This is a genomic window from Halopelagius fulvigenes, from assembly GCF_042662625.1.
Lineage (GTDB): Archaea > Halobacteriota > Halobacteria > Halobacteriales > Haloferacaceae > Halopelagius > Halopelagius fulvigenes.
This window is the reverse complement of the sequence record NZ_JBHSXH010000009.1, coordinates 1-54822: the sequence shown is the minus strand read 5'-3', so window position 1 is coordinate 54822 and position 54822 is coordinate 1. Positions and strand designations below refer to the sequence as shown.

57 protein-coding genes, 2 tRNA genes and 1 pseudogene (1 of these 60 only partly in view) are annotated in these 54822 nt (G+C 66.6%); 26 read left to right on the top strand and 34 right to left on the bottom strand.

Features of this window, described 5'->3' with window-relative positions:
• Positions 1-770, bottom strand: partial view of an Hvo_1808 family surface protein gene (locus tag ACFQEV_RS02530; protein WP_379692402.1) — the 5' portion only. The gene continues 697 nt to the left of window position 1, outside the view; 770 of the gene's 1467 nt are visible here — the first part of the coding sequence; it begins with the start codon at positions 768-770; the stop codon falls past the left edge of the window.
• A gap of 145 nt (positions 771-915) precedes the next feature.
• Here ACFQEV_RS02530 and ACFQEV_RS02525 point away from each other — a divergent pair, with 145 nt between their 5' ends.
• Positions 916-1497 (top strand): cysteine hydrolase family protein, encoded by a 582-nt coding sequence (locus ACFQEV_RS02525; protein ID WP_379692401.1) that lies wholly within the window; start codon positions 916-918, stop codon positions 1495-1497.
• Between the two features lie 6 nt (positions 1498-1503).
• Here ACFQEV_RS02525 and ACFQEV_RS02520 read toward each other — a convergent pair whose 3' ends face one another.
• The 3 genes from ACFQEV_RS02520 to ACFQEV_RS02510 form a co-directional block, all read right to left on the bottom strand.
• The gene (locus ACFQEV_RS02520; RefSeq protein WP_379692400.1) at positions 1504-3297 is read right to left on the bottom strand and encodes an alkaline phosphatase D family protein; all 1794 of its coding nucleotides are present in this window, start codon (positions 3295-3297) and stop codon (positions 1504-1506) included.
• 115 nt (positions 3298-3412) lie between these two features.
• Positions 3413-3988 (bottom strand): PaaI family thioesterase, encoded by a 576-nt coding sequence (locus ACFQEV_RS02515; RefSeq protein ID WP_379692399.1) that lies wholly within the window; start codon positions 3986-3988, stop codon positions 3413-3415.
• A gap of 70 nt (positions 3989-4058) precedes the next feature.
• On the bottom strand, positions 4059-5072 hold the full coding sequence (locus ACFQEV_RS02510; protein ID WP_379692398.1) for a DUF8155 domain-containing protein: 1014 nt from the start codon (positions 5070-5072) through the stop codon (positions 4059-4061).
• 52 nt (positions 5073-5124) lie between these two features.
• Between ACFQEV_RS02510 and ACFQEV_RS02505 the strand changes: the two genes are divergently transcribed.
• Entirely contained in the window at positions 5125-5847 is a 723-nt protein-coding gene (locus ACFQEV_RS02505; protein WP_379692397.1) for a lipoate--protein ligase family protein, read from the top strand.
• A gap of 42 nt (positions 5848-5889) precedes the next feature.
• Complete coding sequence (locus ACFQEV_RS02500; RefSeq protein ID WP_379692395.1) at positions 5890-7188, top strand: dihydroorotase; 1299 nt, start codon at positions 5890-5892, stop codon at positions 7186-7188.
• Between the two features lie 116 nt (positions 7189-7304).
• On the opposite strand, the gene ACFQEV_RS02495 is transcribed toward ACFQEV_RS02500, so the two are convergent.
• The 5 genes from ACFQEV_RS02495 to ACFQEV_RS02475 all read right to left on the bottom strand — a co-directional run bounded on the left by ACFQEV_RS02495 (position 7305) and on the right by ACFQEV_RS02475 (position 13953).
• The gene (locus ACFQEV_RS02495; RefSeq protein ID WP_379692393.1) at positions 7305-7673 is read right to left on the bottom strand and encodes a DUF7268 family protein; all 369 of its coding nucleotides are present in this window, start codon (positions 7671-7673) and stop codon (positions 7305-7307) included.
• Between the two features lie 18 nt (positions 7674-7691).
• Positions 7692-8636, bottom strand: a complete 945-nt coding sequence (locus tag ACFQEV_RS02490; RefSeq protein ID WP_379692392.1) for an ABC transporter permease — start codon at positions 8634-8636, stop codon at positions 7692-7694.
• On the bottom strand, positions 8633-9658 hold the full coding sequence (locus tag ACFQEV_RS02485) for an ABC transporter permease (RefSeq protein ID WP_379692391.1): 1026 nt from the start codon (positions 9656-9658) through the stop codon (positions 8633-8635). The genes ACFQEV_RS02490 and ACFQEV_RS02485 overlap by 4 nt, the downstream gene beginning before the upstream one ends.
• 23 nt (positions 9659-9681) lie before the next feature.
• The gene (locus ACFQEV_RS02480; protein WP_379692389.1) at positions 9682-11376 is read right to left on the bottom strand and encodes an ABC transporter substrate-binding protein; all 1695 of its coding nucleotides are present in this window, start codon (positions 11374-11376) and stop codon (positions 9682-9684) included.
• Positions 11377-11481: 105 nt separating this feature from the next.
• The gene (locus ACFQEV_RS02475) at positions 11482-13953 is read right to left on the bottom strand and encodes an ABC transporter ATP-binding protein (RefSeq protein ID WP_379692388.1); all 2472 of its coding nucleotides are present in this window, start codon (positions 13951-13953) and stop codon (positions 11482-11484) included.
• 93 nt (positions 13954-14046) lie between these two features.
• On the opposite strand from ACFQEV_RS02475, the gene ACFQEV_RS02470 reads away from it, so the two are divergent.
• Positions 14047-14559, top strand: a complete 513-nt coding sequence (locus ACFQEV_RS02470; RefSeq protein WP_379692387.1) for a DUF7529 family protein — start codon at positions 14047-14049, stop codon at positions 14557-14559.
• Positions 14560-14577: 18 nt separating this feature from the next.
• Here the strand turns inward: ACFQEV_RS02470 and ACFQEV_RS02465 are convergent, their stop codons facing one another.
• Complete coding sequence (locus ACFQEV_RS02465) at positions 14578-15453, bottom strand: DUF5806 family protein (RefSeq protein WP_379692386.1); 876 nt, start codon at positions 15451-15453, stop codon at positions 14578-14580.
• A gap of 107 nt (positions 15454-15560) precedes the next feature.
• Between ACFQEV_RS02465 and ACFQEV_RS02460 the strand changes: the two genes are divergently transcribed.
• Together ACFQEV_RS02460 and ACFQEV_RS02455 are read left to right on the top strand one after the other, a co-directional pair.
• Complete coding sequence (locus ACFQEV_RS02460; RefSeq protein WP_379692385.1) at positions 15561-15929, top strand: universal stress protein; 369 nt, start codon at positions 15561-15563, stop codon at positions 15927-15929.
• Entirely contained in the window at positions 15926-16471 is a 546-nt protein-coding gene (locus tag ACFQEV_RS02455; protein WP_379692384.1) for a GNAT family N-acetyltransferase, read from the top strand. Before ACFQEV_RS02460 ends, ACFQEV_RS02455 begins: the two co-directional genes overlap by 4 nt.
• A 36-nt stretch (positions 16472-16507) precedes the next feature.
• Here ACFQEV_RS02455 and ACFQEV_RS02450 read toward each other — a convergent pair whose 3' ends face one another.
• Complete coding sequence (locus ACFQEV_RS02450) at positions 16508-16966, bottom strand: universal stress protein (RefSeq protein ID WP_379692383.1); 459 nt, start codon at positions 16964-16966, stop codon at positions 16508-16510.
• 101 nt (positions 16967-17067) lie between these two features.
• Between ACFQEV_RS02450 and ACFQEV_RS02445 the strand changes: the two genes are divergently transcribed.
• Together ACFQEV_RS02445 and ACFQEV_RS02440 are read left to right on the top strand one after the other, a co-directional pair.
• The gene (locus tag ACFQEV_RS02445) at positions 17068-17535 is read left to right on the top strand and encodes a universal stress protein (protein WP_379692382.1); all 468 of its coding nucleotides are present in this window, start codon (positions 17068-17070) and stop codon (positions 17533-17535) included.
• A 104-nt stretch (positions 17536-17639) separates the two neighbouring features.
• The gene (locus tag ACFQEV_RS02440) at positions 17640-18893 is read left to right on the top strand and encodes a DHH family phosphoesterase (protein ID WP_379692380.1); all 1254 of its coding nucleotides are present in this window, start codon (positions 17640-17642) and stop codon (positions 18891-18893) included.
• A 16-nt stretch (positions 18894-18909) separates the two neighbouring features.
• Here the strand turns inward: ACFQEV_RS02440 and arsN2 are convergent, their stop codons facing one another.
• Genes arsN2 through ACFQEV_RS02420 form a run of 4 tightly spaced genes read right to left on the bottom strand, consistent with a single transcriptional unit; the run spans position 18910 to position 20805 of the window.
• The gene (gene arsN2, locus ACFQEV_RS02435; RefSeq protein ID WP_379692379.1) at positions 18910-19350 is read right to left on the bottom strand and encodes an arsenic resistance N-acetyltransferase ArsN2; all 441 of its coding nucleotides are present in this window, start codon (positions 19348-19350) and stop codon (positions 18910-18912) included.
• A 54-nt stretch (positions 19351-19404) separates the two neighbouring features.
• On the bottom strand, positions 19405-19881 hold the full coding sequence (locus ACFQEV_RS02430; protein ID WP_379692378.1) for a DUF5807 family protein: 477 nt from the start codon (positions 19879-19881) through the stop codon (positions 19405-19407).
• A gap of 58 nt (positions 19882-19939) precedes the next feature.
• Positions 19940-20374 (bottom strand): DUF7112 family protein, encoded by a 435-nt coding sequence (locus ACFQEV_RS02425; protein ID WP_379692376.1) that lies wholly within the window; start codon positions 20372-20374, stop codon positions 19940-19942.
• An 11-nt stretch (positions 20375-20385) separates the two neighbouring features.
• Positions 20386-20805 (bottom strand): 30S ribosomal protein S6e, encoded by a 420-nt coding sequence (locus ACFQEV_RS02420; protein WP_379692374.1) that lies wholly within the window; start codon positions 20803-20805, stop codon positions 20386-20388.
• Between the two features lie 137 nt (positions 20806-20942).
• Here ACFQEV_RS02420 and ACFQEV_RS02415 point away from each other — a divergent pair, with 137 nt between their 5' ends.
• Positions 20943-21065: a hypothetical protein gene (locus ACFQEV_RS02415; protein ID WP_379692373.1), complete on the top strand. Its 123-nt coding sequence runs from the start codon at positions 20943-20945 to the stop codon at positions 21063-21065.
• Positions 21066-21157: 92 nt separating this feature from the next.
• Here the strand turns inward: ACFQEV_RS02415 and ACFQEV_RS02410 are convergent, their stop codons facing one another.
• The 3 genes from ACFQEV_RS02410 to ACFQEV_RS02400 all read right to left on the bottom strand — a co-directional run bounded on the left by ACFQEV_RS02410 (position 21158) and on the right by ACFQEV_RS02400 (position 23198).
• Positions 21158-21535: an Hsp20/alpha crystallin family protein gene (locus ACFQEV_RS02410; protein WP_379692372.1), complete on the bottom strand. Its 378-nt coding sequence runs from the start codon at positions 21533-21535 to the stop codon at positions 21158-21160.
• A 143-nt stretch (positions 21536-21678) separates the two neighbouring features.
• Positions 21679-22776, bottom strand: a complete 1098-nt coding sequence (locus tag ACFQEV_RS02405) for an aminopeptidase (RefSeq protein ID WP_379692370.1) — start codon at positions 22774-22776, stop codon at positions 21679-21681.
• 35 nt (positions 22777-22811) lie between these two features.
• Positions 22812-23198, bottom strand: coding sequence for a CBS domain-containing protein (locus ACFQEV_RS02400; protein WP_379692368.1), 387 nt, complete (start codon positions 23196-23198; stop codon positions 22812-22814).
• 139 nt (positions 23199-23337) lie between these two features.
• On the opposite strand from ACFQEV_RS02400, the gene gnd reads away from it, so the two are divergent.
• The 6 genes and pseudogenes from gnd to ACFQEV_RS02370 form a co-directional block, all read left to right on the top strand.
• A complete protein-coding gene (gene gnd / locus ACFQEV_RS02395) occupies positions 23338-24234 on the top strand; it encodes a phosphogluconate dehydrogenase (NAD(+)-dependent, decarboxylating) (protein WP_379692366.1) in 897 nt (298 codons plus the stop codon).
• 187 nt (positions 24235-24421) lie between these two features.
• Positions 24422-25009 carry a 2Fe-2S iron-sulfur cluster-binding protein gene (locus ACFQEV_RS02390; protein WP_379692365.1) on the top strand — a complete coding sequence of 196 codons (588 nt, stop codon included), beginning with the start codon at positions 24422-24424 and terminating at the stop codon, positions 25007-25009.
• 180 nt (positions 25010-25189) lie between these two features.
• On the top strand, positions 25190-26668 hold the full coding sequence (locus ACFQEV_RS02385; RefSeq protein WP_379692363.1) for an MATE family efflux transporter: 1479 nt from the start codon (positions 25190-25192) through the stop codon (positions 26666-26668).
• A gap of 102 nt (positions 26669-26770) precedes the next feature.
• Positions 26771-26843, top strand: a tRNA-Arg gene (locus ACFQEV_RS02380).
• A gap of 264 nt (positions 26844-27107) precedes the next feature.
• A complete protein-coding gene (locus tag ACFQEV_RS02375; RefSeq protein ID WP_379692362.1) occupies positions 27108-29855 on the top strand; it encodes a glycoside hydrolase family 97 N-terminal domain-containing protein in 2748 nt (915 codons plus the stop codon).
• Positions 29856-29971: 116 nt separating this feature from the next.
• Positions 29972-30193 (top strand): annotated as a pseudogene (locus ACFQEV_RS02370) (alcohol dehydrogenase); the annotation flags it as partial.
• A gap of 310 nt (positions 30194-30503) precedes the next feature.
• On the opposite strand, the gene ACFQEV_RS02365 reads toward ACFQEV_RS02370, so the two are convergent.
• From ACFQEV_RS02365 to ACFQEV_RS02355, 3 genes are all read right to left on the bottom strand, one after another.
• Complete coding sequence (locus tag ACFQEV_RS02365; protein ID WP_379692360.1) at positions 30504-31073, bottom strand: DUF411 domain-containing protein; 570 nt, start codon at positions 31071-31073, stop codon at positions 30504-30506.
• 66 nt (positions 31074-31139) lie between these two features.
• Positions 31140-31379 carry a cupredoxin domain-containing protein gene (locus tag ACFQEV_RS02360; RefSeq protein ID WP_379692358.1) on the bottom strand — a complete coding sequence of 80 codons (240 nt, stop codon included), beginning with the start codon at positions 31377-31379 and terminating at the stop codon, positions 31140-31142.
• 529 nt (positions 31380-31908) lie between these two features.
• Complete coding sequence (locus tag ACFQEV_RS02355; protein WP_379692356.1) at positions 31909-32670, bottom strand: cytochrome b family protein; 762 nt, start codon at positions 32668-32670, stop codon at positions 31909-31911.
• 357 nt (positions 32671-33027) lie between these two features.
• On the opposite strand from ACFQEV_RS02355, the gene ACFQEV_RS02350 reads away from it, so the two are divergent.
• Both ACFQEV_RS02350 and ACFQEV_RS02345 read left to right on the top strand, forming a co-directional pair.
• Positions 33028-33897 carry a DUF7351 domain-containing protein gene (locus ACFQEV_RS02350; protein ID WP_379692354.1) on the top strand — a complete coding sequence of 290 codons (870 nt, stop codon included), beginning with the start codon at positions 33028-33030 and terminating at the stop codon, positions 33895-33897.
• Between the two features lie 324 nt (positions 33898-34221).
• Positions 34222-35235 carry an alcohol dehydrogenase catalytic domain-containing protein gene (locus ACFQEV_RS02345; protein ID WP_379692352.1) on the top strand — a complete coding sequence of 338 codons (1014 nt, stop codon included), beginning with the start codon at positions 34222-34224 and terminating at the stop codon, positions 35233-35235.
• 358 nt (positions 35236-35593) lie between these two features.
• On the opposite strand, the gene ACFQEV_RS02340 is transcribed toward ACFQEV_RS02345, so the two are convergent.
• A complete protein-coding gene (locus ACFQEV_RS02340) occupies positions 35594-36622 on the bottom strand; it encodes an LLM class flavin-dependent oxidoreductase (RefSeq protein ID WP_379692350.1) in 1029 nt (342 codons plus the stop codon).
• A 2-nt stretch (positions 36623-36624) separates the two neighbouring features.
• On the bottom strand, positions 36625-37830 hold the full coding sequence (locus ACFQEV_RS02335) for an enolase C-terminal domain-like protein (RefSeq protein ID WP_379692348.1): 1206 nt from the start codon (positions 37828-37830) through the stop codon (positions 36625-36627).
• 181 nt (positions 37831-38011) lie between these two features.
• Between ACFQEV_RS02335 and ACFQEV_RS02330 the strand changes: the two genes are divergently transcribed.
• Positions 38012-39043, top strand: a complete 1032-nt coding sequence (locus ACFQEV_RS02330) for a zinc-dependent alcohol dehydrogenase (protein WP_379692346.1) — start codon at positions 38012-38014, stop codon at positions 39041-39043.
• Positions 39044-39055: 12 nt separating this feature from the next.
• Here ACFQEV_RS02330 and ACFQEV_RS02325 read toward each other — a convergent pair whose 3' ends face one another.
• Positions 39056-39361, bottom strand: coding sequence for an L-rhamnose mutarotase (locus ACFQEV_RS02325; protein WP_379692345.1), 306 nt, complete (start codon positions 39359-39361; stop codon positions 39056-39058).
• A 78-nt stretch (positions 39362-39439) separates the two neighbouring features.
• On the opposite strand from ACFQEV_RS02325, the gene ACFQEV_RS02320 reads away from it, so the two are divergent.
• A complete protein-coding gene (locus tag ACFQEV_RS02320) occupies positions 39440-40306 on the top strand; it encodes an amidohydrolase family protein (protein WP_379692344.1) in 867 nt (288 codons plus the stop codon).
• Positions 40307-40615: 309 nt separating this feature from the next.
• A complete protein-coding gene (locus tag ACFQEV_RS02315; RefSeq protein ID WP_379692343.1) occupies positions 40616-41380 on the top strand; it encodes an IclR family transcriptional regulator in 765 nt (254 codons plus the stop codon).
• Between the two features lie 545 nt (positions 41381-41925).
• Here ACFQEV_RS02315 and ACFQEV_RS02310 read toward each other — a convergent pair.
• On the bottom strand, positions 41926-42171 hold the full coding sequence (locus ACFQEV_RS02310; RefSeq protein ID WP_379692341.1) for a MarR family transcriptional regulator: 246 nt from the start codon (positions 42169-42171) through the stop codon (positions 41926-41928).
• Between the two features lie 421 nt (positions 42172-42592).
• Here ACFQEV_RS02310 and ACFQEV_RS02305 point away from each other — a divergent pair, with 421 nt between their 5' ends.
• Positions 42593-44080 (top strand): aldehyde dehydrogenase family protein, encoded by a 1488-nt coding sequence (locus ACFQEV_RS02305; RefSeq protein ID WP_379692340.1) that lies wholly within the window; start codon positions 42593-42595, stop codon positions 44078-44080.
• Between the two features lie 33 nt (positions 44081-44113).
• On the opposite strand, the gene ACFQEV_RS02300 is transcribed toward ACFQEV_RS02305, so the two are convergent.
• On the bottom strand, positions 44114-44731 hold the full coding sequence (locus ACFQEV_RS02300; RefSeq protein ID WP_379692339.1) for a VOC family protein: 618 nt from the start codon (positions 44729-44731) through the stop codon (positions 44114-44116).
• A gap of 173 nt (positions 44732-44904) precedes the next feature.
• Between ACFQEV_RS02300 and ACFQEV_RS02295 the strand changes: the two genes are divergently transcribed.
• Genes ACFQEV_RS02295 through ACFQEV_RS02285 form a run of 3 tightly spaced genes read left to right on the top strand, consistent with a single transcriptional unit; the run spans position 44905 to position 47010 of the window.
• Positions 44905-45882: a VOC family protein gene (locus ACFQEV_RS02295; RefSeq protein WP_379692338.1), complete on the top strand. Its 978-nt coding sequence runs from the start codon at positions 44905-44907 to the stop codon at positions 45880-45882.
• Positions 45879-46532 carry an alpha/beta hydrolase gene (locus ACFQEV_RS02290; RefSeq protein WP_379692337.1) on the top strand — a complete coding sequence of 218 codons (654 nt, stop codon included), beginning with the start codon at positions 45879-45881 and terminating at the stop codon, positions 46530-46532. The genes ACFQEV_RS02295 and ACFQEV_RS02290 overlap by 4 nt, the downstream gene beginning before the upstream one ends.
• A 52-nt stretch (positions 46533-46584) precedes the next feature.
• On the top strand, positions 46585-47010 hold the full coding sequence (locus tag ACFQEV_RS02285) for a Rieske (2Fe-2S) protein (protein WP_379692336.1): 426 nt from the start codon (positions 46585-46587) through the stop codon (positions 47008-47010).
• A gap of 38 nt (positions 47011-47048) precedes the next feature.
• On the opposite strand, the gene ACFQEV_RS02280 is transcribed toward ACFQEV_RS02285, so the two are convergent.
• On the bottom strand, positions 47049-47261 hold the full coding sequence (locus ACFQEV_RS02280) for an HVO_2142 family zinc finger protein (RefSeq protein WP_379692335.1): 213 nt from the start codon (positions 47259-47261) through the stop codon (positions 47049-47051).
• 106 nt (positions 47262-47367) lie between these two features.
• Between ACFQEV_RS02280 and ACFQEV_RS02275 the strand changes: the two genes are divergently transcribed.
• Positions 47368-47559 carry a hypothetical protein gene (locus tag ACFQEV_RS02275; RefSeq protein ID WP_379692334.1) on the top strand — a complete coding sequence of 64 codons (192 nt, stop codon included), beginning with the start codon at positions 47368-47370 and terminating at the stop codon, positions 47557-47559.
• Positions 47560-47589: 30 nt separating this feature from the next.
• Here ACFQEV_RS02275 and ACFQEV_RS02270 read toward each other — a convergent pair whose 3' ends face one another.
• Both ACFQEV_RS02270 and ACFQEV_RS02265 read right to left on the bottom strand, forming a co-directional pair.
• The gene (locus tag ACFQEV_RS02270; RefSeq protein WP_379692333.1) at positions 47590-48492 is read right to left on the bottom strand and encodes a metal-sulfur cluster assembly factor; all 903 of its coding nucleotides are present in this window, start codon (positions 48490-48492) and stop codon (positions 47590-47592) included.
• A 1-nt stretch (position 48493) separates the two neighbouring features.
• Positions 48494-49579, bottom strand: coding sequence for an amidohydrolase family protein (locus ACFQEV_RS02265; RefSeq protein WP_379692332.1), 1086 nt, complete (start codon positions 49577-49579; stop codon positions 48494-48496).
• 134 nt (positions 49580-49713) lie between these two features.
• Here ACFQEV_RS02265 and ACFQEV_RS02260 point away from each other — a divergent pair, with 134 nt between their 5' ends.
• A complete protein-coding gene (locus tag ACFQEV_RS02260) occupies positions 49714-50754 on the top strand; it encodes an NAD(P)-dependent alcohol dehydrogenase (RefSeq protein ID WP_379692331.1) in 1041 nt (346 codons plus the stop codon).
• A 78-nt stretch (positions 50755-50832) separates the two neighbouring features.
• On the opposite strand, the gene ACFQEV_RS02255 is transcribed toward ACFQEV_RS02260, so the two are convergent.
• The 5 genes from ACFQEV_RS02255 to ACFQEV_RS02235 all read right to left on the bottom strand — a co-directional run bounded on the left by ACFQEV_RS02255 (position 50833) and on the right by ACFQEV_RS02235 (position 54686).
• A complete protein-coding gene (locus tag ACFQEV_RS02255) occupies positions 50833-51210 on the bottom strand; it encodes a hypothetical protein (RefSeq protein ID WP_379692330.1) in 378 nt (125 codons plus the stop codon).
• Positions 51211-51415: 205 nt separating this feature from the next.
• Positions 51416-51700 (bottom strand): translation initiation factor eIF-1A, encoded by a 285-nt coding sequence (gene eif1A, locus ACFQEV_RS02250; protein WP_092531266.1) that lies wholly within the window; start codon positions 51698-51700, stop codon positions 51416-51418.
• A 195-nt stretch (positions 51701-51895) separates the two neighbouring features.
• Entirely contained in the window at positions 51896-52756 is an 861-nt protein-coding gene (locus ACFQEV_RS02245; protein ID WP_379692329.1) for a hypothetical protein, read from the bottom strand.
• 539 nt (positions 52757-53295) lie between these two features.
• Positions 53296-54441: an N-methyl-L-tryptophan oxidase gene (gene solA, locus ACFQEV_RS02240; RefSeq protein ID WP_379692328.1), complete on the bottom strand. Its 1146-nt coding sequence runs from the start codon at positions 54439-54441 to the stop codon at positions 53296-53298.
• Between the two features lie 169 nt (positions 54442-54610).
• A tRNA-Cys gene (locus ACFQEV_RS02235) sits at positions 54611-54686 on the bottom strand.
• Between the last annotated feature and the right edge of the window lie 136 nt (positions 54687-54822).

Here is a 54822-nt window from a genome sequence, read left to right as displayed (position 1 = left end):
CCGGACGACGCGCGTTGCGGCGCGGGGACGCAACTCCACTCGCCCTCGCACATCTCGGCGTAGCGGAGTTCGACGTACTTCGCGCTCCCCTCGACGGCCCCGTCGATGGCCAAGTCGCCGTCCTGAGTCTGGCCGGTGTACTTCCGCTTCGTCAGGTCGTAATGTTGGTCCTGAAGCGCGTGCGTGAGTTCGTGGACGAGCGTCGCGTTGTCGATGGTCGGCGAGTCCGGCGAGTCGGTGATTATCTTTATCTCGTCGTCGCGGGGGGAGTAGAAGCCCGCGACGGCGGATTCGCGCGTGCCGCTGATGCTCGATTGGCTGTCGGCGGCCTCGCCGGTGATGAACAGGGCCTCCCACACTTGGTTGTTCCACTGGTCGAACTCGCTCGGTCCGGTGGCGGAGGGCGTGCCCGTAGAGCGGTTCCGGTACTCGGCCCGCGAGAGCACTTCGACCGAGACGCGCTTGCGGAACTCCTTGTGGCGGACGTACTCGACGCGGGCCATCGACCGCCCGACGAACGCCCGCATCTCCTCGTCCGAGAGGCCGTCCGATTGGTCCACTCGGATGGGCTCGCCGTACCAGTAGCCGTCCTCCCACCCGAGGACGTCCTTCTCGGGGTCGGAGAAGTTCTCGTCCGGCGTCGCGAGCGTCGGTGCGTCCGAGTCAGACCCGCCGGCGTCGGCGTTCGGGTTCACCCCGGGGGCGGAACACCCCGCGAAAACCAGAAGTAAAGCGAGAGACGCGGCGACGAGTCCGTGGCGCGGTGGCATTGTGGGGTCTGATGGACCGGGGGCGGAAGTACCTTTCCGCATCGGCCGGGGGTGCGCGGAGTCGCCGCGACGCGGCCCCGAACCGGGAGACGGCCCGGAGGAGAGCCGGCGTACAGTTTTGTGGAGCGGCCGACAACGTGGTGGTATGAGCGAGTACGCGTTCGACGCCGACCGAACCGCCGTGATAGTCGTCGACATGCAGAACGGCTTCTGCCACCCGGACGGGAGCCTGTACGCGCCGGGGAGCGAGGAGGTGGTAGACGACGTGGCCGCCCTCGTCGCCGACGCGCGCGAGGCGGGCGCGGCGGTGGTGTACACCCGCGACGTGCACCCGCCGGACCAGTTCGAGGACGCCCACTACTACGACGAGTTCGAGCGCTGGGGCGAACACGTCGTCGAGGGGACGTGGGAGACGGAACTGGTCGAGGACCTCGACGTGCGCGAGGAGGACCACGTCGTCGTGAAACACACGTACGACGCGTTCCACCGGACCGAGTTGGAGGGGTGGCTGAACGCCCACGGCATCGAGGACTTGGTCATCTGCGGAACGCTCGCGAACGTCTGCGTCCTCCACACCGCCGGGAGCGCCGGCCTCCGCGACTACCGGCCGGTCCTCGTCGAGGACGCCATTGGCGCGATAGAGGACGAACACAAGGAGTACGCCGTCGAGCACGCGGGATGGCTGTTCGGCGAGGTGACGACGCGCGAGGAGGTGCGGTTCGAGTAGTCGGAGTCAGTCCTCCCAGTCCAGGTCGTTCGCCGCGCGTTCTTCGAGTTCGACGCGACCCTCCGGAATGCGATATTCGCGGAGCAACGTGCGGCGCGCGTCCGATTCGTCGACGGTGTCATCGACGGCGTACGCCCGCCACGTACAGAATTCGGGCGTGAACTCGGCGACGGCGTAGCCGTTGTACTGCGAATCGAACCACTCGATATGGGGGTTCTCCTCTAAGACGACTTCGCGGTGTTTGTCGGCCGTCAGGGCCGGCGACTCGGACTCGACGTCGGTCGAGTCCTCAGCCCCCCAGAAGTTCGAGGCGTCGGACTCGCTCGATATCGCCGGGGCCATCAGTTCGACGCCGACGCGTTCCTCCGCCGAGGGAATCGGCGGCCGGTTCTCGGTGGACTCCCAGTCGTTCAGCACGTACGACACCATGTAGTTGTGCATGTCGCCGGTGAGCGCGACGTAGTTCTCGACGCCCTCGTGGGCCAATCGACCGACGATTTCGCGCCGTTCGTGTTCGTACCCGTCCCAGTTGTCGTAGTCGCGGTAGAACTGCCCGTCGTCGTTGCTCGACCGCCAGATGGGCGAGAACGGCACCTCGTTCCCCCACGTCAGCCACGTCGCGTCGCTCCCGAGAGCCGTATCGAGGAACCACTCGCGCTGTTCGAAGCCGAGCATCGTCCGGTCGCCGTCGTCGGCTTCGGGCGCGTTCGGCGGGACACCGACTTCCCGCCGCCTGGCGTCGTCGCCGCCCGGGGGCATCGACCGGAAGAGGCGTTCGTCGGTCATCAGGAGTTCGACCAAGTCGCCGAACCGCAGGCTGCGCCACATCCGGAACCGGTCGTGGAGGTGGTCGGCGTCGGCGTCGTATTCGACACGAGCGGGGTTGTACTCCCACCACACCCGAATCGAATCCCGGTACAACCGGGTCATGAACTCGTCGTCGTCGTTCCGCGGATGGTCGTCGGACCACGGGCGGTCGTTCTCGTAGTCCCAGAACGGGTTGTTGACGTACTCGTGGTCGTCCCACGTCGGGACGAACGTGTGTCGGGCCAGCGCCCGCTGGAAGAACTCGTCGCCGCGGTACGTCCGCCAGAGGTGTCGGTAGTCCTCTAGCGTCCACGCGACGGCGTTTCCGCTGGGGAGCGTGACCGAACGGCCCTCGAACCGCGAGTCACCGGCGTACTCGTAAATTTGGTCGCCGAGGTGGACGAGGTAGTCCACGTCCTCTTCGGCGATGTAGCCGTACGACGGGTAGTAGCCGTCCTGATACGACTGACAGGAGACGACGGCGAGGCGGAGACTCTCCGGGCTCGCGTCGGGTGCGGGAAGCGTGCGGCAGCGACCGACCGGACTGTTCGCACCGGCGTGGTGGAACTGGTAGTAGAGGTGGCTGTCGCTCGGGAGTTCGCCGTCGAGGTCAACCTTCACCACGTGGTCGTGGTCGGGCGTGACCGAGTCCGCCGCGATTTTCCCCTCGTACACCGTCTCTGAGAACGACTCGTTGGTCCCCACTCGAACGTACGTCGGTTCCGACCCCGAGTACGCGCCCTCCGAGAGTTTCGTCCACAGAATCGCGCCGGCGTCGGTGGGTCCGCCGCTTGCCACCGACAGCGGAAACGCGTCGCCGTCGGAGTCGGTCGTCCAATCGACGGTACCCTCCTCGACCGACTCGGCGCTGACGCCGCGGACGATGTCCGCGTCGAGTAGCGCAGTGGCGACGCCGCCGGCCGCCACCGCGCCCGCAGTTCGGAGAACCTCTCTCCGATTTGTGACATTCTCGCCTTGGGTATTGTCCGCCATGAGACACGGATACGGTAGTTCGACTCCGTAGTAGCCATTTATAATAGTCATATTGACAAATATGAAGCGGAGGGGAGCAGTACGGTGCGGCGGTTCGACCCGGTCGAAGGAGCCCTCAGCGGAACAGCCTGTAGGCGGCCTGCCCGGTGGCGACGGCCTCCGAGTCGGGCGTCCCCTCCCACCGGTCGGCGGCGTCGTCAGACTCCGTCTGACGGCTCGCCGAGGTCCCCTCGGCGACGTCGTCCTCCGCCTCGTCGGGGATTCGGCTGACGACGGTGACGGTGCTGACGCCGATGGTTCCGCCCGCGCGGACGACTTCGGCCGTCGCGCGGAGCGTTCCGGACGCCCGGCGGAGGTAGTTCACGTTCAGGTTCACCGTCGCCACGCCGTGGGTCATCGGGTCGTCGAACACCGTCCGCTGGGCGATGCCGCCCGCGGTGTCGATGAGCGTCGCCGCGATGCCGCCGTGGACCGTCGGCGGGTTCGTCGTGTTGGTGAGTTTCTCGTCGTACGGTATCGTCATCACGACGCGCCCGCGTTCGATTTCCTCGACGCGCGTGTTCAACCACGAGAGGTAGCCGTGTTCCTGTTCGATGTACTGCTGGACGAACGCCGCGGCTTCGCTGGGGAATCCGACGTCGCCTCGCCCGTCGCTTCCGTCGTCGTCGCGGTTCTCGTCGCCGTCGGTCATTGGTGCCACCGCGCACGCGGCGGATATGAAATCGGCGGTTCGTCCGCCGGAAAGAGGGAGTCGCGGTCCGTCACCCCAACCGAATCGGGTCCTCGCTACTCCGGAGTTCGACCGTCACTCGCTCGCCCACCTCGAACGCGCGGTCCGGACAGACGAGTTTCGCGCCGAAGTCGGCACTCGACCCCGCGAAGAGGGAGATGCCGGTGATCCTGTCGCCGTTCGCCACCACGTCGAAGGCGTCCCACGCGACGTTCCGGCCCTCGGCGGTCCCGACGGGGTAACCGAGGAACGACAGCGTGCGGCCGTCCGCGCCGTCCGAGAGGACGCCGCCCGCGGCGTAGTGCGCCAACCCGCCGTCGAGAGCGACCGCGAGAGGGTCGGCGCTCCCCTCCGCTTCGGCGTCGTCGCCGGACGGAGTCCGGCGGGCCGCCGAACTCCGTTCGGCGACTGCGGCGACGGCGGCCCACCGGTCGCCGGGGGCGGGGTGGGTCGGTTCGTCCAGAATCGCGTACGTCTCGCCCGTCTCGACGACGGTTCCGACGCCGTCCCAGCGGACGGGTTCGACCGGCGCGTCGGCGACGACCGGAAGCGACCCCGTGGCGCGGTGGGGGTTCTGGTCGCGGCGGCGGAAGCCGAGATGGACGTGGTTGCCGACCCACGGCGCGAAGAAGCCCGAGCGAATCATCGGCCCGAGTCGGTCGCCGACGGCCACCGAGTCGCCCGCCTCGACTTCGGGTTCGACGTGGAGGATTCGCGCGACGTACTCGCCCGCGTCGACGAGGATGAGGTACTCCTCCTCGTGGGCATACGGTTTCGGCGGCGCGCGGACGGTTCGCGTCTCCAGAACCTCACCCGAGACGGGCGAGAGGCCGTCGTTCGATTCCGGGTAGAGGTCGATGGCGCAGGCGTCGTCGTGCGCCGGGTACGGCGAGTTGTACAGCGAGAAGCGACGGTACAGGTCGAGAACGTCCGCGGGCACCGTCACGGACTCCGCGTCGGCCGGGCGGGCGGGCGGGCGGGGTCGCCCGTCTCGCCCCGATTTGCGCTCCGCGCGGCCGCGTCCGGACTCGGCGTCGCCGTCCATGCGGAAACGGGGGGACCGGGAGGGCTTAGACGCGTCGGCACCTCCTCCCCCCATGGACGCCGAGACGGGCGACCGAGTTCGAGTCGTTCGCGGGCGCGCGAAGACGAGGGAGGCGGACCGAGCGGTGACGGCGGCGATGCTGGAGGAGACGGGTCGCGACGGCGTGCCCGCCTTCCGCGCGTGGACGCCGCACAGACAGGTCGCGTTCGGCCGCCGGGACAGTCACGCCGACGGATACGGGGAGGCCCGGCGCGCGGCCGAGGAACGGGGCTTCCCGCCGGTCGAACGGAGCGTCGGCGGACGGGCCGTCGCCTACACCGGGACGACGACGCTGGCGTTCGCCCACGTCGTGCCGACGGAGGACATCCGCACCGGACTCGACGCCCGGTACGACGCGGCGACCGAATCGGTGGTCGCCGCACTGCAGTCCGTCGGCGTCGCGGCGACGCCGGGCGAACCGCCGAACTCGTTCTGCCCCGGCGCGCACTCGGTGCAGGCCGACGGGAAACTCTGCGGCATCGCCCAACGCGTTCGGAGCGACGCCGCACTCGTCTCCGGCGTCGTCGTCGCGGACGAACGTGAGGAGTTAGCGGCGGTCCTGGAGCCGGTGTACGCGGCGCTGGACGTGCCGTTCGACCCCGAGACGGTCGGGAGCGTCGCCGAGAGCGGCGGGCCGTCCGACCCCGAGGAGACGCTTCGAGCGCTGGAAGCCTCGTTCGTCGGCGACGCGACGCGGGACGTGACGGACGCCGCGGCGTTGGCCCCCGACGAGTAGCGAACCGCGGTGCTTAGGTCGCCGCCCTCGGACACCACGGGTATGTCTACGCTCATTCTCGACGCGACGCTCGCAGACGGGCGCGTCCGCGACGTTCGAGTCGAAGGCGAGGAGATAGCGGCGGTCGAACCGTCGCTCGACCCGAAGTCGGACGAACGGATGATCGAGGCCGGCGGACGGCGACTGTTCCCGGGCGCGATAGACGCCCACGTCCACTTCCGCGAACCGGGGTACGCCCACAAGGAGACGTGGGAGACCGGTTCGCGGAGCGCCGCCGCGGGCGGCGTGACGACCGTCGTGGACCAACCGAACACGACGCCGCCGACGACGACGGGCGCGGCGTTCGACGAGAAGGCCGAACTCGCCGAGAAGTCGCTCGTGGACTACGGCATCAACGGCGGCGTGACGGCCGAGTGGGACCCCGACTCGCTGTTCGACCGACCGCTGTTCGCACTCGGCGAGGTGTTCCTCGCCGACTCGACGGGCGACATGGGCATCGAGGCGGACCTGTTCGCCGACGCCGTCGCTCGCGCCGCCGATGAGGGCGTGGCGGTCACCGTCCACGCCGAGGACGCCGACCTGTTCGACGAGGCGGCGCGGGAACGCGACGCGGGCGGGACGGGGCGCGACGCGGACGCCGATCCGTGGAGCCAGTACCGCGCCGCGGAAGCGGAGGCCGCCGCCGTCGAACGCGCGGTGGAGGTGGGTTCGGACTCGGAGGCGGACGTACACATCGCGCACACGAGTACGCCCGAGGGCGTCGACGCCGCGACGGCGGGCGGCGCGACGTGCGAGGTGACGCCGCACCACCTCTTTCTGTCCCGCGAGGACGCGACGGAACTCGGCACGTTCGGGCGGATGAACCCGCCCCTCCGGAGCGAGGAGCGTCGCGCGGGGATGTGGGAGCGACTGGTCGAAGGCGACGTTGACGTCGTCGCCACCGACCACGCGCCGCACACCGTCGAGGAGAAGGAGACGAATCTGTGGGACGCGCCGAGCGGCGTTCCGGGCGTCGAGACGATGCTTCCCCTCCTGTTGGCGGAGGCGCGGGCGGGGAACGTCACCTACGAACGCGTCCGGGACGTGACCGCCGCGAACGTCGCGGAGATATTCGACCTGCCGCGGAAGGGGCGCGTCGAAGTCGGGCGCGACGCCGACTTGGTCCTCTTCGACCCCGAGGAGACGCGGGAGATTCGCGGCGAGGACCTCCACTCGAAGTGCGAGTGGACGCCGTTCGAGGGGCGGACGGGCGTCTTCCCCGACCTGACGATGGTCCGCGGGAACGTCGTCTACGACGACGGGACGTTCGGCGAGGCGGTCGGACGGAACGTCCGCGAGTAGGCCGAGAGGGCGAACTACCGGCGGGCGCGTCCCGAGTCGGGTGCCGGACTACCGCGAACCGACCCGGGGCGACGCTCAGGTCACGGCGGGGGTGGTCCGGTACTCGTATTTGAACGTCAGGTCAAGAGCGTGCCGAGCGTCGCCGCCGCGAGCATCGCGCCGGCACCGAAGCCGCCGATTCGCGCCATCGCGCGGCGCGAGTCGCGTTCGGTCCAGTCCGAACCGGAGTCGAGTCGTCGCGTCATCTCCTCGAACGCGCGACCGGCGAGCATCGACCCCGACCAGCCGAGAAGGCCGAATCCGAAGACGAGGGCGCCGAGGAGAAACGCCGAGTTCGCGGCCCACGCGATACTCCGGGCGACGCCGCCGGCGAGCGTTCCGAACGCGCCGACGGCGAGGCCGACGACGAACGCGCCGCCGACGATGCGGGCGCGGCGGCGGAGCGAGGTCGGAAATCGAGAGAAGAGAGGGTACGTACGGGACATGGCGGGGTGGTCGAAGCGTCAGTCGATCGCTTCGCGCATCCGCGGGTCGAGTGCGTCGCGCATCCCGTCGCCGAGGAGGTTGAACCCGAGCACCGTCACGGCGAGGAACAGGCCGGGGAAGAACGACCACCACCACTCGCCGGTGAGGAGTCCCTCGTTCACGCCGTTCGCCAACATCAGCCCCCACGACGGCGACCCGGCCTCGGCACCGAAGCCGAGGAACGACAGGGCCGCGAGGTCGATGATAGCGAGGCCGAAGTTGAGCGTGCTCTGCACCGTAATCGGCGCGAGGCAGTTGGGCATCACGTGCCGGACGAGAACGCGGGCGTCCTTCGCGCCGAGGGCGACGGTGGCGTCCACGTACTCGTCTTCGAGCACTTTCAGGGCGGCACCGCGAACGACGCGGGCGAACCGCGGCGTGTAGACGAGCGTGAGTGCGGTCACGGCGCGCCACAGACCGAGGCTGTCCGGGAATATCGCCACGAGCGCCAACGCGAGCAACAGCGACGGGAACGCCAGGAACACGTCCATCGAACGCATGATGACGTTGTCCGTGATATCGCCGTAGTACGCGGCGATGACGCCGAGAGCGACGCCCGCGGTGGTCGAGATACCGACCGTGACCGTCCCGAACTTCAGCGCCAGCCACGACCCGTAGAGGACGCGGCCGAACAGGTCGCGCGCTTGGATGTCGGTGCCGAACGGGTTCTGAGCGGTCGGCGGTCCGAGACTCGGGTTCGTCCCGAACTGCGACTGCTGCAGTTCCGCGAGACTGGGCCCGAAGCCGAATATCGCGCCGAGGCGGGCGTACAGTGCGACTGCGACCATCGCGAGGATGAGGACGATTCCCGCGAGAGCGAGGCGATTCGACAGGAGGTCCGAGAGGAACGGCGACGCGCGCAGACGGCTCACGAGGCCGCGGTGCGTCGGTTCGGCGTTCTCTCCGTGTGTCTGTGTGCTCATTGTTCGATTCGTGGGTCGAGATACGAGTACGTCACGTCGACGCCCAGATTGACGAGCGTAAAGAGGAAGGCGAACACCAGAACCGTGCCCTGCACGACCGGGTAGTCGCCCACCTCGATGGCCTTGACGAGCATCGTTCCGATGCCGCCGATGCCGAACACCGTCTCGGTCAGGACGGCCCCGCCGAGGAGCGTCCCGAACTGGATGCCGATGACGGTGATGACCGGGATGAGAGCGTTCTGGAAGCCGTGCTTCATGATGGTTATCTTCGCGCCCTGCCCCTTCGCGCGGGCGGTCCGCATGTAGTCTTGGCGGATGACTTCGAGCATCGACGACCGCATCATCCGCGAGATGAGGGCCATCCCGTAGATGCCGATGACCGCCGCGGGGAGGAACATGTGCGACGCCGCCGAGAAGAACGCCGCGAAGTTCCCCGTCTGCAGGCCGAAAACCAGCGAATCGACGGTGATGAGACCAGTGTACACCGGCGGGTCGAACTGCGAGGCGATGCGGTTCGACGCCGGAAGCACGTTCAGGAACTGCGCGAAGAGCAGGATGACGAGCGGTCCGCTCCAGTATATCGGGACGCTGATTCCGGTGAGCGCGCCGATACGGGTGACGTGGTCCGTCGCGGTGTCCTGCTTGACGGCGCTTATCACGCCGGTCGGGATGCCGAGCAACACGCCGATGAGTTGCCCGTAAATCGCCAGTTCGAGCGTGACCGGCAGGCGGGCGCGCAGAATCGTCAGGACGGGCGTGCCTCGCTGGATGATGTAGGAGTTACCGAAATCCAGCGTCACGACGTTCAGGAGGAACTCGCCGTACTGGACCCACAGCGGGGCGTTCAGCCCGAGGTCCGACCTGACCTGTGCGACCTGTTCCGCCGTCGCTCGCTGCCCGGCGATGACCCGCGCGGGGTCGCCCGGACTCAGGTGCAGGATGGCGAACACCAACGTCGCCACGCCGAACAGCACCGGCACCAAGAGCAGAATCCGCTTTATGAGAAAGCGCTTGGAGACCATATGAAAAAGTGGCTATCGCGACATTACTTGAGGCTAACGAGGTTGAGGAACGGACCGCTGATGGGAGCGAGCACGAACCCCTCGACCGAGTTAGAGACGCCGCGCAGTTCCTTCGCGTGGTTCAGGAACACCCACGGCGCTTCGTCGTGGGCTATCTGAGCCGCCTGCTTGTACTTCTCCTCGCGCGCCTTCTTGTCGTACGTCGCCTGCGCCTCTTCGACGAGCGACATGTACTCGCGGTTGGCCCACGCGGCGACGTTCATCGTGTTGAACCCTTCCGCGTCGAAGCTGACCCAGTCCTGCCCCTCGGTGAGTGCGTCTTCGGACACCTGCGGGTGCAGCAACGCGTAGAAGAAGTTGTCAGGGTCGGCGTTGTCGGTGTACCATCCGAGGAAACACGCATCGTGCTTCCCGGAGCTGGTGTAGTCGAGGAACGGGTTGAACGACTGCTGGTTGATGTTGACTTCGAGGCCGATCTCCCCGAGGTTCGACTTGACCAACTGCGCCGCCTGAAGCGGCGAAGGGTTGTAGCCGCGGGGGTTCTTGAACGTCGCGAGCTCGAAGCTGAAGCCGTCGCCGTACCCCGCCTCGTCGAGGAGCGACTGCGCCTTTTCGAGGTCCTTCGGGTACGGGTCTATCTCCTCGTTGTAGCCGAGGACGTTGCTCGGGATGGGCTGGCTCGCCTCCTTGGCGATGCCTTGGAAGATGTTGTTGACGAGCGACTTCGTGTCGATGGCGTAGCTGATGGCCTGTCGGACCTTCTTGTCGCGGAAGGCCTCGACTTTCTCCATGTTGAACGCCATGTAACCCGTGTTGATACCCTCTTTCTCGACGAGTTTGGCGTTCGAGGAGTCCTCGACGACCTTCGACGCCTGCGAGCCGATGCCGTCGATGATGTCCGCGCCGCCGCTGTCAAGCGTCTGCGCGCGCGTCGTGTTGCTCTCGACGGTGGTGAACACGACTTCGTCCACCTTCGGCGCCTCTCCCCAGTAGTCCCCGTTCGCGGAGAGTCGGATCTGCTGGTCGGACGTGTCCCACTCTTCGAAGACGAAGGGACCGGTGCCGACGGGGTTGCTCTTCAGGTCGGTTCCGTGCTCCTCGATGGCCTTCTTCGAGAGCACCGAGGAGGCGAACATCGCGAGGTTGCGGAGGAACGGAGCGTACTTCTGGGACAGCTCCATCGTGAGTTTGTAGTCGCCGTCGGCCGTCACCTTGTTCACCCAGTCGCCGAGCGTGAACGGACCGTACGCCGAGGTGTAGGTGCCGCCGGGGTAGTGCTCGTAGTCCGGGTTGGTGAAGCGGTTGAACGTCGCGACGAAGTCCTCGGCGGTGAACTCCTCGCCGTTGTGGAACGTGACGCCCTCGCGGAGCGTGAGCGTCGCCGTCGTCCCTTCGAGGTTCCAGTCGGTCGCCAGCCCGGCCCGGAGTTCGCTCTTCCCGGGTGCGAACATGATGAGCTGGTCGTACATCTGGTTCATGACCTTCGTGTCCTCGCCGCTCGTCGTGTTCTGGGGGTCGAGCGAACCGGAGTCGTTCCCGCGGGCGAACGTCAGCGTCGTCGTGTCGCCGTCCTCGCCGGTTCCGGTGCCGCCTTCCGTTCCTTCGGGGGAGCCGGTTCCCGCCTGGTCGGGATCCGCGGCACAACCCGCGAGCGTCGCGGCCGCCGCGGCGCTTCCAGTCGCCTTCAGAAACGTACGTCTACCTATGTCACGGGGCATATTACCAGACATACGTAGTCGTTACCTAAATGTATCGATGTATTATATGACCAGAAAAGGGGAAGAGTGAGCCGACGTGTACAATACGCCCGCGGGGCAGGTCCGTTATCGGTCGTCGAGGTGGCACGCCGCCGGATGCTCGTCCTCCGAGAGGTGCGGCTCCGACCGTTCGCAGACGCTCTCGAACCGGTCGCGGAGTCGGTCGGCCGCGGTCTCCCACTCGCCGGCGGCGACGGCGTCAAGCGCGGACTCCACGACGGCGCGGTTCTCGCCCGCGAGCGGTTCGGTGAAGAACCGGTCGTAGAGGTGGTCGGCGACGGAGCCCGCGGGGACGCCGCCGTCCGCGGCGGTGGCGGCGGGCGTCTGCTCGGGCGGTTCCCCGCCCGCCCCTTCGGCGGCCGCCTCGCGGGCCGCTTCGAGGTCTATCTTCCGGTCTTCGACGCGTTGGCGGAGGTCCATCACCTCGCGGTAGGCCGCCTGTTCGATGTCGATTTCCGCGGGCGGGATGACCGCCGGACACCGCGTCCGGAAGTGACACCCCGAGGGCGGGTTGATGGGCGACGGCACGTCGCCTTCGAGGATGACGCGGTCGGTGTCCGCCGTCGGGTCGGGGACGGGGATGGCCGACAGGAGCGCCTGCGTGTACGGGTGCCGCGGGTCCTCGAAGAGGTCGCTCGTCGGTGCCGTCTCCACGACTTCGCCGAGGTACATCACGGCGATCCGATCGCAGATGTGGCGGACGACCGAGAGGTCGTGCGCGATGAACAGGTACGTCAGCCCGAACTCCTCCTGCAGGTCTTCCAGCAGGTTGAGAATCTGCGCTTGGACGCTCACGTCGAGCGCGGAGACGGGTTCGTCGCAGACGATGAAGTCGGGGTCGACGGCGAGTGCGCGGGCGATGCCGACTCGCTGACGCTGTCCGCCGGACATCTCGTGCGGGTACCGAGTCCGCTGACTCGGGTCGAGCCCGACGGCTTCGAGAAGTTCGTTCACGCGGCGGCGACGCTGGTCGCGTCGGTTCTCGCCGTCCCGAGGCGACTCCTCCGGGAGGTCGTGTATCTTCAGCGGTTCGGCGATTATCTGGCCGACGGTCATGCGGGGGTCCAGACTGGACATCGGGTCCTGGAAGATCATCTGGAGGTCCCGGCGGCGTTCTCGGAGTTCCGACCCTTCCAGGTCGGTGAGGTCCTCGCCCGCGAAGACGACGCGGCCCTCGGTGGCGTCCAGTAGTCGGAGGATGGTCCGGCCCGTCGTCGATTTACCGCAGCCGGATTCGCCGACGAGGCCCAGCGTCTCGCCCTCGTAGATGGAGAGGTCGACGCCGTCCACCGCCTTCACGCTCCCGCCGTCGAACCCGAGCCACTCGTCGAGGAGGCCGTCGGCGCGCGAGAAGTGCTTCTTCAACCCCTCCGCGCGGAGGAGTTCCTCGCCGATATCGCTCTCGGTGTCGGATAACGCGTCGCCGTCGCCGTACTCGCTCTCGTCGAAGTCCTCGAAGATGCACTTCGCGCGGTGGTCCACGCCGTCGGACCCGTGCTGGAGGTACGGTATCTCTCCGCTGGTACACTCCGCCGTGGCCCACGGACACCGGGGAGCGAAGTGGCATCCGTCGGGCATGTCGATGAGGTCCGGGACGTTCCCCTCGATGGGCGTGAGCCTGTCTTTCTCCTCGGTCGGGATGGACTCCAACAGCGCGTAGGTGTACGGGTGCGAGGGGTTCCGGAATATCTCCTCGACCGGCCCCTCCTCGACGATTTCGCCCGCGTACATCACCGCGACGCGGTCGCACGTCTCGGCGACGACGCCGAGGTCGTGCGTTATCATCAGCATGGACATCCCGAGGTCGTCCTGCAGGTCGTTGATGAGGTCGAGAATCTGCGCCTGGATGGTCACGTCGAGCGCCGTCGTCGGTTCGTCGGCGACGAGCAGTTTCGGGCGACACGCGAGTGCGATCGCGATGAGCACTCGCTGTCGCATTCCGCCCGAGAACTCGTGCGGGTACTCGTCGACGCGCGCGGTGGGTTCGGGGATGCCGACCTCCGAGAGGACCTCCACGGTTCGTTCGACGACCGCCTCGTCGAGTTCGCCGCCGCCGACCTTCGGCAGAATCTCCCGGACCGCGTTCAGCCACGAGTCCTTCTTCCGCCCGCCGTACTGGTGGAGTCGGAGGCTCTCGGCCACTTGCTCGCCCACGGTGAGCGCGGGGTTGAGCGAGGTCATGGGGTCTTGGAATATCATGCTCATCTCGCCGCCCCGAATCGACCGGAGGGCCGATTCCGGCGCGGCGGTGATGTCTATCTCGTCGCCGTCGACGAACTGCGGGTCGCGGTACGTCTCGCGGAGTTCCTCCGCGAGGGAGGGCGACGTGAGCGTCACCTCGCCGCCGACGACTTCGCCGGGGTCGTCCACGAGGCCCATCGCGGAAAGCGCCGTCACGCTCTTTCCGGAGCCGGATTCGCCGACGAGGCCGACCGTCTCGCCTTCGTCGATTTCGAGATCGACGCCGTCTACCGCCTTCACGCGACCTCGTTCGGTCGCGAACTGCGTCCGGAGGTCCGAGATGGAGAGGAGAGGCATTGGCACACAATCTCTGCCTGATTCGCAAATACCTTTGCAATTGTGGAAGTCGGGAGTGGAACACTTTTCCGCCGCGACGGACCAACTGGAGGCATGGACGACCCGAATCCGGAGGAGGAGGCGGCGCATCCGCTCTCCGGCGTGATGCAGTTCTGGGACGACGTCGTCGGGGACGCCGAGGCGACGGCCGAGGAGTACCGCGAGGCGGGGTGGGACGTGGTCGAACTCCACCCGGGCGACGTGACGCCCGTGCCCGCGATGCTCGACGCCGAACCGTCGGCGGAGTACGGGTTGAACGTGCTCGTTCCGGGAGACGAGTTCGACACCGTCGAGGATATCGTCGGGACGGCCGAGTTCGACTCCTACGACGCGTACCGCGCCGAACGCGGCGGAACGGTCTTCCTCGTCGTCGCGATGCTCGCGGAGGAGTCGGGCCGAGCGGTCACTATCCCGATGTACTACCGGACGAAGGAGGCCGCGCCGATGCTCGAACGGGCGGCCGACGCCGGCGAGATGCGGGTCATCGTCCGGCCCCTCTCGAACGACAAGCGCGTCGTCTTCGAACAGCGCGATCCAGATTCGTTGTTCCCCGAAGAGGGCGCGTAGGGCGTCCCTGACCCTCGCTCAGTCGTCGCTCGCGTCGTCGCCCGCCAGTTCCTCCTCGCGGAGTTCCGCGCTGGCCTGCCTGACTTCGCGCATGACGCTGGAGATGCGTTCCTCGGCCTCCAGTTCGTCCTCGACGGAGAGGTCGACGCCCTCGACTTCGAGGAGGAACTTCGCGATCTCGGAGACCTCGTACATCAGTTCGTCGAGTTCCTCGGCCGTGAAGAAGCCCGACATCGCGCCGTAGAGGAACGTCGCGCCGGACTTTCGGACCTTGTCCTCGAACGAGGAGCGGGCTTGGTTGACCGCCTGCGGCGTGTACGTGTCCGTCATGAACGGGACGAGTTCCGGGAGGTTGTTCCCTATCTTCGTCATCTCGACGCCCGTCTCGGTGCGGAAGTCGGCGCAGAGGCGCGCGATGGCCCACTCGCGGGCGGTGACGTACGTCCGGTCGCGCAGGAACTCGTTGACGCGGTCGTACTCCGCGCCGTCCATCTTCTTGAACCGCGCGTACTTCTGCACGTCGCTGGGCGGGGTGTCGGCGGCGCCGCCCGCGGTGGCGTCGTCCGTAGCGTCCGCAGCGTCGGCGGCGTCGGCGTCGCTCCCGTCGTCGGTGCCGGTCTCGGCGTCTCTCGCGTCCGTATCGTCCGCGGCGGCGTCGTCGGCCTTCGCGTTCGCCTCGTCGACGGTCTCCACGGCGTCCGCCGCGTCGCGTTCGGCGGACCGTTCGTCCGCCCCGATTCGACCGTCGTTCGCTTCCGTTCTGGCGTCGTCTCGGCCCCGTTCGGGCGTCGGTTCCGCCTCCTCGTCGCCCGCCGTCCCGGGGGGTGAGGAACTCCGCTCGTCGCCCTCGTTCGCCGGCGTCTCGTCGGCGGGTGTCGGGTTCTCGTCGCTCATACGCGGGGTTCCCCGGCGTCCCGGAAAAGGGTTCCGTCGGCGGGGTCCGCGGCCCGCGGGGGGCTTACGGGCAACTGTTTTCTACCGGCCCCACGACATAGCCTGCCATGAAGGTTCTCTTGGGAATCGGGGGAAGCGACGACTCGGTTCGGGCGTTAGAGGAGACGGTGTCTCGCACCGCGGTCGCGGACGACGACCTGACCATCGCGATCGTGGACAACCCGGCCTCGGACAGATCGAAGGACGAACTGGAGGAGACGGCCCGCCGACTCCTCGAAGAGGAGGGGATCGACGCGGAGATTCGGCGACTCGAAGGCGACCCGGGGAGTCGCCTCATCGGCGTCGCCGAGGAGGAGGGGTTCGAGAAGATCGTCCTCGGGGGGGGCAAGCGGAGTCCGATGGGCAAGATAAACATCGGCGGCATCGCCGAGTTCGTCCTGTTGAACTCCCACGTCACCGTCTCGCTAGTCCGATGACTCCGGAGCGACGCTATCCGGGCGAACCCGCCGGGCCGTTCGAGGCTCCGCCGCGGTCGTTCGAGGACCGCGAGGGCCGGGAGATCGAACTCCGGGCGTACGACGGGTCCGAAGCGGAGTTCGAGGCGCTCGTCTCGATGTACCTCGAATTCGACCCGGCGGACCGGGCGCAGGGCATCCCGCCGGGACAGGAGAGTCGGGTCCGCGACTGGTTGGAGAACATCCTCGACGAGGAGTGTCTGAACGTCGTCGCGTGGGACGGCGAGACGGCCGCCGGGCACGCGACGCTCGTTCCCGACGGCGACGCGTACGAACTCGCCATCTTCGTGCTCCAGGGCTACCAGGAGGCCGGCATCGGGACGAAGCTGATGCGCGTCCTCCTCGGTCACGGATACGAGTCCGGCGTCGAGAAGGTGTGGCTCACCGTCGAACGGTGGAACCGCGCGGCGGTGAGTCTGTACAAGAAGATAGGCTTCGAGACGACCGACTCGGAGAGCTTCGAGCTGGAGATGGCGCTCAGACTCAACGAGAGCGAGTCGTAGGGCCGAACGGCGGCGTTCCCGGCCCGGCGGCGCGCCTCACACCGACAGCACGGGCTGCGTCGCGTACAGCAGGACGTACTCCGCGGCCTTCGCCAACACCTCGCCGGGGTCGCCCGAGATGGGTTCCCGCGGGACGACGACGAAGTCCGCGTCGAGCTCCTCGGCGGTGTCGAGGACGACGCTCCCCGGGTGTCGGATCTTCATCTTCGTCGAGAAACCGTAGGCGACGGAGGTAGCGAGGTCCACCTCGTACTCCGCGGCGATGTCTTTCGTCGTCTGCGTGATGGCCTCGCCGTCGGCCGCCACCTCCTCGTCGTCCACGGCGCCCGTCTCTATCGCGCGGACGACGTCCCCGCCGAGGACGTGAACGGCGTGAACGCCGGCGCCGTACTCGGCGGCGATGGCGCAGGCGCATTCGACGGCGGCGGCGGATTCGTCGCTGCGGTCGACGGGGACGAGGACGAGGTCCACGTCCAGCGGACGGCGGTCGGTCATATCCGCCCATGCGACGGCCGACGGGAAAAAGCCTCACCTCCGCGTCCCAGTAGCGATAACCACGGCTTGGATTTATACCGCCCCCGGATGAAATCTCGCCCATGTTCGACACCATCGTCATCGCGACGGACGGGTCCGAGAGCGTCCGCCGGGCTATCGACGTCGCGTTGGACCTCGCGGACCGGTTCGACGCGGCCGTCCACGTCCTCTACGTCGTCGACGAGAGCGAGGTGGATTCCTCGCCGGAACGACTCCGCGACGAGATGCGCGACGCCCTCGCGGACCGCGGCGAACAGGCCCTCGCGGAGGTGCAAGAGGAGACGGACCGCGAGGTCACCACCGCCGTCGTGGAGGGCCGCCCCGCCGGCGTCATTGGCGACTACGCCCGCGAGAGCGACGCCGACATGGTGGCGATGGGCACCCGCGGCCGCCACGGCGAGAACCGCTTTCTCATCGGCTCCGTCGCCGAACGCGTCGTCCGGACCTGTCCCGTCCCGGTGTTGACCGTCCGCCAACTGGCCGAAGACGAGTCCGCAGACGGACCGGCCGGGACGCCCGAGACGGCCTGAACGCCGGTCGTCGCCGACGCTGACGTCACCGCCGACGGGGCGCGGACGGGGGAGGGTCGAACGGGACCACCGCCGTTTTCACTCCCGGCCCCGTCGCCTCGCGTATGGAAGACGAACTCATCGACAGTTCTCGGCTCTCGCTCTCGCGGAAGTCCCAACTTCCGGGCGCGGGGTTCTTCTACCCCGACTCGCTCGACGAGGACCGCTCCGAGGAGTTGGTGAAGGAGGCCGTCGAGGGCGCCGAAGTCGTCGTCGTCGCCGACACGGACGCCGACGGACTCGGCTGCGTCGCCCTGCTTCGGGAGGCGTACGGCGCGGCACTCGACCCCGAACCGTTCGAGGAGGAGATCGCGGAGCGAATCGAACGGTTGGAGGGGACGGCCGACCCCGAGGACGAAGACGAGGAGGCGGAGGTCGAGGTGCCGGAGGAAGAGGAGGTCGCCCCGGGGTCGGCCGTCGCCCTCGTCGGGTCCGGCCCCTACTCGCTCGAGGACGAGTTCGACAACGTCGCCGAGTACGCCCCGGAGGGCGTCGACGTGTTCGTCTGCGACCTCTGTCCCGACAAGTACGAGTACGTCGAGGAGGAACTCGACCGACTCGTCGAGGCGGCCTCGGAGGTTCGCTGGTTCGACCACCACCAGTGGAAGGACGACGTGGCTGACGCCGTCCGCGACGCGGGCGTCGAACTCGTCGTCGGCGAGTCCGACGAGGAGTGCAGCACCGACGTGACGCTTCGCTCCCTCGACTACGAGTTCGACGACCGGTTCGCCGAACTCGCCGAGGTCACGCGCGACCACGACCTGTGGATACGCGAGGACCCCCGGAGCGACGACTTGGCCGACTACGCCTACTGGGCGGACGCCGAGGAGTACGTCACCGTCGTCGGCGCGCACGGCGCGGACCTGCCGGACGTGGCCGCCGAGTTCGTCGAACTCCGGCGCGTCGAGAAGGAGCAACTCGTCGAACGCGCCGTCTCGCGCGCGGAACTGAAGTCCGTCGGCCCGTGGACCGTCGGCGTCACCTACGGCCGGTGTTCGCAGAACGAGGTGGCCGAGGCGCTTCGAGAGGAGGGCGCGGACGCCGCCGTCGTCGTCAAACCCGCCGGAAGCGCCAGCATCCGCGGCACGGAGAACTTCGAGCTGTGCCACGAAGTCGCAGGACAGGTCAACGGCGGCGGCCACCCGAAGGCGGCGGGGTGTAAACCCGACATCTACGATGACATGCTCGACTACGCCAACCACTGGACGACGCGGGGAAGCGCCGCGAAACGCGTCATCCTCGCGGCGTTCGAGCGAGTCGCGGAGCGGGCGGAACAGGGCGTCTACGACGAGGACGAGGGTGTCGAAACCGACCGCTGAGCCGTCCGACCGGGAATCACAGCGACTTCCTCATGCAGACGGCCGACGCGGGACAGAGCTCTTCGAACTCGGTCGTCCGCCGGATTTCGGCGGGCGCGTCCGCCCGTTCGAGTTCCTCGTACCCCCTGCCGGCGAAGAACACGGCGGCGGTGGTCGTGAGGAGATACAGCGTCCCGACGCCCGCATCTCGGGCCTCCGCTTCGAGTGCGTCGCAGAGCGCCGTCCCGTACCCCTCGCCCCGCGCCGACTCCTCGACGGCGACGGAGCGGAGGAGGCCGGAGTTTTCGTACGTTTCGACGCCGCCGACGCCGAGGGCGTCGCCGTCCGCGTACCCGACGTAGAAGCAGTCCGGCTTCGACCGCACGTCGCGCGACGGCAACCCGTTCGCCTCCAGTAGCGTCTCGACGTACGAGAGGGAGTCTGCCGCCCCTCGGAGCGTCACGGTCGGTCCCTGCATGCGAGAGAGTATCACCCGAAGCGACAAATACGTTGTCCAGGTCGTCGAACTCGTCTACCGCGCCTCGGCGGGTTCGTCCTCGCCGGGTTGGACGCCCGTCTCTCCTTCCTCGCCGACGACCCACCGATCGGAGTAGTCGGTCCCGCAGGTGCAGTGGGCGTAGGCGTGGACCACGTCGCCGCGTTCGTACAGGCCGCCGACGCTCTCGTTCCGTTCCTCGGCGAACGCGAAGATGAACCGCGTCTGGTGGTTCTCGTCGGGTTCGCGGTTCGGGCACTCGCCGCCGCCCAAGTCGCGTTCGACGTGGCTCTTCGTCCCGGTGGCCTGTTGGGCGAACTCCATGGCGTCCATGCCGGTTCCGGCGGCGAACGCGCGGCGGCCGTCGTCGCCGTCCACGACGAGGACGTAGCCGTTCTCCACCTCCTCGCCGAGGTTCGGCAGTTTCCCCTGACTGTCGAGATACTCGTGGGTGAGAAACAGCGCGACGTCGTCGGTGCGTTCGCCCGCGAGGAACTCCTCGAGTTTGCTCATACTGTCTCTGACGCACGGAGGCGTAAAAAGCGCCTGAACTCGGAGACGAACGACCGGACTACCCGTCGCCGCCGAACCTCTCGGCGATGTCCGAGAGCGAGGCGTTCGGCCGCTTCGGAACGGAGTAGACGGTCCGTTTGCCGGGTTCGCGCAGGCCGTAACAGAACCCGGGTTCGAGTTCGTCGAGTTCGACCGCCGACCCGGGGCCGCGACCCGTCTCCGAACACCACTCGGCGAGGCGGTTCTCCCCCTCGCCGGGGTTCCGGGCGAGTCGCTTGTTGTCGTACGCGCCGCGAACGAGACGGCCGGACGCGTCCGCATCGACGCGGGCGTGGTAGTGCCCCCCGCCGACGAGGAGGCGAATCAGGTCGCCCTCCCCGACGTCCGCCCCGTCGGGGAGGCGGAGACAGGGCCGTCGGGTCCCGCCGCTACGCGCGATGTTCGCGCGAAACGTCGTGACCGAGGCGTGGTCGCTGGGGACGCGTTCGGACACGAGTCAGGTCGTTACTCGTCTTCGGCTTCGGCTTCGGCGTCGCCTTCGTCGTCGCCCTCGCCGAGGGCGGCGGCGACGTCGCCGTCCCCGCCGACGACCTTCGCGTTTATCTGTGCGGTCTCCTCGGAGACCTGACGGCCGCGGACGGTGACGCGCTTGCGTTCGCCGTCGCGGTTCGGCTTGTAGCCGACGCCGCCCTCGAGGAGGAGTTCCTTGAGGTTCGGGCCGGCGACGTTGTCTCGCATCGGGCGTCCGGCCTGGTCGGAACCGCCGGTGAGTTCGAGCGTGAAGCCGTCGAGTCCGACGGGTGCGCCGTCTACCTCGTCGCCGATGTCGCGGCCGAGGAATCGGTTCGCGTCCTGTCCGTCGACCTCGAACTGGTAGGTGTTCCCGGTGTCGGGGTCGGAGACGACAACCTTGAAGTCTGCCATGGGTGGAACGAAACGACCGCCGATAAAAAGTACGTCGAAAGCGACTCCGGCCCGCGACGGCGCCGACAGGTCGGAGTTCGGTACACTCACCGCGAGGCACGATAACGATTAACGCACACAAACGCGTACCCGACGGCATGACGGACTCGTTCGACCGGTCGCTGTGGTACGAGTGCGCGCGGTGCGACTTCCAGTCGGAACCCGGCGACCCCACGACCGTCTGTCCGCGGTGCGGAGCGACGATGCGGGCGCTCGACTGAGAGGACGAGGCGGCGTCGAGATACTGATCGCTACCGGGAGTCAGCGTCCGAAAAAATCGGCGTCAGAGCGGGCAGGCGGTGTCACCGGCCGGTCAGCCCTCGATGGGGATCTCGGTTCCGCGGGTCATCTCGCCCTCGATGGGCAGGCGGACTTCGAGGAGGCCGTTGTGGTAGGAGGCTTCGGCCTCCTCGGGGGCGACCCGCTTGGGCAGGCGGAACGACCGGTGGTACGTCTTCTTTCGACTGCGCTCTTCGTCGACGTGTTCGGCCGCGACGGTCAACCGACCGTCGTGCCACCGAAGGTCTATCTCCTCGGGGCCGAACCCCGGCACGTCGATGCTGAGGACGAACGCGTCGTCCTCCTCGTACAGTTCGTACCCCTCGTCGGGTCGGTTGGCGAACGGTCCGTCCAAGAGGGTTCGTCCGGGAAGGTCGAGACCTTGCGTCCAAGACGTGGTCGTCGGGAGCATCGGTCTCACCTCCGAGTTCGGGCGATAATTGCCGCTCGGAGAACTAAAATCTTCTCCGACATTTTGCGCCAAAATACCGAAATAAGGGGTGAGATCCGCCTAGAAGGCAAAAAGGGGGTCCTATATCGGTTTGATTCTCGCGGTCACTCCTCGAAGCCGTCCTCCCACCGGAACGTGCCGTCGCGTTGGACGACGTCGCCGTCCACTTCGAGTCTGGAGTCCTCGCTCACGTCAGTTATCATGTCCGCGTGGACGGCGGAGGAGTTGCCGTCCTCGTCCTCGGGGAGACAGGAGTCGTACGCGCGCCCGACGGCGAGGTGGACGGTGTCGCCCATCTTCTCGTCGAAGAGGATGTTGTCCGTGAAGCGGTCGATGCCGCGGTTCATCCCGATGCCGAGTTCGCCGAGGCGGCGCGCGCCCTCGTCGGTATCGAGGATGTCGCCGAGGGCGTCCTCGCCCGTCTCGGCGGCGTAATCGACCACTTCGCCGCCCTCGAACGTGAGGTGGACGTTTCGCACGCGCGTGCCCGAGAGCGTCATCGGCACGTCGAAGAACACCTCGCCCTCCGGGTCGTACGGCGCGGTGAACACCTCGCCGGAGGGGAGGTTGTGGGAGTCGTAGGCGACGGAGGCGGCGGAGTTGACGGCGGTGCGGCCTTCGATGGACATGGACAGGTCGGTACCGTCGCCCTTCCGGAGTCGAACTTCGCTCCCCTCGTCGAGTACCTCCTTCATCTTCGCCATCTCCTCGGCCAACGCCTCCCAGTCGCGGAGGACGGCGTCGTAGACGAACTCGCGGTACTGTTCGACGGACATCCCGGCCTGTTGGGCCAGCGAACGGGTGGGGTGGACGGTGGACACCCAGTCGGTGTCCAGGCGGGCCTCGCGGACCGCCTCATTCGCGCGGGAGGCGGCCTGTCGCGTCTCGCCCGGCACGTCCGCGGTGGCGAAGGTGTTGCGGCCGCCGCCGAGGAACAGCACCGAGTCGGCGTTCTCGTAGAGGGCGAGTTCGTGGTCTGCGGTCTCGAAGTCGCCGTCGTGGGCGCGGAGGTACGCGCGGGACACCTCGTCGGAGGCGTACGTCGTCACGACGTTCGCGCCGCGTTCGCCCAGTTTCTCGGCGACGGCGACGGCGAGTTCGTGCGCCCCCTCGGCGACGCTGACGACCACGTCGTCGCCGGGTTCGACGCGCGCACTCCAGTCTACGAGAACGTCGGCGTGTTCTCGGATGCGTAGGTCCATACCGGCGAGTCGCCCGCGGCGGAGAAAAAATCTCCTCACTCGGTGAGTTCGAGCAACGCGTCGAACTCCCGGGCGTATGCCGCCAACAGGTTCTCGAACGTGACGACGCCGGCGTACTCGTCGCCGTCGTCCACCACGATTGCCGCCCGGACGTCCCGCCGGGCGAACAGGCGCACGAGGGCCTCACGGTCGGCCGTCTCCCGAACGGTCACCGGGTCCTCGGCGACGAGGTCCCCCACCGACATCTCGCGCACGTCCTCGTCGGCGACGACGGCGCGGCCGATGGTCTCCGGCGTGAGGAGTCCCAGCGGTCGGTGCTCGTCCACGACGACGACGACGTCCGCGTCGCGGGTTCGCATCGCCGCCGCCGCGTCGGCGACCGTCGTCTCCGGTGCCGCGGTCAGCGCGTCCGTGCGTGTCAAATCCCCGAGCATATTGGAGACTACGCTCTGAACGTCCATAGGCGCGACGGGCGTTTCCGGGGCGGGAGCGGAGGCCCGAACGCCGGCGCCTCCCCCGCGAATCGGAACCACTACCTCCCCCGCCGATGGACGGCCACCCATGCAACTGGGCGTCATCGGACTCGGCCGCATGGGTCAGATAGTCGTGAACAGAGTCGTAGAGGCGGGCCACGAAGTCGTCGCCTTCGACCTCAGCGCGGAGGCCGTCGCGACGGCCGCCGACGCGGGAGCGACGCCCGCCGAGAGCGTCGCCGACCTCGCGGACCGCCTCGGCGACGACAAGCGCATATGGCTCATGGTCCCCGCGGGCGAGGCGGTGGACGCGACGCTGGAGGAACTGGCGCCCCACCTCGACGCCGACGACGTGGTCGTGGACGGCGGCAACTCCCACTTCGAGAAGTCGGTCCGCCGCGCCGAGGAGACGGAGGCGGCGTACCTCGACTGCGGCACCTCCGGCGGCCCCGCGGGCGCGGAACTCGGCTTCTCACTCATGGTCGGCGGCCCGCAGTGGGCGTACGAGGAGATGACGCCCGTCTTCGACGCCGTCGCCACCGGCCCCGACGGTCACGACCGGATGGGCCCCGCCGGGTCGGGCCACTACGTGAAGATGGTCCACAACGGCGTCGAGTACGCCCTCATGCAGGCGTACGGCGAGGGCTTCGAACTCCTCGCGAACGGCCGGTACGATTTGGACCTCGAATCCGTCGCGCGGACGTGGAACAACGGCGCGGTCATCCGGTCGTGGCTGTTGGAACTCTGCGAGGAGGCGTTCCGCGAGGAGGGGACCGACCTCGGCGACGTGGCCGACCACGTCTCCGGCGGGTCTACCGGGACGTGGACCGTCCGAGAGGCCCTCGAACAGGAGGTTCCGGTTCCGCTCATCTATCAGTCCCTCGCCGAACGCTTCGGCAGTCGCGACGAGGCGCGGTTCTCCCGCCGTCTGGCGAACCGCCTCCGGTACGGCTTCGGTCGGCACGAAGTCGTGCGCGAGGAGTAGGTCGAAGGGGTCGCTCCGGGAGCGAAGCGAGCGCGTTTTTGGTCCACCGTCAGAGTGAAACCCTGACGAGCCTCGGCTCGCTACGTTCGCCAAGACAGATTTTCACCGATCGAGCCCGCGACGCGGGCGAGCGCAGCGTAAAAGGTGGATCATAATTTCCTTAACCCCCGACTCCGTAGCGCCCCTCATGGTCGAAATCAACCTCGTGGGTCTGGGTCTCGGCGCGACTCTGACGCTCGTCACGGTCGCCCTGCACTTCTCTCGGGGCACCGAGTGGCAGTCCAGCGCCGACATCTCCCAAGAGGTCCTCGAACGTCGGGCGAGTACCGTCCCGGAGACGGACTTCCCCGAACCGATGAACCGGTCCATCGGCGGCGGCGGTGTCGCGGCGGGCGCCGTCGGCGCGGGCGAAGAGGGCGCAGAACTCGAAGACAGCGACGGCGAGGACTCCGGAAGCCCGGCGGACATCCCCGAGGACGAAGTCGAGTACTTCGAGGTGGAGTTCGCCAAGCAGGGCGAAACCGTCGAAGTCGCCAACAACAAGACCGTCCTCGAATCCGGCGAGGACGAGGGATGGGACCTCCCGTACGCCTGCCGGCAGGGCCAGTGCGTCTCCTGCGCCGGCCAGATTACCTCGGGCGGTAACTCCGAGGACTACGTCGTCCACGACGACCAGCAGATGCTCGACGACTCCGAACTCGGCGAGGGGTACACGCTCACCTGCGTCGCCTACCCGCGCGCGGACTTCACCATCGAGACGGGCGAAGCCCCCTAACGCCGGGACGCGATTCCCGAACGACCCCGAGGTTCTCGTTTTTCCGATTCCAACGCCGAACGACCGCCGACCGCGGAGCGTCCGCCGCCGGTCGTCCGCAGCGCGTTTCGATTCGAAACATCCGGCAACCTATTCGACTATCGACGGGTTGAAACTGAATACCGTCGTTCGTACCGTCCAGTGCCCTCCAATCCCGCAACGGGCGGCGGGTCGCTCACCGAGGGCGGCCTGAAGCGCCCGATATTCGCCCTCGCGTGGCCCATCATCGTCACCGAGTTACTGCAGGTCGCGTACAATCTGGCAGACACCGTCTGGCTCGGCCGCCTCTCGACGGACGCCGTCGCCGCCATCAGCCTCGCGTTCCCGCTCATCTTCCTCCTCATCTCCGTCGGCGGCGGGTTCACCGTCGCCGGGAGCACCCTCGTCGCGCAGTACACCGGGGCCGACAGCGAGGCGTCGGCGGGAACCGTCGCCGGGCAGACGCTCGGGTTCATCACCCTCATCGCCGTCGTCGTCGGCGTCCTCGGCTTCTTCGCCACGGACGCCATGCTCTCGGTCCTCCCGAGTTCCCCCGCCACGGCCGCTCAGGTCGTCCCGATGGCCGCCGACTACATGCGCATCTTCTTCCTCGGCCTCCCCGCGCTGTTCGGCTTCTTCGTCTTCTCGGCGCTGATGCGCGGGTACGGCAACACCCGCGCGCCGATGGCCGTCATGTTCGTCAGCGTCCTCGTCAACGTCGTCATCGACCCCGTCTTCATCTTCGGCTTCGAGTCGAACCCGCTGTTCGGGATGCTCGGCGTCCCCGGCGTCGAGACGGCGCTTTTCGCCGCCACCGGCTTCGCGGGGTGGGGCATCGAGGGCGCGGCGTTTGCGACGGTGCTCTCCCGCCTCGTCGCCACGATCATCGGCGTCTACATCATCTTCTACACGAGCGCCGGACCGGACGTCTCGCCGTCCGACTTCCGACCCCGGCCGAAGGTCGTCCGGAAAATCGTCCGCATCGGCGTTCCGAGCGCCGTCGAGCAGTCCGCCACCGCCCTCGGGTTCATCACTCTGACCGCGATGGTCGTCACGTTCGTCCCGGAGGTGTTGGCGGCGTACGGCCTCGGCAACCGCCTCGTCTCTCTGGTCTTCCTCCCGGCGTTGGGACTAGGGCGGGCGACGAACACCATCGTCGGGCAGAACCTCGGGGCCGCGAAGCCCGAACGCGCCGAACGCGCCGTCTGGATGGCGGTGAAAGCCGGGTCGAGCGTGATGATACTCATCGGCGTCGTCGCGTACGTCTTCGCGGAACCCATCGTCGGCGTCTTCATCGGCACAGGGACGGACGCCGCCGCGCGGACCGTCGCGTTCGGGGCGGACTACGTCCGCGTCCGTGCGTTCGAGTTCGGCTTCATCGGCCTCCTGCAGGTCGTTCTCGGCGCGTACCGCGGCGCGGGCAACACGAAGACGGCGCTGGCGTTCTCGCTTTTCGCCCTCTGGCTGGGCCGCATCCCCGTTGTCTACTACCTCTCGTTCGTGCGGGACTTCGGCGAGACGGGCATCTGGATCGGGATGGCCGTCGGCCAGATTCTCGGCGCCGTCGCCGCCGGCCTGTGGTTCACCCGCGGGACGTGGAAAGCGGCCGTCATTGACCACCCGCAGGCGACGAAGGAGTAGCGGCGGCCGACGACGGAGGGACGCGACGCCGAGACTCCTCGACCCGGACGGGGTCGGGGTTTTCATAACCGTTATACTGCGCGATGGTGTACGGATTGCCGAGGGCCCGTAGCTCAGCGGACAGAGTGCTTGGTTCCGGACCAAGATGTCGCGGGTTCAAATCCCGTCGGGTCCGTTCGGCCTTCGGCCTCACTCCCCCGACGGAGTCACGTTCGCTGACGCTCCCGTGACTCCCGTCGGGTCCGCTACTTCTGCGACGAACGGACGTGAGGAACGAAGTCGCGACAGCCGCGGGATTCGAATCGGGGAGCGAACGGCGGCCACCGCAGCCTCTCCCGTTTATCGCCTGAACTGACAGTTCCAGAACATATTGAACTCTCATTGAATTTGTGCAATGATGTGAAAATCATTTATCATATTTCCCGGAGAGGTTGAGTTCATGTCACGTGATTGTAACGACACGTCCGGTTCGCTTCTCGAACGACGCGAATTCGTCGCCGGCGCGGCGGCCGTCGGGGGACTGACGTCGATCGTGTCCGGAGTGGCGGCGGAGCCGATAGAGAGCACCGAACGGAGCGACCGAGCGAAGGTACAGTCGCTCACCTCGCCCGGCGGCGACGTCGAGGTGACGTTCGAGTTGGTCGACGGGACGCCGACGTACGCCGTCACGTACGGCGGTCGGACGGTGGTGGACCGGTCGACGCTCGGACTCGCCTTCCGCGACGCCGCGCCCTTGGACGACTCGTTCGAGGTGACGGGCGTGGAGCGTCACAGCGCCGACGAGACGTGGGAGCCCGTCTGGGGCACGAGCGACTCGATTCGGAACAACTACGAGGAACTGGCCGTCGGCCTCCGGGAGACGGAAGGGTCGAAGCGGTCTCTGAACCTCCTCTTCCGCGCCTACGACGACGGTGCCGCGTTCCGGTACGCGCTGCCCGAACAGGAGAACCTCGGCTCGTTCGTCATCACCGACGAGCGGACGGAGTTCGCGTTCGCCGACGACTACGCGTCGTGGTGGACTCCGGACGACTGGGAGAACTACGAGTACCTGTACGAGGAGACGCCGCTGAGCGAGATCAAGCCGACGCCCGAGAAGGGGTCGGAGGTGGACGGCGCGAACACGCCGGTGACGATGCGCGTCGGCGACGAGGCGTACATGAGCGTCCACGAGGCGGCCCTGACCGACTACGCGGGCATGACGCTCACCCGCGCCGACGGCGACCCGACAACGTTCGAGAGCACGCTCGTCCCGTGGCCCGACGGTGAGTCGAAGGTGAAAGGCGAGGCGCCGCACGTCTCGCCGTGGCGGACGTTCACCCTCGGGTCCGACCCGGGCGCCCTCGTGGAGTCGGACCTCATCGTCAACCTGAACGATCCCAACGAGTTGGACGACACCGACTGGATAGAGCCGCAGAAGTACATGGGCATCTGGTGGGAGATTCACGTCGGCAAGTCGACGTGGGCGCCCGGTCCGGACGTGGGCGCTACGACCGAGAACGCCAAGCGCTACATCGACTTCGCCAGCGAGCACGGCATCTCCTCGCTCCTCGTGGAGGGGTGGAACGTCGGCTGGGAGGGCGGGTTCGACTCGTGGAGCAACCCGCCGCACGAGTTCTCGTTCACCGAGTCGACCGAGCACTACGACCTGCGGGAGGTCGTCGAGTACGGACAGTCGAAGGACCCGAGCGTGAACATCGTCGCGCACAACGAGACCGGGGGCGGCGTCGGCAACTACGAGGACCAACTGGAGGAGGCGTTCTCGCTGTACGAGGACCTCGGTATCCACGCGATAAAGTCCGGCTACGTCAGCGAGGAGGGACTGGACATCGACGGCGAACGCTACCACCACCACGGCCAGCGGATGGTGAACCACTACCGCCACGTGACGAAGAAGGCCGCAGAGCACGAGATCATGCTCAACGTCCACGAACCCATCAAACCGACCGGGGTGCGGCGGACGTACCCCAACCTCATGACCCGCGAGGGCGTGAGCGGACTGGAGTACGAGAACTTCCGGCCGCAGGGGAACCCGCCGTCGCACACGCTCACGCTCCCGTTCACGCGGATGGTGGCCGGACCGCTGGACTACACGCCGGGCATCTTCGACATCCTGTACGAGGAGTACGGCAACACGCGCGTCCACAACACCGTCGCGCGCCAACTCGCTCTCTACCCGATGCTGTTCAGCGGCCTCCAGATGGTCGCCGACATGCCGGAGCACTACGACGACTTGGACACCTTCGAGTTCATCGAGCAGGTTCCGGCGGCGTGGGACGAAACGGTCGCGGGCGCGGCCGAAATCGGCGATTACGCCACCATCGCCCGCCGCAAGGGGGAGGAGTGGTTCGTCGGCACCGGGACGGACGACACCCCGCGCACGCTGTCTGTCTCCCTCGACTTCCTGAAGAGCAATCGGAAGTACGTCGCCGAGGTGTACGCCGACGGCCCCGAGGCCGACTACGAGTCGAACCCCGACGAGGTCGCCTACTACGAGTTCCTCGTCTCGGCCGACGACACCCTCCACGCGTCGATGGTCACCGGCGGCGGGCAGGCCGTCCGTCTCCGTCCCCCCGAAGACGGCGAGCAGTCCGAGATATCAGCGTACGAACCGCCGTCCTACGAGTACGACACGCCCGTCGTCCCCGAGGGGGTGATGGCCGGCGAACCGTTCACCGTCTTCGTCGAGGCGAGCAACGCGGGCGGCATCGTCGGCGGTAAACGGATGACGCTCAGCGTCGACGGCGAGACGGTCGACGAGACGTTCGTCCGCGTCGGCGCCGGAGAGGAGACGCAGGTCGAGTTCCCCCTCCGCCTCTCGGAGACGGGCGACCGCGAGGTGACGATGGACGTCGTCGACGGCGACGCCTCGTTCTCCGAGACGGTGACGGTCACCGAACAGTCGGCGGAGTTCCGGATGCTCTCCTACGAGGGCTTCGAGGTGCCCGACGAGACCACGGTGGGCCGCCAACTGGAGATTCCGGTGACGGTGACCAACACCGGTGACGAGGAGAGCCTGCAGGTGGTCAAACTCACCGTCGACGACGACGTCGTCCGGACGAGCGGAGTCGACCTCGAACCCGGCAAGTCGACGGACCTGACGTTCCTGCACACGTTCGACTCGCCCGGCGAGTACGAGGTAGCCGTGGAGGACCTCGACCCGCAGACGGTGACGGTGAACGTGTTCTGAGTCGCCGACCACGGCTCGGAGCCGACGAGCGTCACCGTTCCGCTCTTCGACCTCCGCCTCGTTAGTCCCGACGTAGATTGCCCACGGTTGTGGACCTGCGGCCGAACCGTGCCACCATGCGCGTGGCAGCGTTCGGTGAACTCACCGGACCGGACGGAGCGAGTCTCATCGACCGACCGACGCCGGATCCCGGACCGGGGGAGGCCGTCGTCGACGTCGAAGCGGACTTCATCAACCGACACGGCCTCTGAATACTGGAGGGTGACCCCGCGATGGTCGACACCGACGACCTGCCGTTCGTCAGCGGGCTCGACGTCGCCGGCGTCGTCCAGTCCGTCCTGACGCTCACGTGACTCCCGTCGGGTCCGTTCGGACTCGCTTCGCTCACTCCTCCGACGTAGTCACGTTCGCTGACGCTCACGTGACTCCCGTCGGGCCCGTGGTGCTCCATCCGGATTCGGATAATACACTGCCGCAAGGACGAGTCCGGCGATAGAGCAGTACTTCGACCTGTGAACGGTCCGCCGCCGGGAGGTTACCGATTCCGAGTACACCGGATGCAACGGTCGTCAAACCGCAGTAGAGGAGCATACACCGTTCTCTTCCCCCGTCGTGGCCGAATGAGAATTCCTATCGACTTTGCACCGATCAGAGCTGCATAAATTCGCGGTAGGAACCGTCTGCAGAGGCGGCATAGATGACGAACTCCTCGGCCTTCTCACCCGGCATTCCGGGTGACCCACGAGGCATTCCCGGAAGTGCAATTCCGGCGATGTCGGGTTTCTCTTCCGCGAGCTTTCCGATAGCTTCCAGCGGGACGTGACCTTCTACGTAATAGTCCCCGATGTCCATAGTATGGCAGCTTTCGACGTCTCGCGGGACGTTGTACTTCTCCTTCGTCTTCGCGAGGTCGGAGGCTTCGACGACTTCGACGCTGCTGTCAGTCGCCGTTTCGAGGTACTTGGTGTACTCGAGGCAGCACGAACAGTTCGGGGCCTTGTATAACGTTGCAGTGTCGAGGGACGATGCAGCGGCGTTTCGGAACCGTTCGGCGTCGTCCCCCGCTCCGAAGTTGGCCGTGGAGTCGCTCCCTCCTAAACAACCGGCGAGGGCACCGATACTCGTGACACCGACCGCGGTGAGGAACGTTCGTCTACTGAATCTAGCGGGCTCTGGGGAGCCTCTGTCGTTTGATTGTCCGGGTGTCTTGTGGTTCATGTACTCTGGAAATGGTTCGGTCGGGTACTACTCGCAGACGGTTGGATACTAGCCGAGGGGCGGGTACTATTCATCGAGTTGCTTCAAGGCGTCCTTCGTTCGTGCATTGAGTTGAGAGAGCAACGTCTGCGCTTCTTCGGGGAGACCGTTCTGTGGTGGTGCGAGCGCTGGCTGCGTATCTACGCTCGGTTCGCCGACGATAACCCTTCCGACCATCGCTCGGTATTCGTGCGGGGTGCAGAAGTAGTCATAGACTCCCCCGTCCTCGAAAGAGCGCTCGAACGTCTTCCCGGGCTCGCTGAACATACCGCTGTCCCAGGGCGATGCGCCTTTCTGGGATCCGTAGCGGTTTGTCAACGTCGGGGTGGTAGGCTGTCGCCGTGTGGGCGCCGCTCTCGTTCGTCCAGGTGACGGTCCCGCCTTGTTCTATCCAGACGATGGACGGACCGAAGTGGTGTCCAGCATCGTTGGACCGCATCGCGACGTCTGCGTGAGCGACCGGCCCCTCGAGACGAGTATCCTCCTCGTGTGTGTGGTCGTGGTCTGACGTCGAGCTACTTTCGTGAGGATCGGAACCGCTAGTGGCGGCACCGAGACAGCCAGCGACACTCAGCATCCCACTCGCTAGCCGGAGGATCGTTCGTCGGTTCGGGTGTGTTCGTCCAGTTCTCATTCAATTACTCGTAGTGGGGGTTGCACGCACATACCCTCAGCGGTGTGATATGTTCTGGAGTACCAGGCTCCTTCGTTACTGGGGAATCCAGGCTCTGGTAGTCGAAGAGCCAATCGAAGGCTCTTCATGACATCCCATCCCGTCCTCCGGTCACGAGAGGGGTCACTTCGGCGGGCGGAGGCGGTAGTAGCGCTTGTTGAGGCCGTACATGTAGCCTTCGCGCATCGCCTTCAGCACCGGGTACGCGACGAGGGCCGCGACGGGCGGCAGGATGAACGTCATATCGAACAGTAGGTCCACGTTCATCGGCACGAGGTTCTTCGCGGAGTAGATGCTGAGAGTCAACGCGAAGGTGACGCCGCCGACCCCGACGGCCGCCCAGAACGGTTGCTCGACCGGCCGTCGCGCACTTCCCTTGTTCAGGAAGGGGACGATGGCGATGGCGCCGACGACGACGATGTTCGCGAGGACGCCGTACATCCGGTCGCCCATCAGCTTCTGCCCGCCGAGGACCGCCATTTCGGGGTTCAGCGGACCGAGCTTCAACAGGCCGAACGACCAGTAGAGGTACCAGTCCGGTAGGATGATGGCCGGCGTGGAACTGGGGTTCGCCGGCGCGCCGATGTGCGGCGGGAGCGTCGCCGCCAGAAACAGGATGATTCCGACGAAGAAACACGCGATAGAGAGGTTGCGGAGTATCTCGTGGGGCCACGTCGGAAAACCCAACACGTCGCGTTCGACGTAGTCGGACTCCCGCCGCAGATCCTCGTCCTCGCGGCGAGAGCGCTCGAAGTACTCGTACGTGAGTCGCGGGAGGCCCTGCGAGCGCTGTTTGCGCTCCCGCCACGTCGGCGTCTCTCCGTCGGGCGCGACGACGCCCGTCCCGTCGGTGCGCGCGTCTTCCTCGGGGGTGTCGTCGGTCATACTCGTTCGAGAGTCGCGGTCGGAGCGAACGAGTTCGCCACCCTCAGGTGGGAGCCTCGACGCGCGGTTCGTCCGCGGCGGACGGTCCGGGAGGCGGGACCCGGAGAGCGCCTTCCGCGACTCCTCGATTCGCTCGTCGCCCGATTGGTGGAGGGCACGGGGCGTCTATCGGGGGATTCGGGCATACTCGACATGACGGTGGGGTGAAATGTAAGCGTTCGCAGGGAAATTTTTCTGTTCGGAATATTACATATTCGCGGTCGAGCGTCTGGGGGTACCGAACGGCGGACCGGTTTCGGCCGTCGAGTCGGTGCGATATACGGAATACTAATGTAAATCGAGCGACCACTTCGCGTCGTGCCGGTCGACGGAATATCCGCCTCGGAACTCGACGACCTGTTCGGGTCCGTCGCCAACGAGCTCCGAATCGCGATTCTCCGGGAACTGTGGGACCAGTACGACGAACCGCTCTCGTTCACGGAACTTCAGTCGCGGGTCGGCGTCCGCGATTCGGGGCAGTTCAACTACCACCTGAGCGTACTCGTCCCGGAGTTCGTTCGGAAGACGGAGAGGGGGTACGTACTCACGCACACGGGGAGACAGACCATCGGCGCGGCCGTCTCAGGGCACTTTTCGACCGAAGACATCGAAGTCGACTCCGTTCCGGCGGGCGAGTGCATGTTCTGCGGCGAAGAGCTGACCGCTCGGTACGAGGGGGGCGACGTCGTCGTCGCCTGCGCGGCGTGTGAGAACCTGATAACGAAGATGCCGGTCCCTCCGGTGACCGTCGCCAACACGCCCCGCGAGGACCTTCCTCGGGTGTTCGGGAGGCACGTTCTGACGCTCGCACACCGGCTGAGTCGGGGGTTCTGTAAGCTCTGCCACGGCCGCGTGGATTCGACGCTCACCGTCCTCTCGGACGAGGAGTCCGTCGCGTATCGCTCGGCGCTCGACGTCAAGTTCGAGTGCCGGGCGTGCGGAGATCGGACGCACCTGAACGCGGGCGCGGTCGTCATGGACCACCCCGCGGTGACGTCGTTCCTGTTCGACTCCGGGATCGACCCGCGGGAGATGTACCCGTGGGAGCTACTACCGCTTCTGGACCCCGAGACGACGATCACGAGCGAAGACCCCCTCGAACTGGAGCTCACCGTTCGCATCGACGACGGAGCGCTGAAACTGACGCTCGACGAGTCCGCGAACGTCGTCGCGTACGAACGGCAGTAGGCCCGGGTACGCGCCCTCGCCCTCCGGACGGTACCGTTCGAGCACCGTTCGCGCGTCGCCCCACGAGACGGGCGGTTCGATGTCGTCGAGGGCGGCGTCGAACCCCGGCAGTCGGCCGCCGTGACGCTCCCGCCACGCCGGACGGCCGAGCACGCGGGCAACATCGCCGAGGTCTGACTCCGGACGGCGATTCGGGCCGGCGATCCGACCGAGACGCCGCCCGACGGGGGTCGCGACCGGCGCAGGAACGGAGACGGCGGCGACTGAGCGCCGACTGTAGAGCCGTCACCCACGGTTATGGGCCTGCGACCGGTGCGTGTACTCATGCGCGTTGCAGCGTTCGGCGAACTCACCGGACCGAACGGAGTGACCCTCACCGACCGACCGACGCCGGACCCCGAACCGGGGGAGGCCGTCGTGGACGTGGAGGCCTGTTCCATCAACCGACACGACCTCTGGATACTGGAGGGCGACTCCGCGATGGTCGATGCCGACGACCTGCCGTTCGTCAGCGGACTGGACGTCGCCGGCGTCGTAGACGAGGTGGGCGAGGGCGTGACCGGCGTCGAGGCGGGGGACCGCGTCGTCCTCTGCCCGAACGAGACCTGCGGCGTCTGCCGGTTCTGCCGAGAGGGGCCGGAGAACCGCTGCGAGAACTTCTCGCTGTACCACGGCGGCCTCGCGGAGGCGGCGCGCGTCGACGCCGACCGCCTGATTCCGCTCCCGGAGTCGGTCTCCGCGGCGGAGGCGGCGGCCCTCCCGACGGCGTACGTGACCGCCTACCACATGCTCCGCCGGGCGGACGTCTCGCCCGCGGACCTCGTGTTCGTCCCCGGCGCGACCGGCGGCGTCGGCGTCGCCAGCGTCCAACTCGCGGACGTTCTCGGGGCGCGGACTATCGGCACCTCCTCCTCGGCGTCGAAACTCGACCGCCTCGACGAACTGGGACTCGACCACGCCGTCGAGGGGACCGACCCCGACGAACTCCGCGAGGCGGTGACGGAAATCGGCCGCCCGGACGCGGTGATGAACCACCTCGGCGGCCCCTACACCGGACTCGGGTTGGACGTGCTCCGCCGCGCCGGCACGATGGTCGTCTGCGGGCGCACCGCGGGCGGCACCTCGGAGATAGACGTCCCCGATCTGTTCCTCGGACAGAAGCGCATCGTCGGGAGTACGATGGGCACGCAGACCGACTTGGAGCGGTTGGTCGAACTCGTCGCCGACGGCGAACTCTCCCCGGAGATAGACGAGACGTACCCGCTGGAGGCGACCGACGACGCCTTCGCCGCGATGCGGGACCGCGAGAGCGTCGGGAAGATACTCGTCACCCCCTGATCGAACCGGCCCGAACCCGCTCTCGAACCGCGTTCCGCCTCCGTCAATAGTCCAATTTTTTCCGTCTCGTGGGAGAGCGTCGGATTCGTCCGGCTTGAGGTAGAGAGGAACGGTTCACCGGAATGTATCCATTACGAGGGCCAGATAGCGCAGATAAGCGAACACTCTAGCATCAGCCTTCGGTTCGTCTCCGTCCGAGAATATCTGGACCTCAGTTCGGTCCATGCGTAGGATACTCCGTTTTATCACCATATTTCACATATACTAAACTCGTAATATTCTCCACGTCAAAAACGAAATAAGTTAGATTAACCTCGGCCGTTCGACGGGTTCTGCGGAACCCGTCCGTACCCTCGCCTCAGTCGAACTGCGGAATCACTTCGTCGGCGAACAGTTCCATCCCGTCGGTGTCCGGGAAGTCCACGAACCAACCTTGGAACTTCGTCACGCCGGCGTCGATGCGCCGTTCGATGGCCTCGGCGCACTCCTCGGGGGTGCCCATGACGAAGAACTCGCGGGCGTCCGCCTCCGTCTCGATGTTCGCTTGGTCCTGATACTCCTCTTCGAACTGGATGGGGAGCATCAGGTCGAGGAGACGGTCGAGTTTCTCCTCGTCGCGGGTGCAGATGACGTGGCCGTCCCACGAGTAGATGATGTCGTCGGGGTCCCTGCCGACCGTCTCGCAGTGGTCCTCGATGACGCTTATCTTGTGCTCCAACGTCTCCACGTCGCCGTTGAACACGTCCGTGTTCCACACGTCGGCGTGCTTGGCGACCAACTTGAGCGTCACGTCCTCGCCCTGTCCGCCGACGAGTATCGGCGGGTGGGGATCCTGCACCGGCGACGGAGAGCAGTACGCGTCCTCGATGTGGTAGTGGTCGCCGTCGAAACTCGCGCCGTCGCTTCCGGCGTCCCACATCCGCTTCATCAGGCGGATGGACTCGTCCAACCGCATCAGTCGCTCGAACCCGCCGCGGTACTCCCACCCGTAGGCGTCGTACTCGGGTTCGTGCCACCCCGCGCCGAGTCCGAGTTCGAGTCGCCCGCCGCTTATCACGTCGAGCGTGGCGGCCATCTTCGCCACCAAGGCGGGGTTCCGGTAGTCGTTACAGAGGACGAGCGAACCGACGTTGATGTCGTCGGTGAAGCCCGCAATCGCGCTCAGGAGCGTCCAACACTCGTACTCGGCGTGGTCGCGGCCGAGCATCAGGTGGTCCGGGGCCCACGCCGCGTCGAAGCCGAGTTCCTCCGCCGTCTCCACGCCCATCTTCGTCGTCTCCCAATCGAGCGTCTCGTAGGACGGCGTGTCGCGGTGGACGGGGTCGGTTCCCGACTCCGGCGCGCCCGCGAACACCGGCACGTTGTACTCGAAGCTGATGTCCGACATGGTCACTCCACGGCGAAGTGCTCGAGCGCTTCGCGGTTGAGTTCCGCGCTCAGACCGACCCCCTCCGGCAGCGGGATAACCCCGCCCTCTGCGTTCGGCGGATGCTGGTAGATGGCGTCGGCGTACGTCGATTCTTTCTCTCCCTGTTGCTCCTTGTACCACTCGGGGATGGGGAAGTACTCCGCCATCGGGGAGTTCGCGGAGGCGGCGATGAAGTGCAGGTGCGGGTTCGTCCCCGAGTGCGGGATTATCGGCACGTCGCGCGCACTCGCCATCGCGTCGACGCGCAGCAGTTCGGTCAACCCACCCATGCGGTGGACGTCGGGTTGGAGGATGTCGACCGCCTCCTTCTCCAGCATTTCCTTGTACCCCCAGCGGGTGAACTCGTGTTCGCCGCCCGAGATGGGCACGTCCGACGACGCGCGGACTTCCGCGTAGCCGTCTAAGTCGTCGGGGATGACGGGCTCTTCAACCCACTCCATGTCGTACTTCTCCAACCGCCCGAGCATCTTCTTCGCGTAGCGGACCGTCCACCCCATGTACGCGTCGCCCGCTATCGCGATATCGTGGCCGACGGCGTCACGCACCGTCTTCACTATCTCCTCGTTCTTCTTCATTCCCTCCCGGCCAGCCTCGGGGCCGTGCTGGAACCGCAGCTTCATTGCGTCGAAGCCCTCTTCGGCGTACTCCAGCGCTTCCCGTTCGAGCGTGTCGAGGTCGACAGGGTGGAGGTTGCTCGCGTACGCGGGAATTTCGTCCTGCACCGGCCCGCCGAGCAACTCGTAGACGGGCTTGTCCGCCTCCTTACCGACAATGTCCCATAGCGCTAAATCTACTGCGCTGATGGCCTCTATCGCCGCGCCCTTCCGCCCGAACGGGATGGTCGCGCGGTACATCATGTCCCACAGTCGCTCTCTCTGTCTCGGGTCTTCGCCGACGACGAGCTTTGAGAGCGTCTCCTCGACGATGGTAGCGATGGCACCGGTCGCCCAGTTGCCGTGCCCGACGCCCGTGATGCCGGCGTCCGTCTCGACTTCGACCACCACGTCGCCGACCGGACCCATCCACTTGCGGCGGGCCTGCGGGTTGTCGCCCTCGGCGTTGTTGTACTCCTCGAACTTACTCATCACGGTGACGAGTGGGAACTCGACGAACTCGCCCCACGACTCGGTGCTGACCTTCGTAACGGAGATGTCGGTGATTTCCATGGATACTACTGGCCGGAAACTCTCTCGGCCCTTGCTCGAATGGACAGAGAACGGAAGTATAAATGTTTGTGCGGCCGCGGCGGCGGGCGCTCTTCCGCTCGGCGGCTCGTCCTAACATATAATACGTCGGCCCCGAATCATGTTTCGAACGCTCCGCCGCCGACGAGCGTTCCGTCTACCAATGAAAGCTATCGTTCAGACCGGACCCGAAGCGGTCGAGGTCCAACAACGCGAGCGCCCGGTACCGAACTCCGAAGAAGTCCTCGTCCGCGTCCACGCCGCGGGACTCTGCGGAAGCGACGCCCACGCCTACCGCTACGAGGGCGGGTACGAGTGGATACCCATCCCGCGCGTCATGGGCCACGAGTACGCGGGCGTCGTCGAGGGCGTCGGCGACGACGTGGAGGACTTCGAAGTCGGAGAGAAAGTCGTCGAGGAGCCGATTCACGACTGCGGCCACTGCTTTCAGTGCAAGAACGGCCAGCCGAACGTCTGCCAGAACTTCTCCATCACCGGCATGCACCGCGACGGAGCGTACACCGAGTACGTGACCGTTCGCCCGGAGCACCTCCACGCCGTCCCCGCGGACGTCCCCCTCGCGCACGCCGCCATAACGGAACCGACGAGTATCGCCGCCCGCGCCGTCCTCGACCGGTCGGTGACGACGCCGGGCGACAACGTCCTCGTCGAGGGGCCGGGGCCGATAGGCGTCCTCACCGCGTGTATCGCCGATTCGCTGGGCGCGAACGTCCTCGTGTCGGGCCTCGGACGCGACACCGACTACCGCCTGCCTCTCCTCGAAGAACTCGGCATCGCGACGCTCAACTTGGACGACGCCGACTTGGAAGCCGAGACGGAGTCGTTCACCGACGGCCTCGGGTTCGACGTGGTGTTCGACACGACTGGTCACAAGTCGGGCGTCGAGACGGCCGCCGAACGCGTCCGGAAGGGCGGACAGATAGTCGTCGTCGGCCTCCCCGGCGAGGAGAGCGCCCTCTTCTTGACACCCCTCGTCCGGAGCGAGGTGGACCTTAACACCTCGTACGGCTCGACGTGGAGGAACTTCGAACAGGCGCTTCGACTCATGGACAACGGCGCGATAGACCCGGCGGCCATCGTGGACGACTCCTACTCCGTGGACGACCCGACGGGCGCGTTCGAGGCGTTTCTGGACTCCGAGACGTGCAAGCCGGTGTTCACGTTCGCGGAGTAACCCGCGCCGCACCTACTTCATCCGGTACACCTCGTCCATCCAGATGTCGTCCTCGCCGTCTTCGAGGATGGGGTCCATCACCTCGTTCCAGTCCGACTGGGCCTTGCTCGACTCCATCACCCGTCGAATCGTCTCTCTGTCTTCGAGCTCCATGTAGCCGAAGACGTGGCCGTCCTTCTCGAAGACGCTGTACGCCTCCAGACCCGCGCCGGAGGTGAGGTACGCCTCCTCCAACGCCTCGGGGACGTTCCGGTGTTTCTCTCGGTACGCTTCTCGCTTCCCATCCGCTATCTCCAGGTGAAACGCGATGCGCTCCATGATATCACATCGCCCGACCCCTACAAATCGATTTCGCCGAGGAATAATTTATGGGACGCCGGAGTGTTCCCTCGAACGATGGTCATAGACAGCCACACGCACGCGTGGGGGCATCCGAGTCGCGACCACCCGTGGGTGAACGGCGACATCGTGGACCTCGTGGAGACGTTCGACGTGGACGCCGTATACACCGCCGAGAAGTTGCTCGACGACATGGACGAGGCGGGCGTGGACGAAGCCGTCGTCGTCGGCTACCCCATCTGCGAGTGGACGGACAACTGGTACACCGTGAAGGCGGCGACGGAGTACGACCGCCTCAGCGGTATCGTGATGGTGGACCAGTTCGCCGACGGCGCGGCCGAGAGACTGCGGGACCTGATGTCGAACGACGGGATACTCGGCTTCCGACTCGGCGCGATCTGCCCGTACGACCGGATGTGGGAGACGTTCGACCCCTCCGTCGAGTGGCTTCGGGAGGCCCGAGAGGAGACGGCGTTTTGGGAGGCCGCCCGCGAGACGGACGCCGCGGTGCAGATACTCGCCCACGTCGAGCAACTCGACCAAGTGGTCGAACTCGTCGAGGCGTACCCCGAATTGACGTACCTGATAGACCACTTCTCGCACGCCGACCCGAACGAGTCCCCCGACGAGTCGGCGTTTGCGCGGTACGCCGAGCTCGCGGAGTACGACACCGTCTACGCGAAGGTGTCGGAGGTTCAACACCGGTCGGAGGAGTCGTTTCCCTACGAGGATATGCACGACCACCTGCGGTGGCTTCTCGAACGGTTCGGCAGGGAACGCCTCGTCTGGGGCGCGGACTATCCGAACGTCAGCGACGAAGCGACGTACGAGGAGTGTCTAACGTGGTTAGAACGGGTGGACGGACTCAGCGACAAGGACAGGAAGTGGCTCACCGGACGGGCCTTCGAACGAGCGACGAAGTAGTCAGACCGTCACCTCTTCTGCGCTGTCCGTATCGCTCGTCTCGGCGTCGAGGCGGCCCTTGATGAGTCGTTCAGTCTCCCTCCGAAGAGGTAGACGTGTTCGGACTCGTTCGAGGGCTGGAGAAGTAAACTGTGGCGGCGCGTCGTCTCCCTCCGGAGACGCGGTTTCCGTCCGGTATTACCCGAGAGCGGATAACACCGCAGAAGGCGACGCAGGGCGGTCGAACGACCCGACGAGAGTGGTTGTCCCCGAAATCCCCCGTCCGATACTGCCAAACATTTATGCCCTCACTGTCAACATATCTCAGTCATGGCCACGACAGACCGACTCCGGGTGAAATCCGCGGGGACGATGTTCGCCGTCGTCGACGCGTTGCAGGAGCTCGACCACCCGAGCGTCGCCGAAGTCGCAGACCGCGTGGGCGTGCCGAAGAGCACGGCCCACGACCACCTGAGCACGTTGGAGGAACTGGACTTCGTCGTCAAGGAGGCGGAGGGGTACCGAATCGGCGCGCGGTTCCTCGAGTACGGGGGGTACGCCCGCGAGAACATGAAGGTGTACCGCGTGGCGCGTCCGGTCGTCAAGCGACTCGCCGAGGAGACGGGCGAACACGCGAACCTGATGATAGAGGAACACGGCCTCGGCGTCTTCCTCTACAAGGCGAAAGGCGAGGACGCCGTCACCCTCGACACCAGACCCGGGATGCGCGTCCCCCTCCAGACGACGGCGCTCGGAAAGACGATTCTCGCGCACATGCCGCGGAGCGAGGTGGAGGAGATTATCGAGGAACACGGGATGCCGAAAGTCACCGAGAAGACGGTCACCGACCCCGACGTCCTGTTCGAGGAACTGGCGGAGGTGAGAGAACGGGGGTACGCGACGGACGACGAGGAACGCGTCGCCGGGATGCGGTGCATCGCCGCGCCGGTGCTGAGTCAGAGCGACGAGGTTCTCGGCGCTGTCAGCGTCTCCGGTCCGATGAGTCGGATGAACGACGAACGTTACCAGGACGACATCCCCCGGAGCGTCAAAAGCGCGGCCAACGTCATCGAAGTCAACATGACGTACTCGTAGCGGTCGGTATTACCGGACGGCCCGGCTGATGCGTTCGTCTCCGCTCTCATCACCTCTCACGTCCGTTTTCTCGAATCAGACCGAGCGTTCGACCGGCATCCGTCCGGCTATCCCGGACACCGTCGGAGGTGGGTCGCCGTTACACTCGTAATCCTGTAACGGCCACGGCGGCGACGCGGGACCGTCCGCCGGCGGATTCGGCCTCTCGTCTCCTCCACAGCCGATCCCAACCGCCACATTGTGCAATTAATATTGTGACTACCGTTCTAGCCATCTCTGTCGATGCCGGGCTTATACCCAGCATCTCGCCTGATATCGGCCGACTAGACTCAACCCATCTCGTCTGCGGCACGAAAATTATCCTCGGTATTAATAACCGAATATCGCGTATAGGTTCATTTCATCGCCTCTACTCTCACTCGTGTCTGAATAGATGGCCATCCATCACAAATAAAATTAATTATACCTACTACTTTAATATCGAGTGTGAACAGCGAACGCTCAGTCGGCGTCGCAGAGGCAGATGGGAGCCCTCGGCGGGAGCGTCACTCCGCGTTCGCCGTCGTGGAATACACCCGCTTTCTGGCGTCGTGGAGGCAGATGTCCTTGCTCACCAGGTCGGCTCGTTCCAACTGGTCGAGGGCGTTTCGGACGGTTCGGGCCGACAGCTGCGTCCGTTCGACGAGTTCGCTCTGAGTCAGCGGCGACTCCCGTTGGAGCAGAACGTACGCGAGCTTCGCACTCGGGGTCAAGTCGCCGAAACCGTTCGCGTTCGATGTCGTGTGAGCCATGGCGGTTGAAACGTGTCTCCTTGAGAGAGCCAGTCGAAGGACGGACGTCACCGCCGAGCGACCCGGTGTCGAGGGCCGCAAAGGGAGCCGTACCGGGCGTCGAGTCGGCGAGTTCCGCGCTCCGTCCGTGCGTACGTTCGGTACGAACTACCGCTACTTATCTATTCCTTGGCACGAGGGTAACCGGGTGACACCGCCGTCACCACACCGAAAGAGAGTCCCGCGTGCGTACGCAGCGCAACGTTTCGGCCGGAAACCGCTGGTCGGATTCGGCGTACGGGTCGGACGGAGAGCGCCCGAACGGTCCGGGATCGGATAGGAGCGGTGGCCGAACACGGGCTGATCTAAGTCTATCGGTAAGCGAGGTTTCCTCGCATTGGTCGCTCGGCTTTGGTCGCGGAGGACGTAGTGAGGAGTCCACATGGTAGACATCTCGGTAGACGCCGACTGGAACTCGCTGTACATCGACGGATCGTGGACCGACTCGGCGGGCGAGGAGACGATAGAGAACGAGGACCCCTCAACGCGCGAGGCGTTCGCGCGCGTCCCCGCGGGCGTAGAAGCCGACGTGGACGCCGCCTACGAGGCGGCCGCCGAGGCGCAGAAGGAGTGGGCGGACGCACCGCCCGCCCGACGGCAACGGGTCGTCCAGGATGCGCTCGGCGTCCTGCAGGAGAACCGCGAGGAGGTCATCGAGCTGCTGGAGTACGAGGCGGGCGGCGGGAAGATCATGGGCGAGACGTCCGTCCAAATCGCCTCCGACCACCTCGGCGAGGCGGCGACGCTCCCCGTCCGGATGAAGGGCGAACACGCCCAGTCGAACGTCCCAGGCAAGGAGAACATCGTCAAGCGAATCCCGAAGGGCGTCGTCACGGTCATCTCGCCGTGGAACTTCCCGCTCAACCTCTCGATGCGCGCCGTCGCGCCCGCCATCGCCACCGGGAACGCGGTGGTGATCAAGCCGGCGACGAACACGCCCATCGTGGGCGGCCTCCTCTTGGCGAAACTGTTCGAGGAGGCGGGCCTCCCCGAAGGCGTCCTCAACGTCGTCACCGGCCACGGGTCCGACATCGGCGACGCCGTCGCCGGCCACCCCGAGAGCGACATGGTGGCGTTCACCGGTTCGACGCCCGTCGGCCGACAGGTGGCCGCCACCGCCGCGGGGAACCTCGCGGTGCAGGCGATGGAACTCGGCGGCAACAACGCCCACGTCGTCACCGACGACGCCGACCTGGACCGCGCCATCGACGGCGCGGTGTTCGGGTCGTTCGTCCACCAGGGGCAGGTGTGCATCTCCATCAACCGCCACGTGGTTCACGAGGACGTCTACGACGAGTACGTCGAGAGGCTGACCGAACGCGCCGAGGAACTCACGGTCGGAAGCGCCCACGACGAGGACACCATCGTCGGCCCCATCATCTCCGAGTCCCAACGCGACGAGATGCTCGGGTACGTCGAGGAGACGGTGGACGCGGGCGCGACGCTGGAAACCGGCGGCGGAATCGCGGAGTTAGACGACGTGGACGACTCCCTCGTCGTCGAACCGACGGTGCTGTCGGGCGTGACCAACGACATGCCCGCCGCGTGTAACGAGCACTTCGGCCCCATCGCGCCGGTCATCCCCTTCTCGGACGTGGACGAGGCGGTCGAAATCGCCAACGGAACCGAGTACGGCCTCTCGGGGTCCGTCCACGCCGGCGACTTCGACACGGCGATGGACATCGCAGACCGGATGCAGACGGGCCACGTCCACATCGACGACCAGCCCATCAACGACGAGGCGCACATCCCCTTCAGCGGTACCGCCGCCTCGGGGATGGGTGGGTACAACAGCGAGACGATGCTCCACGAAGTCACCGAGACGAAGTGGATATCGCTCCAGCGAGAGCCCAGAGACTACCCGTTCTGAAGCGGGCGGGTCGGAGGCGGAAGCGCCGCGCCCTCACTCGACGCCGCCGACGCCGGCGTCGGCGTCCGGCAGGTCGTACGGCGTGGCGTCCAAGCCGAGTTCTTCGAGGGCGGCCGCGAGGTGTTCGTCCTTCGCGTAGTCCGCGCCGTCTTCCTCGCGGAGTCGTTGCGCGGTGGCGAGGACGTCCGCGCGCCGGTCGTCGGGGATGTCGTACTTGTCCGTCGAGAGTTCGATGACGAGGCCGTTGTTGTCCTGCGTGTAGATGGAGTGGAAGATTCCCCGGTCGAAGACGTTGTACCCGCGGCCGGCCTCGTCTAACGCCTCCATCACCTCCTCGTATCGTTCGGGGTCCACGCCGAAACAGAGGTGGTGCACCGCGCCGACGGTGCCGCGTTGGCCGCGGGGGTTCGACGGCCGGTCGCCGACGAAGAACGTCAGGATGCGGCCGTCGCCGGTGTCGAAGAACAGGTGCGTCTGGGAGGGGTCGTCGAGGTTCGGTTGCCGGAGGACAAGCCGCATCCCCAGCAGGTCGCGGTAGAACGCGAGGGTGTCCGCCTCGTTGCTCCCCCAGACGGTGATGTGGTCCGTGCCGGTGGTTCGGAAGGCGCTATCGGGGTACTCCGCCGTCACCGGCGGCGCGTCGTCGCTCATACCTCTCATTCTTCGCCGGTGCGGATAAGGACTCGCGGACGCGGACGCCACCCGGTGACATCGGTGTAATCGCCGGATGCAGTCCCCCTCGCGGACGCCGGTTACGCTCGCGTCCGCGGGTGACGCCGACGCCCCGAACGGGCTTATTGCGCGCCGGGGCGTACGTTCCGAGAGTGCTCTCCGACACACCCGGCGTCCACCACGTCTCGGTCGTCACGGGCGACCCCCAGCGGACGGTGGATTTCTACACCGAGGTTCTCGGTCTTCGGTTCGTCCTCCGGACCGTGAACTTCGAGGACAAGTTCGTCTACCACCTCTACTTCGGCGATAGTGAGGGACGCCCCGGCACCGTCCTCACGACGTTCGCGTACCCCGCGGACGTCGAAGGGCGAAGCGGTCGGCCTGGCATCCCGTCGGTGCAGTTCGCGGTACCGCCGGGTTCGCTCGGCGCGTGGGCCGATCGACTGGCGGAGCGAGATATCGACTCCGAGGGGCCGAGCGAACGCTTCGGCGAACGACTCCTGTCGCTCTCGGACCCCGACGGAACCCGGATCGAACTGGTCGAGGACGACGCGGGCGGAATCGGAGGCGGCGACGACGCCGAGAACGGGAGCGACGGCGGCGACTCGTGGACGGGTTCCGTCCCCGCCGACGCGGCGGTTCGCGGCGTCCGCGGCGTCTCGGTGCGCTCTACGAGTCCGTACGTCACCGCGAGCCTCCTGCAGACGTTCGGGTTCGAACTCGTCGCAGAGGCGGAGGACGCCGTCCGATACCGCCTCCCGGCGGGGCGGGAGTCCGTCGTGGACCTCCGTCTGGACGACGCGCCGTACGGCCGGGAGGGCCGCGGGTCGATACACCACGTCGCCTTCGGCGTCGGGGGCGAGGCCGAACTCCACGAGTGGCGCGAGTTGCTGGCGGACCGGGACTTCGACGTCTCGCGCGTGAAAGATCGGAACTTCTTCCACTCGCTGTACGTCCGCGACCCCGGCGGAATGCTCTTCGAACTCGCCACCGAACGGCCCGGACTCGGCGTGAACGCGACCGACGACGCCCCTGGCGCGTCGCTTCGCCTGCCGTCGTGGTTGGAGGAGGACCGCGAGATGATCCAGTCGCAACTGCCGACGCTCACCTCGCCGGAGGAGAACCGGTGAGCGACGGCGGCCCGCACGACGGCCAACCGATAGAGGTGGCCGGCGCGCCACGGGCGGCGACGACGGCGGCGGTGGTGATGCTCCCCGGGAGAGGCGACTCGCCGCGGCGCTTCCTGCGCCTCGCCGAGGAGTTCCACCACCGCGGCATCGCCTACCTCGCGCCCGAACCGTCCGGGAAGGCGTGGTACCCCGGTCCGATGGACGACCCGCCCGAGGCGAAGGAACCGTGGCTCTCCTCCGCGTTCGGCCTCGTCGCCCGCGCACTCGACGAGGCGACGGAGGCGGGCGCGCCGCCCGAACGGACCGTCCTCCTCGGCTTCTCGCAGGGCGCGTGCGTCGCCGCCGAGTTCGCCGCGGCGCGCCCGCGGCGGTACGGCGGCCTCGCCGTCCTCGCGGGCGGTCTGTTCGGACCCGACCCCGCGGCCCGAGAGTTCGGGGGGTCGCTAGCGGGGACGCCGACGTACCTCGGATGCGGCGACGACGACCCGCGCGTCGCGCCCGAACGGGTCCGCGCGTCGGCGGCGGCGTTCCGACGCCTCGACGCCGACGTGACCGACGAGGTGTCCGCGGGACTCGGCCACGCCATCGGCGACGACCAGATGGCGGCGGTGCGTGGGCTAGTCGGCGGCGTCGCGGGCGAAGCGAGATAACACCGCAGTTCGCCGCCGGACGTTTAGGCAGCGGGCGAGACGTTACCTTACCGTGTCAGAGCGAACGCGACTCACGACGGTGGAGGACGTACACGAGAACGACTCGTGGCTGTTCACCGTCCGAGACGAGTACGGCGAGCGAGACGAAGCGATTCTCCTCCCCTGCGAGGACGGGGTCGAAGCGTGGATAAACCGGTGCATGCACCAACCGCAACGCCTCGACAGGGGGTTCGGGGCGGCCGTCCGCGACGGTGAAGTCGTCTGCCCGAGACACGGGTCGGGGTTCGACACCTGCTCGGGATACTGCGACAACGGAGAGGCCGAAGGGACGACGCTCGTGGACGTGGAAGTCGCCGTCGAGGACGGAGCGGTGTACCTCGACGACCGGAGTTACACCTTCGACCACGAGGGCGGCATCGACGACGAGGACGGCGACGGAGACGACGGGCCGAGTTCGAGTTCGCACATCTCGTTTTGAGCGTCGGGCCGCGGACGCGCCGGGAGGCGGACTCTCGGTCAGTCCGCGCCGGACGCCGAACCGTCGCGCTCCCCGTCGCAGACCTGCGCCTCCTCGACGGCCGAGACGCCGACGAACCTGTCGCGGCGGTACCGGCAGTGCTCGCAGAAGAACTGCGCGTAACCGGCCGACTGTGTGCCACTGAACAGCATCTCCTCGCCGCAGTCCGGGCACCACTCCCGCGGGACGGCGGGCGGACGTTCGATACTCATACACGTCAGAATATGACATAGGCTATCATCCTTTCGGTCCGATTATCACCGAGTGCGACCGGAGCGCGGCGTAACGTATCTATGTTCATAGTTACCACATACCACTATGACGAGAGAGACGCGGTGCCTTCGGTGCAGTACCACGTTCGACTACGACGACGGCGAGTGTCCGTCGTGCGGATGGAGCAGCAGCGAGTTCCGAGAACGCGGACGATACGGTCTCTCGCGGACGACCCACGGCGAACCGGACGCCGACGGGAGTGAGAGGACGGCGACGGGACCGGACGCCGACGGGTGAGAGAGACGGCGACGGGAGTCGTCCCCCACCTCAGTCGTCGCGGGCGAGTTCCTTCCGTCGCGCCTCGTGGAGGGCGTCGCAGACGCCGCCCTGCCCGTCCATGTTGACGCTGGCGAGTCTCGCCCGCCGGTGGACGAGTTCGGCGCGTTCGGGGGGTATCGGGTCGCCCTCTGGCGTCCGGAACACCCTGTCGTCACCGTCGCGAGACTCCGTCTCGCGGGCTGACGAGTTTCGCTCGTCGGCGTCGTCGAACAGACTGACGTCGTCCGCCTTGCGGAGGTACCGGACCAACGGCGCGGAGGGTACTTCGACGCCCACCGACCGGTCCCGGAGGTAGACGGCCATCCGCCCCTCCGACGGCAACGGTTCGAGGTCACCGCGCGTCACCTCGGCCACCTGTTCGTGTCGGAGTCCGGCGTCCAAGAGGGCCTCGACGGCGTCGTACTGCCGGGCGACGCGCGCCTTCGAGTCGAGGGTGGCGCGCACCTCGGCGACGCCGCCCTCCGCGTCGGGGAACGAGTCGGCGAACGACCGCCCGCCGTTGACCCCCTCGTTCACCTCCGTCTCGTGCATGTGTTCCCGCAGGCGGACGGTGCACTCCGCGACGCCCGCCATCGACTCCACGGCGTCGCGGGCGTCACTCGCCATCATCCACGCGAACGCGGGCGAACACCACGCCGTCGGAAGCGTGAACTCGACGATGACGCGCGCGCCCGAGTCGCCGGAGTCGCGAGACGCGGTCTCGCGGTCCGCCGAGGATTCGTCGGCGGACTCGATTCGCACCTCGTCGACGTAGTCGAGTTCGACGATGGAGCGGTCGAGTTCGGGGTCCGTCACCGTGTCGAGTGCCGCGCGGACGGCGTCTCCGGTCGGTGTGTTCGGCGCGCGCCGGGGCGCCGACTCCGCCGTCTCGTCCTCGCTATCGACCGACATCTCAGTCGTCCGCCGAGGCGGTACCGCCCTGTTCGTAGTGCGTCTGGAGGCCGTACTCCTCGGTTATCGCGTCGTCGGCGAACTGCTTTTTCTTCTCCTCGATGTCGATGTCGTACAGTTCGGCGGCGTTGCCGCCCATTATCTTCCGCATGACGCTGGGGGTGAGTTCGACGCCGTACTCGTCTCTCTGTTCCTCCGTGAGTTCGGCGTTCATCACCGTCTCGACCAACCAGTCGGGGTTCCAGAGGGCGTAGTCGCTCCCGAAGAGGATGCGGTCCTCGCCCAACCAGTAGAGCAGTTCGCCCATTATCTCGCCGAACTTCCGCGGGCGATTCTGCGCCATCGGCGCGGCGACGGCGAGTCCGCCGTAGACGTTCGGTTCCTGCGCCGCGATCCAACAGAAGTCGTCGAGTCGCGGCAGGCCGACGTGTTCGACGACGAAGTTCAGTTCCGGGAACGAGGTGGCGGCGTCGTCCACGTCGGCCACGTCGAAGGCGTCGCGGTTCAACGGCCGGATGGTCGGCCCCTTGTGCGGGTGGATGTTGTCGATGCCGAGTTCGACGCACTTCTCTAAGTACTCGAACGCCGCGTCGCTATCGAGTCGCCACCCCTTCGAGTCGTCCATCCACTCGGCGGTGTACAGTTTCACCCCCCGGATGTCGTACTCCTCCTTCTGCCGTTCGAGTTCGCGGAGTCCCTCCTCGCCCTCCCGCGGGTCGAACCGACCGTTGACGATGAATCGCTCGGCGTGGTCCTCGGCGAACGCCGCGTTGTCGTCGACGGTGTTGAACCCCTCCTCGTAGAACTCTTCGAGGTGGGTCGGTTGGAATATGCCCATATCGACCATGCCGTTGCCGAACAGGTCGTCCAACATCCGCTCTTTCGAGTACTTCCGGTACTCTTCGAGCGTCCACTCCCGGTCCGCCGGCGTGAACCCGGTGTGGTAGTCGTAGAAGCAGCGAATGAACTCCTCGCCACCCTCGTGGACGATGTTCTCCTCGCTCGCGTCCCAAAAGTGGATGTGCGAGTCGATGACGAACACGTCGTCTTCGTTCTCCCAGCGTCCTTCTCCGGTGCCTCTGTACATCGTGCTAGTGGTTGACGTGCGTCACGATATAACGATTATGTGTATTAATTATGCATATAAATAACGCAATTACCGACTCGGCTAGGTCTTTTACAAACATTTATTGCAATTACCGTGGCATTTCGTAGCATACCATGCAAGCCGCACGCCTACACGAGTACACGGAGGAGATGGAGAACGCCCTACAGATAGACGAGATAGACAGGCCCGAGGCGACGCGGTCGGACCACATCGTCGTCGAGGTGGAGGGCGCGGGGTGGTGCCAGACGGACAACCACATCATCGAGGGGATGTGGACGGACTACGTGGACCAGGACCTGCCGATGACCCTCGGCCACGAGAACGCCGGGAAGGTGGTCGAGGTCGGACCGGAGGTCAGGACCGTCGAGGAGGGCGACAAGGTCATCTGCCACCCGGTGATGACCTGCGGGGTCTGTCGGCAGTGCCGCCTCGGCAACGACATGTACTGCGTCGACTTGGAGTTCCCCGGCCTGACCACCGACGGCGGGTTCGCCGAGTACCTCCTCACGAACGAACGGGCGGTTATCCCCCTCCCGGACGAGGTGGACACGACGGACATCGCGCCGCACGCCGACGCGGGCATCACGGCGTACCACGCGGTCAAGAAGGCCGCGAACGAACTGAACGCCGGCGACCACGCCGTCGTCATCGGCATCGGCGGACTCGGCCACATCGGCCTGCAGTGCTTGGAGGCGATGACCGCCGCGGAGATTACCGCACTCGACATCAAAGCGGAGGCCCGCGAACTCGCCGCCGACCTCGGCGCACACCACACGCTCGACCCGACGGGGCAGAACGTCGAAGAGGAGATTCTCGCCATCACCGACGGCCGGGGGGCAGAGCAGATAATCGACTTCGTCGGCGCGGACGAGACGACGGCGCTCGGTCCGAAAATCGCCGGCTCCGGCGGCGACCACCACGTCGTCGGCTACGGCGGCCACGTCCACGAACCGTCGCAGACGCTGGTCGACGGGGAGTTCAGTTACGTCGGAACGCTCGTCGGCGAGTACACCGAACTGCAGGAACTGGTCCGGTTGGTCGAACGCGGCGACGTCGAACTCCGAACCTCGCAGTACGACCTCGGGGACATCAACACCGTCGCCGAACGACTCGAACACAACGAAATCGAGGGCCGCGCGGTCATCACGCCGTAACGACCCGCGGCCGTCGAGGCGGTGCGCCGGCGGGACGGACGGACGACCCCCGGGACGGACGACCGACGGCCGCCCGACTCACTCGAAGTTGGCGGACGCCTCGGGGTCGTGAACCGTCTCGGTCTCCTCCTCGTGTTGCAGGACGACGCTGTGGCGCGTGTGGCGCGCGTGCGTCTTCGACCACCGGCGGGCCGGTCCCTCCGAGAGGAACTCCTCGCCCTCCCGGCAGTTCTGACAGTCGGCTACCCACGGCCGTACGTCGTCGGGGAAGTGGCCCGTGTGTCGCATGTGGTCGAGGGCGAACTGTTCGAATGACTGGTTTCCGACCTGCATCTCGTCGAGTTCGTACGCTAACGACCACTCGCGGTCGCAGATGGTACAGGAGACCGTCGGCGCGTCGTCCACGTCCTCGGGCGACGCGCGCGCGTCGAAGTCGTCGTCGGGATTGTCGGACACACCTGCGCGTAGAACGCCCAGCCTCTTTTATCCGACCGCCGACGCCGGCGCTGATACCGACGCCGACACCGGGGACGAGGACAGAAGGCCTGAGGCGCGGCGTGACCGCACCGCTCGGGATGCGGTCGCTCGGAGGTCGGGGTGAAAATCCCTCGTGCGGGACATTCTCGCCTCACGACGCCGTGCCGCGAGATCGAAGAAAGAATTACTGAATGTGGCCTTCGGCGCGCAGTTGCTCTGCGTCTTCGCTCGAATACCGCCACTCGATGTTCGCCTTCTCGTCCTGCCAGGACCACGGTTCGACGAGTACCACGTCGTCCTCGTTTATCCAGTTGCGGTACTTCATCCGACCGGGAATCCGGCCGAGACGAGTTTCGCCGTCCGCGCATCGGACGCGCACGTGGTTTCCACCCAGGTGCTGCGTCACGACGGCGAACATCTCGTCGTCGTTGGGCATTCGGAGGTTCCGACGCCCTGATTCTTCGCTCACATCCCTAGTTGGTAACGTAGACGTTTAACTTGTGGGAGACGAATGGTACCGATTGGCATGTTCGACAGGTCGAATCGAACGCGGCGGCGGATGCGGTGAACGCGGGCGTCAGACGGGGACACCCGCGAGTCGGGAGACGGCGCGGGCGGTGGTGATGCGGAAAATCGAGAGGTCGGTCGCCGCGGGGGGCGACGTTCAGTACCGCGAGGGGAGGAACGCGAGAGCGACGAGCAGAACCGCGACGGAGCCACAGAGGATGACGATTCCCCACAGGCCGTTCTCCTGCGTGTGGAAGGTCGTTATCTCCTCCTCCTGAGCGCGGTAGCTCTCGAAGTTCTGCGTCAACTGGAGCGTCTTGTTGTTCTCGAAGTGCGCCAGGTACGTCTGGTTGCTGAGCGTCACGTTACTACCGCTTGAGACGTCGATGGTGTTCGTCCGCGGGGCCGTCCACGTCACCTCGACGCCGCTTTGGGTCACGTTAGCGACGTTCGTCTGGTTGCCCTGATACTGGAGCGTGTCGCCCTCGGACACCTGTCGCGTCTGCGGGGCGGGGAAGTACTCGCTCGCGGGGACGAGCATCGTGTTCCCGTCCTGATTCTGGACGACGACGTACTCCTCACCGTTCCGCGTCACCGTCTCGTTGTCGGCGTTGGGGTCCTGCTGGAGGATGGTGGTTCGATTGACGTCCTCTCGGAGCGTGAACTGCGAGGGGTCCGACTGGTTGGGGACGAGGACGGTCCAGTTACTGCTTCCGACCGCCACGGAGGTGTTGTTCGACCACGTCTCGGTGTACTCCGCGGACTGTTCGGTGTACGTTATTGTGGCCGACCGCGAGAGGGAGGCGCCGCCGCCGTGGCCGCCGCCCTCCATGCTCGCGGAGAGTTCACTCACGTTGTACGTCTGCCCGTCGACTCGGAACGTGTCGCCCTGCGAGACCGAGTACTTGGGGTTCTGGAACTGTACTTCGGGCGTCTGTGCGGTCGCGATGAGCGAGTACGACGCCGCACCGATGACTAAGAAGAACGCGACGTAGACAGCCGCGGCACGTCGTTGCATAGTTCGAGCATGGGATACGCGGGGTATAACGGTTACCGTTTCGCGGGACTCGCGTTCGAACGCCGTACCAGTTTGCGTCGGATCCGGATACTTAGAATCGAGAATGACTGTCCGCGTTGTTACGACCGACCCGAACCACCGGGGACGGTGGTTCTGTGCCGAGGGCGCGTGTTTCGACGGGTCTCGGGCGCGAACTCCCGAACAGGGCCGATTTCGCTCGTGGTGGCGATTCCGGGGTCGGAGTCGCCGCGCAGGTCCCGGCGGACCGACTGCAGATACCGAGCGTCCTCTTTCCCGTCCTCGCGGGGGTAGCCGTCGGCCCAGCGGGACCCATCGGGCGTCCATCGGCGAGTGAGACGGGAGCCTCCCGGACGGAGTGTTGGTCGCACTCGTCAGCCGAGACGGCGAGTCCCCGGTTCCCGGGTCCCGGGTCCGCCCTCACACTCCGTTGCGGCGACCACCTGGCGTTCGTCGAGCGGCAGGAGGCCGTCCGCGAGGCCATCGAACGCTGTCATCCGGGACTCCGCGGCTGAGTTCGGCTAGCCGTCTCGCGCCCGGTCGAACCGGTCCAACCGAAACAGGTCGATGTCGTGGTCCGTCCCCCCGTCCGTCGCGAGGTCAGCGAGGACTTCGCCGACGGCACTGGCGAACTTGAATCCGTGACCGGAGAAGCCGGCGCCGACCGTGATTCGCGGGTCGTCGGGGAGCGTATCGAGGACGAAGTGGTGGTCCGGCGTGTTCGTGAACATGCAGGTGGCGAGCCGCATCGTCGGCCCCGCGCCGTCGGGGAAGTAGCGCCTCGCGTACGCTCTGAGCATCTCCTCGTCCCCCCGGCGCGGTTCCCGGTCCATCGCGTCGGGGTCCACCTCCTCCCCGAAGTGGTTGAACTTCCCGAACTTGAAGCTGGGCACGTCGTACCGGGGGAAGCCGTAGTAGTGACCGTCGTCCGCGGCGTGGACGAACACCGGAAAGTTCGACGCCTCGAACCGCTCGGGTTCCGTCGGGCGAAGCCACGCGAGCACCTGCCGTTCGGGAACCGCGAGTTCGGTGAGTTCGGGGAGGAGCTTCCGCGCCCACGCGCCCGCGGTGACGACGACGTCGTCCGCCTCGTACGTTCCCTTGTCGGTGGTGACGCGCACCCCGTCGGAGAGGGACGCCAAATCGGCGACGGTCTCTCGGGCGCGAATCTCCGCACCCGCCGCCTGCGCCGCCTCGACGTGCGCGATGATGCACTGTTCGGGGACGAGAAAGCCGCCGTCGGGTTGATACACCGCGCGGTGGTGGTCCGGCAGGTCGTACCCCGGGAACCTGTCGTTCAGTTCGTCCGCCGAGAGCACTTCGTGGTCGATGCCGTGTTCCTCGCAGGACCGCACTGACCCCGCGAACACTTCGCTGTCTTCGGGGCCGGCGTCGATGCCGCCGGTGACGTGCAGCAGTTCTCGCCCCGTCCGGTCCTCCAACTCCCGCCAGAGGTCGTACGCTCGACGGACGAGAGGGACGTACGCGGGGTCCTCGTACTGCGCCTTGCGGATGATGCGCGTCACCCCGTGCGAGGAACCCATCTCGTGCGGAACGTCGTACCGCTCTATCCCGAGGACGTCCAGTCCCCGGTCCGCGAGGTGGAACGCCGTCGCACTCCCCATGCCGCCGACGCCGACGACGATACAGTCGTAGCGGTCTGTCACGGTTCCTACAGCGCGTTCGGTCGCAAAGTAAATTCTCCCGGGGACTCCCTCTCCCGGATTCGGTTCTCGCTGGTGCGTTCGGAGACTGCGAGCAGGACTCCTCGACGAACGGAGCGCGTCGCTCGGACGGTCGGAAAGATACGGAGTTTACTTGGAGCGGAAAATTGGAAGCCAAGGGCCGGATTTGAACCGGCGATGGGCGGCTCTGCAGGCCGCTGCGTTCGGCCGGACTCTGCCACCTTGGCGCAGGTAATCGTATTCCCGTCTCGCGCTTAAGCCTAGCGGTCTTCGGTACGCGAGTCGGTCGGGTGAGGGTGATCTCCGCGACGCTCTCGTGTCTCTGTATCGTCCCGTTCGAAATGACCGAGGCCCACTCTCAGA

Excerpts from the sequence above, each read along its gene's own strand:
- ACFQEV_RS02450 (WP_379692383.1), bottom strand. The coding sequence starts at position 16,966 with ATGACCGACCGCCGTCCGCTGGACGTGGACCTCGTCCTCGTCCCCGTC.
- ACFQEV_RS02455 (WP_379692384.1), top strand. The coding sequence starts at position 15,926 with ATGACTCCGGAGCGACGCTATCCGGGCGAACCCGCCGGGCCGTTCGAG.
- ACFQEV_RS02415 (WP_379692373.1), top strand. The coding sequence starts at position 20,943 with ATGACGGACTCGTTCGACCGGTCGCTGTGGTACGAGTGCGCGCGGTGC.
- ACFQEV_RS02505 (WP_379692397.1), top strand. The coding sequence starts at position 5,125 with ATGGACGCCGAGACGGGCGACCGAGTTCGAGTCGTTCGCGGGCGCGCG.
- ACFQEV_RS02465 (WP_379692386.1), bottom strand. The coding sequence starts at position 15,453 with ATGAGCGACGAGAACCCGACACCCGCCGACGAGACGCCGGCGAACGAG.
- ACFQEV_RS02270 (WP_379692333.1), bottom strand. The coding sequence starts at position 48,492 with ATGTCGGTCGATAGCGAGGACGAGACGGCGGAGTCGGCGCCCCGGCGC.
- ACFQEV_RS02470 (WP_379692387.1), top strand. The coding sequence starts at position 14,047 with ATGGACGACCCGAATCCGGAGGAGGAGGCGGCGCATCCGCTCTCCGGC.
- ACFQEV_RS02325 (WP_379692345.1), bottom strand. The coding sequence starts at position 39,361 with ATGGAGCGCATCGCGTTTCACCTGGAGATAGCGGATGGGAAGCGAGAA.
- ACFQEV_RS02440 (WP_379692380.1), top strand. The coding sequence starts at position 17,640 with ATGGAAGACGAACTCATCGACAGTTCTCGGCTCTCGCTCTCGCGGAAG.
- ACFQEV_RS02390 (WP_379692365.1), top strand. The coding sequence starts at position 24,422 with ATGGTCGAAATCAACCTCGTGGGTCTGGGTCTCGGCGCGACTCTGACG.
- ACFQEV_RS02410 (WP_379692372.1), bottom strand. The coding sequence starts at position 21,535 with ATGCTCCCGACGACCACGTCTTGGACGCAAGGTCTCGACCTTCCCGGA.
- ACFQEV_RS02300 (WP_379692339.1), bottom strand. The coding sequence starts at position 44,731 with ATGAGCGACGACGCGCCGCCGGTGACGGCGGAGTACCCCGATAGCGCC.
- ACFQEV_RS02495 (WP_379692393.1), bottom strand. The coding sequence starts at position 7,673 with ATGTCCCGTACGTACCCTCTCTTCTCTCGATTTCCGACCTCGCTCCGC.
- ACFQEV_RS02420 (WP_379692374.1), bottom strand. The coding sequence starts at position 20,805 with ATGGCAGACTTCAAGGTTGTCGTCTCCGACCCCGACACCGGGAACACC.
- ACFQEV_RS02515 (WP_379692399.1), bottom strand. The coding sequence starts at position 3,988 with ATGACCGACGGCGACGAGAACCGCGACGACGACGGAAGCGACGGGCGA.
- ACFQEV_RS02275 (WP_379692334.1), top strand. The coding sequence starts at position 47,368 with ATGACGAGAGAGACGCGGTGCCTTCGGTGCAGTACCACGTTCGACTAC.
- ACFQEV_RS02365 (WP_379692360.1), bottom strand. The coding sequence starts at position 31,073 with ATGAACCACAAGACACCCGGACAATCAAACGACAGAGGCTCCCCAGAG.
- ACFQEV_RS02510 (WP_379692398.1), bottom strand. The coding sequence starts at position 5,072 with ATGGACGGCGACGCCGAGTCCGGACGCGGCCGCGCGGAGCGCAAATCG.
- ACFQEV_RS02480 (WP_379692389.1), bottom strand. The coding sequence starts at position 11,376 with ATGCCCCGTGACATAGGTAGACGTACGTTTCTGAAGGCGACTGGAAGC.
- ACFQEV_RS02335 (WP_379692348.1), bottom strand. The coding sequence starts at position 37,830 with ATGGAAATCACCGACATCTCCGTTACGAAGGTCAGCACCGAGTCGTGG.
- ACFQEV_RS02320 (WP_379692344.1), top strand. The coding sequence starts at position 39,440 with ATGGTCATAGACAGCCACACGCACGCGTGGGGGCATCCGAGTCGCGAC.
- ACFQEV_RS02310 (WP_379692341.1), bottom strand. The coding sequence starts at position 42,171 with ATGGCTCACACGACATCGAACGCGAACGGTTTCGGCGACTTGACCCCG.
- ACFQEV_RS02375 (WP_379692362.1), top strand. The coding sequence starts at position 27,108 with ATGTCACGTGATTGTAACGACACGTCCGGTTCGCTTCTCGAACGACGC.
- ACFQEV_RS02280 (WP_379692335.1), bottom strand. The coding sequence starts at position 47,261 with ATGAGTATCGAACGTCCGCCCGCCGTCCCGCGGGAGTGGTGCCCGGAC.
- ACFQEV_RS02360 (WP_379692358.1), bottom strand. The coding sequence starts at position 31,379 with ATGTTCAGCGAGCCCGGGAAGACGTTCGAGCGCTCTTTCGAGGACGGG.
- ACFQEV_RS02525 (WP_379692401.1), top strand. The coding sequence starts at position 916 with ATGAGCGAGTACGCGTTCGACGCCGACCGAACCGCCGTGATAGTCGTC.
- ACFQEV_RS02460 (WP_379692385.1), top strand. The coding sequence starts at position 15,561 with ATGAAGGTTCTCTTGGGAATCGGGGGAAGCGACGACTCGGTTCGGGCG.
- ACFQEV_RS02315 (WP_379692343.1), top strand. The coding sequence starts at position 40,616 with ATGGCCACGACAGACCGACTCCGGGTGAAATCCGCGGGGACGATGTTC.
- ACFQEV_RS02490 (WP_379692392.1), bottom strand. The coding sequence starts at position 8,636 with ATGAGCACACAGACACACGGAGAGAACGCCGAACCGACGCACCGCGGC.
- ACFQEV_RS02430 (WP_379692378.1), bottom strand. The coding sequence starts at position 19,881 with ATGAGCAAACTCGAGGAGTTCCTCGCGGGCGAACGCACCGACGACGTC.
- ACFQEV_RS02520 (WP_379692400.1), bottom strand. The coding sequence starts at position 3,297 with ATGGCGGACAATACCCAAGGCGAGAATGTCACAAATCGGAGAGAGGTT.
- ACFQEV_RS02260 (WP_379692331.1), top strand. The coding sequence starts at position 49,714 with ATGCAAGCCGCACGCCTACACGAGTACACGGAGGAGATGGAGAACGCC.
- ACFQEV_RS02445 (WP_379692382.1), top strand. The coding sequence starts at position 17,068 with ATGTTCGACACCATCGTCATCGCGACGGACGGGTCCGAGAGCGTCCGC.
- ACFQEV_RS02500 (WP_379692395.1), top strand. The coding sequence starts at position 5,890 with ATGTCTACGCTCATTCTCGACGCGACGCTCGCAGACGGGCGCGTCCGC.
- arsN2 (WP_379692379.1), bottom strand. The coding sequence starts at position 19,350 with ATGCAGGGACCGACCGTGACGCTCCGAGGGGCGGCAGACTCCCTCTCG.
- ACFQEV_RS02345 (WP_379692352.1), top strand. The coding sequence starts at position 34,222 with ATGCGCGTTGCAGCGTTCGGCGAACTCACCGGACCGAACGGAGTGACC.
- ACFQEV_RS02485 (WP_379692391.1), bottom strand. The coding sequence starts at position 9,658 with ATGGTCTCCAAGCGCTTTCTCATAAAGCGGATTCTGCTCTTGGTGCCG.
- ACFQEV_RS02305 (WP_379692340.1), top strand. The coding sequence starts at position 42,593 with ATGGTAGACATCTCGGTAGACGCCGACTGGAACTCGCTGTACATCGAC.
- ACFQEV_RS02265 (WP_379692332.1), bottom strand. The coding sequence starts at position 49,579 with ATGTACAGAGGCACCGGAGAAGGACGCTGGGAGAACGAAGACGACGTG.
- ACFQEV_RS02340 (WP_379692350.1), bottom strand. The coding sequence starts at position 36,622 with ATGTCGGACATCAGCTTCGAGTACAACGTGCCGGTGTTCGCGGGCGCG.
- ACFQEV_RS02330 (WP_379692346.1), top strand. The coding sequence starts at position 38,012 with ATGAAAGCTATCGTTCAGACCGGACCCGAAGCGGTCGAGGTCCAACAA.
- ACFQEV_RS02245 (WP_379692329.1), bottom strand. The coding sequence starts at position 52,756 with ATGCAACGACGTGCCGCGGCTGTCTACGTCGCGTTCTTCTTAGTCATC.
- gnd (WP_379692366.1), top strand. The coding sequence starts at position 23,338 with ATGCAACTGGGCGTCATCGGACTCGGCCGCATGGGTCAGATAGTCGTG.
- ACFQEV_RS02405 (WP_379692370.1), bottom strand. The coding sequence starts at position 22,776 with ATGGACCTACGCATCCGAGAACACGCCGACGTTCTCGTAGACTGGAGT.
- ACFQEV_RS02355 (WP_379692356.1), bottom strand. The coding sequence starts at position 32,670 with ATGACCGACGACACCCCCGAGGAAGACGCGCGCACCGACGGGACGGGC.
- ACFQEV_RS02475 (WP_379692388.1), bottom strand. The coding sequence starts at position 13,953 with ATGCCTCTCCTCTCCATCTCGGACCTCCGGACGCAGTTCGCGACCGAA.